The organism is Streptomyces californicus (assembly GCF_000717645.1).
In the GTDB taxonomy this organism is placed as follows: Bacteria; Actinomycetota; Actinomycetes; order Streptomycetales; family Streptomycetaceae; genus Streptomyces; species Streptomyces californicus.
The window spans coordinates 1-55636 of sequence record NZ_JNZZ01000031.1 but is presented as its reverse complement, the minus strand read 5'-3'; the positions used below and the strand labels follow the sequence as shown (position 1 = coordinate 55636).

The following is a 55636-nucleotide window of genomic DNA, read 5'->3' as shown; positions in this document are numbered from 1 at the left end:
GGAGCTGCGGCGGCGGCTGGAGGAGAGCTACGGCCCCGGCATCGAGACGGTGACGGTGCGGGAGCTGCTCCACGGCGAGGAGACGATCGCCGTGGAGCTGCTCCGGGACGGGGTGCCGGCGGCGGGAGTGGACCAGCACACGGGGCACGGCGAGATCGTGGCGCTGCTGGAGGCGGTGGCGTGACCGCCCGCGGGCGGTCGTGCCGCGCGGTCCGCCGCGCGCCCGCGGCCCTCCCCGACCGGCGGGGCGCTCACGGCTCCCGCGCCGCCGCGGCCTCCCATGCCTCCCGGGTGAGTTCGTACTCGACCTCGCCGTGTTCGGAGCCCTCGATGGCGTCCGGCCAGTCGTCGGTGTAGGAGCGCAGGAAGGTCAGGCCCGTCTTCTCCATCACGCGCCGGGACCCCGTGTTGACCGTCATGGTGTTGGCGGTGACCCGCTGGACCCCGAGGTCCGTGAACCCCTTGCCGACCAGGGCGCGTGCGCCTTCGGTGGCGTATCCACGGCCCCAGGCGGCCCGGTTCAGCCGGTAGCCGAGTTCGACCACGGCGGGGTCGCGGTCGTCCAGCGGCCGGAGTTCGAACCAGCCGAGGAACGCGCCCGTGTCCCTCTCCCGCGCGATCCAGTAGCCGCGGGTTCCGGTGCACGCGTGGTCGTGGAGGAGCCTCGGCAGGGTCCGGTCCCGGATGTCCTCGGCGCTCGTGGGCCGGCCGCCGTTGATGTACCGCATGACGGCGGGGTCGTTGTCGAGGGCGAGCAGGTCGGGGGCGTCGGCGGCCGTGGCGGGGCGCAGGACGAGCCGGTCGGTCTCCAGGAACGCCGGGTCCCGCGGCGTGGTGGTGAGGCGGAGGGTCAGCCCCTCCGGGCTCGACAGCCGTGCGGCGCCTCCGGTGGCGGTGGCCGACTCGCCGCCGAGCTCGCGGGCCCGGGCGGCGACCCGGTCCGGATCGCGCACGGCCACGGACAGCTCCCAGTGCGGGGCGGACCCGGCGGGGGCTTCCAGGAACGTGGCCCGGGAGAGCGGAGCACCGGTCATCCCGGTGTAGAAGTGCCGGGCCCGCTCGGGGTCCGCGCAGGCCAGGACCATGTGGTGCGGGATCGCCGCGCCCTCGTCGGGAGGCGATACCGGCCACCCCGCGAACCCCCGCGGCCGCCAGAGGGAGACGACCGCGCCGACGGGGTCGATCAGGGTGGAGATCCGGCCCTGGTCCCCCGCGTCGAAGGGCGGCAGGAGGACCTGTGCGCCGTTCTCCGCCGCCACGGCCGTACGGTGGTCCACGTCGTCGACCGCCAGGTAGTAGGAGACATGGGCGGGCAGGCCGGGCGAGTGGACGGGCTGCGCGAGGTCGCTCAGGCCGCCGATCCGGTGGTCGCCCGCCGAGAACACGACGGCCCGGCGCCAGTCCGTCTCGTCCACGGCGAAGTCCCAGCCCAGCACCGCGGAGAAGAAGGCGGCGGTGCCGGAGGGGTCGCGCGTCTTGAGGTCCATCCAGCAGAACTCGTTCAGGGGGCCGTGCCGTGTCATCGTGTGCTCCTCGGTGTCCTGTGCTGGATACCGGGCGCCCGGACGTCCGCGCAAACGGGTTTCCCCCGAAGCCCCGCAGCCCCTGAGCCCCTGAGCCACTGAGCCTGCGGCTGCGGCTGCGGCTGCGGCTGCGGCTGCGTGGAGAACCGCCTACGACGCCCCGTACACCTGTCCCGCCTCCTCCGCGTCCGCCAGCAGCCGGCGGACCGTGTCGCCCGCCTCGGCCGGGGACCTGCGCGCGCCCCGGTCCTCGGTGGGGCCGGGGCGCCAGCCCTCCATGACGGTGATGCGGCCCGCCTCGGCCTCGAAGACGCGGCCCGTCACCCCGTCGCTGGCCGCCGAGCCGAGCCAGACGACCAGCGGCGAGACGTTCGCCGGGGCCATGGCGTCGAAGCTCCCGTCCGCCGGGGCCGCCATCGTCGCGGCGAACGTCCGCTCGGTCATCCGGGTGCGGGCGGCCGGGGCGAGGGCGTTGACCTGGATCCCGTACCGGCCGAGTTCCGCCGCCGCGACCAGGGTCAGGGCGACGATCCCGGCCTTGGCCGCGGCGTAGTTGCTCTGGCCGACGCTGCCGAGGAGTCCGGCGCCGGAGCTGGTGTTGATGACACGGGCGGCGGGCGGGCGGCCCGCCTTCGCCTCGGCGCGCCAGTGGGCGGCGGCGTGCCTCAGGGGCAGGAAGTGGCCCTTGAGGTGGACCCGGACGACCGCGTCCCAGTCGTCCTCGTCGAGGTTGACCAGCATCCGGTCGCGCAGGAAGCCCGCGTTGTTGACCAGGGTGTCGAAGCGTCCGAAGGCGTCCAGGGCGGTGGTGACCAGGGAGGCGGCGCCCTCGGCGGTGGCGATGTCGCCGCCGTGGGCGACGGCCTCGCCGCCCGCCGCCGCGATCGCGTCCACGACCTCCCGGGCGGGTGAGCCGGGCCCCCCGGCCGCGGCCGGGTCTCCGTCCGCCCCCACGCCGAGGTCGTTGACGACGACCCGGGCCCCTTCGGCGGCGAAGGCCAGCGCGTGGGCCCGGCCGAGCCCCCGGCCGCCGCCCGTGACGACGACGACCCGGCCCGCGCAGAGTCCGGCTGTGCGTGCGGTCATCTCGATCCCCTCGTGTGGGCCCGGTTGGCGGACCGGGGTGCGACTGCTACCGTCACCTAACAAATGTTTGGTGGAAAGGTAGCCGATTCTCCGATGAGTGTCTCCACCACCTCGCCCGCCGGGGCGGACGGCGTGCGCGTCGTCACCGTCGACCATCCACCCGTCAACGCCCTTCCCGTAAGCGGCTGGTACGAACTCGCCGACGCCGTGCGGTCGGCGGGCCGCGAGCCCGGGACCCGCTGCGTCGTCCTGGCCGCCGCCGGCCGCGGCTTCAACGCGGGCGTCGACATCAAGGAGCTGCGACGCGATCCGGGCCACGACGCGCTGATCGGCGCCAACCGGGGCTGCGCCGAGGCGTTCTCGGCGGTGTACGCGTGCGAGGTGCCGGTCGTCGCGGCGGTGCACGGATTCTGCCTGGGCGGCGGCGTCGGACTCGTCGGGAACGCCGACGCGATCGTCGCGAGCGAGGACGCGGTGTTCGGGCTGCCGGAGCTGGACCGGGGCGCGCTCGGCGCCGCGACGCATCTGGCCCGGCTGGTCCCGCAGCACCTGATGCGCACCCTGTACTACACCTCCCGCACCGTCACCGCAGCCGAACTGCTCTCCCACGGGTCGGTCTGGCGCGTGGTGCCCGCCCCCGAACTCATGGGCGCGGCACTGGAACTGGCGAACGAGATCGCCGCGAAGGACGGCCATCTGCTGCGGCTGGCCAAGGCGGCGCTCAACGGCATCGACCCCGTGGACGTACGGCGCAGCTACCGCTTCGAGCAGGGGTTCACCTTCGAGGCGAACCTCGCCGGGACCGCCGCCCGGGTCCGCGACACCTTCGGCAAGGAGGCATGAACCGTGACCACCGCCGCCCCGTACGCGCGCGACAAGACGATGACGCCCGAGGAGGTCGTCGGCCGGCTGAGCAGCGGCATGACGGTCGGGATCGGGGGCTGGGGTTCACGCCGCAAGCCGATGGCCCTGGTCCGGGCCCTGCTGCGGTCACCGGTCACCGATCTCACGGTGATCTCCTACGGCGGCCCCGACGTCGGTCTGCTGGCAGCGGCGGGGCGCATCCGCCGCCTGGTCACCGCGTTCGTGACGCTCGACTCCATCCCGCTGGAGCCGCACTACCGGGCGGCCCGGCAGCGCGGGGCGTTCGCGCTGACGGAGATCGACGAGGCGATGTTCATGTGGGGGCTGCACGCGGCGGCGAACCGGCTGCCGTTCCTGCCGGTGCGGGCCGGGCTCGGCTCGGACGTCATGCGGGTCAACCCCGAGCTGAGGACGGTGACGTCGCCGTACGAGGACGGCGAGGAGTTCGTGGCGGCGCCCGCCCTGCGGATGGACGCGGCGCTGGTCCACCTCAACCGGGCGGACCGGCTCGGCAACGGCCAGTACCTGGGCCCCGACCCGTACTTCGACGACCTGTTCTGCGAGGCGGCGGACGCGGCGTACGTCTCCTGCGAACGCCTGGTGGAAACCGCCGAGTTGACGGAGAACGGGTCGCTGCAGACCCTCCTGGTGCAACGGCACTCCGTGACCGGGGTCGTGGAGGCCCCGGGCGGGGCCCACTTCACCTCGTGCGCCCCCGACCAGCCGCGCGACGAGGCGTTCCAGCGTGCGTACGCGGCAGCGGCGGCGGACCCCGTGGCCTGGGAGGCGTTCGCGGCCCGCTTCCTGCCCCCCGACGGCGACGAGAAGGGCTACCGGCAGGCGGTCCGGACCTGGCACGAGGAACAGGCGGCACCCGCCCGGCCCGAGGAACAGGGGACGCCCGCCCGGCACGAGAAGCAGGCGGATCCCGCCCGGCACGAGGAGCGGTCATGAACGCGTCGGAGAACGGGGCCGCCACCGGGACCGGAACCCCGGTCGGCACGGCCTCCGGGCCCGCGACCCGCGCCGAGTACTGCGTGATCGCGTGCGCGGAGGCGTGGCGGGGCGGCGGGGAGATCCTGGCCAGTCCGATGGGCGCGGTGCCGTCGGTGGGCGCCCGGCTGGCCCGGCTGACCTTCGCCCCCGAGCTGCTCCTCACCGACGGGGAGGCCACGCTCGTCGGCCCGGACGGCGAGCCGGAGGGCTGGCTCCCCTACCGCAGGCATCTGGCCCTGGTGACCGGAGGCCGGCGGCACGTGATGATGGGCGCGAGCCAGATCGACCGCTTCGGCAACCAGAACATCTCCTGCGTCGGCGACTGGGACCTGCCCTCGCGCCAGCTCCTGGGCGTACGCGGGGCGCCGGTCAACACCCTGAACAACCCCGTGAGTTACTGGATCCCCCGACACTCCCCCCGGGTCTTCGTCGAGCGGGTCGACATGGTCTGCGGGGTCGGTCACGACCGGGCGTCGGCCGCGGGCCCGTCCGCGACCCGCTTCCACCGCATCCCCCGGGTCGTCAGCGATCTCGGGGTCTTCGACTTCGCGACGCCGGACCGCTCGATGCGGCTGGCCTCCCTCCACCCCGGCGTCACGGCCGACGAGGTCCGCGCGGCGACGGGGTTCGCCCTCACGGTCCCCGCCGACGTGCCGTGCACCCGTGACCCCTCCCCCGCCGAACTGGCCCTGATCCGCGAGGTGATCGATCCGGGCCGCACCCGGGACCGGGAGGTCCGGGCCTGATGCGTACCGCCCTCACCGATCTCGTCGGCGTCCGGCACCCGATCGTGCAGACCGGGATGGGCTGGGTGGCGGGCCCCCGCCTGGTCACCGCGACCGCGCGGGCCGGAGCACTCGGCATCCTGGCGTCCGCGACCATGACGCCCGGTCAACTGCGGTGTGCCGTAAGGGAGGTGAAGACCCGGACGGACGCCCCGTTCGGGGTGAACCTGCGGGCGGACGCCGGTGACGCCCGGGAGCGGGTGCGCGTCATCGTGGAGGAGGGGGTGCGGGTGGCGTCGTTCGCGCTCGCCCCGTCCCGGGAGCTGATCGCGGAGCTGAAGGACGCGGGCGTGGTCGTCGTCCCCTCGGTGGGGGCCCGGCGGCACGCGGAGAAGGTCGCGGCGTGGGGCGCGGACGCGGTGATCGTGCAGGGCGGGGAGGGCGGGGGCCACACGGGGGAGGTCGCCACCACGGTGCTGCTGCCGCAGGTGGTGGACGCGGTGGACATCCCGGTGGTCGCGGCGGGCGGGTTCCACGACGGGCGGGGGCTGGTGGCGGCGCTGGCGTACGGGGCGGCGGGCGTGGCGATGGGCACCCGGTTCCTGCTGACCTCGGACTCGACGGTGCCGGACGCGGTGAAGGCCCGCTATCTGGCGGCGGCGGCCGGGGACATCACGCTGACGCGGGCGGTGGACGGGCTGCCGCACCGGATGCTCCGTACGGAGATGGTGGCGGAGCTGGAGGACGCGGGCCGGGTGCGCGCCCTGTACCGGGCGCTGCGCCGGGCGTCGGCCTTCCGCCGGATCTCGGGCCTGGGCCGGCTGGAGATGGTGCGGGACGGTCTGGCGATGCGGCACGGCAGGGAGCTGAGCTGGAGCCAGGTGCTGATGGCGGCGAACGCCCCGATGCTGCTGAGGGCGTCCATGGTGGAGGGCCGCACCGACCTCGGGATCATGGCGTCCGGCCAGGTGGCGGCCGCGATCGAGGACCTGCCGGGTGTGGGAGAGCTGGTGGACCGGATCATGGCGGAGGCCGGCGGGGCCGTGGCGGCGCTGGCCGGCCCCGGCGCGGTCCCGCCTGGCCCGGTCGCCGCGCCGGGCCCGTCCGACGCCTGAGGACACGGCCCCGGGCGTCGGACGGTGAGGCTTTCTAGGCGGCCCGGCGCCGCCGCGCGGGGGCGCCGGAGCGGGCGGGGGCGGCACCGCCGGTGCGGGCGGGGGCGGCCGAGCGCGCCGCGCCGCCCTGCGCGCCGCCACCCGTACCGTTGCCGCCGCCGGATCCGCGCCGTCCCCGGCCCCGGCTGCCGGAGCGCACCGTGCCGCCGGAGCCCGCCGCGCCGCCCGACCGCGTCCGCTGCTTCGGCGGCGTCGCCGGCTGCGGGACCTCGATCACGACCGCGACGCCCGAGGGCTCGCGGGCGCCGGTGAGCCGGCTCAGCTCCTCGTCGCCGGAGGTGATGCGCGTGGTGCGGGGCGCGATGCCCGCGTCCTGCATCAGCCGGGTCATCTCGCGCTTCTCCTCGGGCAGCACCAGCGTGACGACGCTGCCGGACTCCCCGGCGCGCGCCGTGCGCCCGCCGCGGTGGAGGTAGTCCTTGTGGTCGGTCGGCGGGTCCACGTTGACGACCAGGTCGAGGTCGTCCACGTGGATGCCGCGGGCCGCGACGTTCGTCGCGACGAGCGCGGTGACCTGCCCGGTCTTGAACTGGTCCAGCGTCCGGTTGCGCTGCGGCTGCGAGCGCCCGCCGTGCAGGGCGGCCGCCCGCACACCGCTGGCGAGCAGCCGCTTGGCGAAACGGTCGGCGGCGCGCTTGGTGTCCACGAACATGATCACCCGGCCCTCGCGGGCGGCGATCTTCGTGGCGACGGCCTTCTTGTCGGTCTCGTCCAGGACGTGGAGCACGTGGTGCTCCATCGTGGTGACGGCGCCGGCGGACGGGTCGACGGAGTGCACGACCGGGTCGGTGAGGAACATCTTCACGAGCCGGTCGATGTTCTTGTCCAGGGTCGCGGAGAACAGCATCCGCTGGCCGTCCGGCTCGACCTGCTTGAGCAGCGCGACGACCTGCGGCATGAAGCCCATGTCGGCCATCTGGTCGGCCTCGTCGAGGACCGTGATGGCGACCTCGTCCAGGCGGCAGTCGCCGCGCTCGATGAGGTCCTTGAGCCGGCCGGGGGTGGCGACGAGGATCTCTGCGCCGCGCCGCAGGGTGGCGGACTGCTTGGTGATCGACATGCCGCCGACGACGGTGGCGAGCCGAAGGTTCACGGCGGTCGCGTACGGGGTGAGCGCGTCGGTGACCTGCTGGGCCAGCTCACGGGTGGGGACGAGGACCATGGCGAGCGGGGCGCGCGGCTCGGCGCGGCGGCCCGCGGTACGGGCCAGCATGGCCAGCCCGAAGGCGAGGGTCTTGCCGGAGCCGGTGCGGCCCCGGCCGAGGATGTCGCGGCCGGCCAGCGAGTTCGGCAGGGTCGCGCCCTGGATCGGGAAGGGCTCGGTGACGCCCTGCGCGGCGAGGGTCTTCAGCAGCGCGGCGGGCATGTCGAGGTCGGCGAAGGCGTCGACGGAGGGCAGCGCGGGGGTCACCGTCTCCGGCAGGGCGAACTCGCCCTGCGGCGGGGTGGCGCGGCGGCGGCCCGCCGGCTTGGAGCCGCCCTGGCCGCGTGAGCCGCCCTGCGGACGGGAGCGGGGTGCGGTGCCGCGGCCGTTCGACGGGGCCTGCGCGCCCTGGCCGGCCTGGCCGCGGCCTCGGCCGCGGGCCGGTCGCGAGCGGGGGGTGCGGTCCTGGCGTTCGGAGCTGGTCATACGGAATTGCCCTCCTGGGGGATTCCTGGGCAACTGCCGAATGGGTTGACTGCGATGTGCCGGCCCGGCCGTCCGGGTGCGCCCCCAGGATGTGCGCACAGAACGGGTTGTTGCGACGGGTCGTCGCTCGGACAGCACAAACCGGGGCCCGCACCGTGAAGGTGCGGGCCCCGGTCAGCGAGGTACGCGTCCGGCAATCAGGCCGGGACGATGTTCTCGGCCTGCGGGCCCTTCTGGCCCTGCGTGACGTCGAAGGAGACCTTCTGGCCCTCCTGCAGCTCACGGAAGCCGGAGGCGTTGATGTTGGAGTAGTGGGCGAAGACGTCGGCGCCGCCGCCGTCCTGCTCGATGAAGCCGAAGCCCTTTTCCGAGTTGAACCACTTCACGGTACCGGTGGCCATGTCATTCTCCTAAAACAGGTGCAGTGCCGGAAATCCGCACTTTACGAATTCCAAGTCGCCGCATTGAGCCCCATTCCGGAGAAAGCCGGAAAACAATAATGCGCCTGAGGAAGCATTCCCGTCAGGCGCACATAAAGTTCATGGGTACCAAAACTGCAACGCGGTCCACACTAGCACGTCCTCTCCTCCGGTGGCGGGGCTCGCCGCGCCGCCGGAGGAGAAACTTCGCTGACCGGAGGGCGTACGGGAGGTGTCGGGCGGCCGTCTCCGGGCCCGGGGCGCCGCTCTCAGAGGCGCTCGACGATGGTGACGTTGGCCTGGCCGCCGCCCTCGCACATCGTCTGGAGCCCGTAGCGGCCGCCGGTGCGCTCCAGTTCGTGCAGGAGCGTCGTCATCAGCCGGGCGCCGGTCGCGCCGAGCGGGTGGCCCAGCGCGATGGCGCCGCCGTTGACGTTGACCCGCTCGGGGTCCGCACCGGTCTCTTTCAGCCAGGCGAGGACGACCGGGGCGAACGCCTCGTTGATCTCGACGAGGTCGATGGCGTCGATGGTCAGGCCGGTCTTCTTCAAGGCGTGCGCGGTGGCCGGGATCGGGGCCGAGAGCATCCGGATCGGGTCCTCGCCCCGTACGGACAGGTGGTGGATGCGGGCGCGCGGGGTGAGCCCGTGCTCGGCGACGGCCCGTTCCGAGGCGATGAGGAGGGCGGCGGCCCCGTCGGAGACCTGGGAGGAGCAGGCGGCGGTGATGGTGCCGCCCTCCTCGACGGGGCGAAGTCCGGCCATTTTCTCCAGGGTGGTGTCGCGGCGCGGCCCCTCGTCCGCGGTGACGTCCCCGTACGCCGCGGTCTCCCGCTCGAAGCGGCCCTCGTCGAGGGCGCGGACGGCCCGGCGGTGCGAGGTGAGCGCGAACTCCTCCATGTCGCGCCGGCTGATGCCCCACTTCTCGGCGATCAGTTCCGCCCCGTGGAACTGGTTGACGGGGGCGTCGCCGTAGCGGGCGCGCCAGCCCTCGCTGCCCGCGTACGGGCCCTGGGTGAGGCCGAGGGGTTCGGCGGCCCGGCGGGAGGCGAAGGCGATGGGGATCTGGGTCATGTTCTGGGTGCCGCCCGCGACGACGAGGTCCTGGGTTCCGGAGAGGACGCCCTGGGCGGCGAAATGGAGGGCCTGCTGGGAGGAGCCGCACTGGCGGTCGACGGTGACGCCGGGAACCTCCTCGGGCAGTCCGGCGGCGAGCCAGGACGTGCGGGCGATGTCCCCGGCCTGGGGCCCCACGGTGTCCAGGCAGCCGAAGACGACGTCCTCGACGGCCGCCGGGTCGACGCCCGCGCGCCCGACCAGCTCGCGCAGGACGTGGGCGCCGAGGTCGGCGGGGTGGGCGGCCCCGAGACCCCCTCCGCGCCGCCCGACGGGGGTGCGTACCGCTTCGACGATGTATGCCTCGGCCATGGCTGCTGCTCCTCGGTGCGCTCGGACGGACGGACGGGGATCACGGACTGCTGGGCGTGGAGCTGTGGACAAGAGCCCCGGGGCCGCCGGGCGTGCGGGTCGGGTTCACGGCCTGCCGGACACGGGGCTACGTACGCGGGGCGATGCCGTCGAGGACCATCGAGAGGTACTGGCGGGCGATCTCCTCGGGGCTGTGCTGTCCGCCGGGCCGGTACCAGGAGGCGGCGACCCAGACGGTGTCGCGGACGAAGCGGTAGGTGAGCCGGATGTCGAGGTCGTCGCGGAAGACGCCGTCGGCGACGCCGCGTTCCAGGGTGCCGAGCCACGCCTTCTCGAACCTGGTCTGCGAGTCGGCGAGGTAGGCGAAGCGCGGCTGGGTGGCGAGGTGCTGGGACTCCTTCTGGTAGATGGCGACGGCGGGGCGGTGGCGGTCGATCTCCCGGAAGGACTCGGTGACCAGGGCCTCGACGGTCTCGCGGGGGCCGAGTCCGGCGGCCAGGACCTCGTCGTAGCCCTGCCAGAGCTCGTCGAGGAAGGTGGAGAGGATCTCGTCGACCATCGATTCCTTGGAGTCGAAGTGGTAGTAGAGGCTGCCCGCGAGCATGCCGGCCTCGTCCGCGATGCGGCGGACGGTGGTGGCGTTGTATCCCTGGGCGGCGAAGACCTCGGCGGCGGTGGCGAGCAGTTCACGGCGTCGCTCCGGCGTGGGGGTCACCTGGGGCTTCTTCTTGGTAGGCACCCGGCCATTGTCCGCCCGCCGCCCGTGCGGCCACGCGCCCGCCCGCGCGGGGCCCCGGGCGGGCGCTCACGCATGCTGACTGCTGACGGGGACGACCTCGCCGGTCATGTACGAGGAGTAGCCGCTGGCGAGGAAGACGATGACGTTGGCGACCTCCCAGGGTTCGGCGTACCTGCCGAACGCCTCCTTCGCGGTGAGGTCGGCGAGCAGTTCGGCCGAGGTGACCTTGGCCAGGTGGGGGTGCATGGCGAGGCTGGGGGCGACGGCGTTGACGCGGACGCCGTAGTCGGCGGCCTCGACGGCGGCGCAGCGGGTGAGGGCCATGACGCCGGCCTTGGCGGCGGCGTAGTGGGCCTGGCCGCGCTGGGCGCGCCAGCCGACGACGGACGCGTTGTTGACGACCACTCCCCCGCGGCCGGCGGCCCGGAAGGAGCGCAGGGCGGCGCGGGTGCAGCGGAAGGTGCCGTTGAGCGTGGTGTCGAGGACGCGCGTCCACTGGTCGTCGGTCATCTCGGTGAGGTCGGCGGTGCCGCCGAGTCCGGCGTTGTTGACGACGACGTCGAGGCCGCCGTGCAGGCCCTCGGCGCGGGCGAAGAGGGCCCCGACCTGCTCCTCGTCGGTGACGTCGCAGGTCAGGGCGGCGACCCGGTGGGCGCCGAACTCCGCGGCGAGGGTGCGGGCGCTCTCCTCCAGCCGGCGCGCGTGGGTGTCGCTGATGAGGACCCGCGCGCCTTCCTCCAGGAGGCGGCGGGCGGTCGCGCCGCCGATGCCGGCTCCGGCGGCAGCGGTGACGACGGCGGTGCGGCCGGTCAGCAGCCCGTGTCCCGGCAGGTACGGCGGTGCGCTCATGGCTTCTCCCCGCTCACGGCCTCTCCCCCGGCTTCTCGACGGTGCCTGGACCGTACGTTAACCTACCAAACACTTGTTAGGGAACAGTCGGCGGTGAGGTACCCGGAAGGCGGGCGCGTCATGGATCTGGAGCGGACGGCGGAGACCGAGGCACTGCGGGTCCGGGCCCGGGCCTGGCTGCGGGACCACGTGCCGGACCGGCCGCTGCCCTCCCTGGAGACCAAGGAGGGGTTCGCCGCGCACCGGGCGTGGGAGGCCGAGCTGTACGGGGGCGGGTGGTCGGCGGTCTCCTGGCCCGAGGAGTACGGGGGCCGGGGCGCGGACCTCTTCGGCTGGCTGGCGTTCGAGGAGGAGTACTGGGCGGCGGGCGCGCCGGGCCGGGTCTCGCAGAACGGGATCAGCCTGCTCGCCCCGACCCTGCTGGCCCACGGCACGGCGGAGCAGCGGACGCGGGTGCTGGGCCCGATGGCGCGCGGCGAGGTGGTCTGGGCGCAGGCGTGGTCGGAGCCGGAGGCCGGGTCGGACCTGGCGGCGCTGCGGTCGCGGGCGGTGCGCACGGACGGCGGTTGGCTGCTGTCGGGCCAGAAGACGTGGTCGTCGCGGGCGGCGTTCGCGGACCGGGCGTTCGGGATCTTCCGTACGGAGGCGGGGGCCGCGAAGCCGCATCACGGGCTGACGTATCTGATGTTCGGGCTGCGCGACCCCGGGGTCACGGTCCGTCCCGTCGGGCGGCTGGACGGGAAGCCCGCGTTCGCCGAGATCTTCCTCGACGAGGTCTTCGTACCGGACGCGGACGTCATCGGGGAGCCGGGGCAGGGCTGGCGGATCGCCATGGCGGCCACCGGCGACGAGCGCGGGCTCACGCTCCGCTCCCCCGGGCGCTACCTGGCCGCCGCCGGCCGGCTGACGGCCCTGTGGCGGGAGGCGGGCGACCCGGCGGACACGGCGCTGCGGGACCGGGTGGCGGACGCGGTGATCGGGGCGCGGGCGTACCAGCTGTTCACGGCGGCCTCCGCCTCCCGGTTCGCGGCGGGGGCGTCGCTCGGGCCGGAGTCCAGCCTGAACAAGGTGTTCTGGTCCGGTTACGACATCGCGCTGCACGAGACGGCGCTGGACCTGCTGGGACCGGACGCGGAGCGGGCGGACACGGCGTGGGCGGAGGGGTACGTCTTCGCCCTGGCCGGGCCGGTCTACGCGGGGACGAACGAGATCCAGCGCGACATCATCGCCGAGCGGCTGCTCGGCCTGCCGAAGGGACGGCGCTGATGCGTTTCGTGCTCACCGACGAGCAGCGGGAGTTCGCCCGCTCCCTGGACGCGCTGCTGAGGGCGGCGGACACCCCGGGGGTGCTGCGGGCGTGGGCGGCCGGGGACCACGGCCCGGGGCGGGCGCTGTGGCGGCGGCTCGGGGACGCGGGGGTGTTCGCGCTCGCGGTGCCGGAGGCGTACGGGGGTGTGGGGCCGCTCCCGGTGGAGGCGGCCGTCGCCTGCGTCGAGCTGGGGCGGTACGCGGCGCCCGGGCCGGTGGCGGAGACCCTGGCGGCCGGGGTGCTGCTGGCCGGGGTGGGCGGGCCGGCGGCGAAGGAGTGGCTGCCGGGGATCGCGTCGGGCGCGGCGATGCTCTCGCTGCGGCTGCCGGGGCACGGGCCGTACGCCCTGGACGCGGACGCGGCGGACGCGGTGTTCACGGTGGACGGCGACGGGTTGCGGCGCGCGCCGGGGCCCGGGGAGCTGTCGGTGTCGGCGGACCCGGCGCGCCGGCTGTTCCGGCCCGGTCCGGGCGGCGAGCCGGTCGCCGGGGGCCGGGCGGTGGAGGCGGCTTCCCGGGCGGCGGGCGACTGGGCCTCCTTCGCCACGGCGGCGCTGGCGCTGGGCTGCGGGGAGGAACTGCTGCGGGCGACCGTGGCGTACGTGAAGCAGCGGAGGCAGTTCGGGGTGCCGGTGGGCTCCTTCCAGGTGGTCAAGCACCGCCTGGCGGACACCCTGCTCGGCCTGGAGTTCGCCCGCCCGCTGCTGTACGGGGCGGCGGTGGAGCTGACCGAGGAGCTTTCCGGAGGCCGCGCCGGAACGGGATCGCCCGAGCCCGGCGCCGGGGTTGGTTCCGGGACGGGACCCGCCGAGGGGCCGCCCGGCTCCGGTCTCGGTACTGGGCGGGGCGCGGGGTCGCTCGGGTCCGGTTCCGGGACGTGGCCGGGCATGGGGTCGCCCGAGTCCGGCTCCCGGACGGGGCCGGGCATGGGGTCGCTCGGGGCCGGGGCGGCGGTGGCCGCGGCGAAGGCGGCGGCGGGCGAGGCCGGCTACGCGGCGGCCCGCACCGCGCTGCAACTCCACGGGGCGATCGGCTACACCGAGGAGCTGGACCTCGCGTGGTGGCTGCGCCGGGCCCGGCCGCTGCGGGACGCGTGGGGAACGCCGTCCGCCTGCCGGGCCCGGGTACTGACGGGGTGAGCGCCCCTGTGGACACGCCCGCGGGGACGCCCGTGGCCGGGTCCGCCCCGGCCACGGCCCGCGGTCACTTCCGGCGCACGGTGCGCGGCGGCTGTCCCGGTCGCCAGGAGCGGATGACCAGCTCATCGCCGTCGAGCCCGATACGGACCACCTCGGTCAGCTCGGCCCGGAAGAGGTGGAAGGGCTCGGGCGGAGCGGCCTCCTCGATGAAACGGGCGATCACCGCCGGGTCGGTGATCTCCACGGCCCGGCCGCTGATCCGGACGTCGCCGTCGTTCATCTCGGCGTCGGGCCCGGGGTTGGCGTGGAGGGCGAAGCGCGGGTCGCGGCGCAGGTCCAGGGCCTTGAGGGAGCCCGGCATCATGCCGAGCAGCAGCTCACCGAAGCGGAAGTCGGCCTCCAGGCCGGTGACCCGGGGTGAGCCGTCCTTCCGCAGGGTGGCGAGGACGTGGTGCTTGTAGAGGCGGAAGCGCCGCCGCACGGTGTCGGCGAAGTCGGGTTCGGCGGCCGCGAAGCCGCCCCAGGTCAGGGGTGCGGAAGACGTCATGGACGCCATGGAACACCGGATACCCGACATCTTCTGTCCGCTTTCGGCCGCGACAGGCGAACGGATGCGCCGAGCCGGACGACGCCACGCCTCCTCGGCTGCCGGACGCCCGTCCTCCGGTCTTCAGGCAGGGTCCTCGGGGGCCTTCCGGACGAGCCTCAGCATGACCTCGTCGTACTCCTCGTCGACCCGGCGGCTCTCCTCCTCGAAGCCCGTCCGGGCGTAGAAGCTCCGCGCCCCGGTGTTCTTCTCGTACACGTCGAGGGACAAGCGGCCGTGGAGGGCCGCCGCATGGTCGACCAGGCGCCGGCCGACTCCGGTGCCCTGGGCCTCCGGAGCCACGAAGAGGCCGCCGATCTCGGCGCCCATGAGGCCCAGAAGAGCCACCACACGGCCGTCGGACTCGGCGACCCAGTTCTCGGCGTGGACGAGATGGATCTCGCGCATCTCGCGGGCACGCTCCCCCTCCCCCTCACCGGGGACGAAGGGATGGGCGGCACGGCCGGCCCGGGACCAGACGTCCATCACCGCGTTCTCGTCGGCGGGGGCGTAACGGCGGATCACCACGGGGCCGGGCGCGTGTACGGGCATGCGGGTGACGGTACCTTCGAGGCGGTCGAGCCGTCAGCCCGGTATCTCCCCCCGCGCAGGGGTGGGCGGTCACACCTCCGAGAGGGTCACCAGCACCGCCCGGCCCATCGTCCGGAGCACCCCGGGGCACTCCCCGGTCGCCAGCACCGCGTCGTAGCGGTCCAGCCGGACGTCGTGCCCGCCCTCCAGCTCCGCCCCGTCGTCCAGGGAGACGGCCAGCACCGCACCGCCCTCGGGGGGCAGCAGGCGGACCGTGCCGCAGATGACGGCGGTCTCCGCCCGCGTACGGGCCCTGCGGTACATGACGTTGAGGTTGACGACCGGGCCGCCGAGCAGGAAGCCCTCGGTGGGCAGGTCACCGGGGAAGCCGTGCGGCCACAGGGGCTCGTCGACGATGTGGTGCTCCCCGCCGACGACGAGGTCCATGCCCGCGCCCTCGACCACGGTCAGGACGCGGTCCACGCCCGGGAACGCGGAGAACGGCCCGTCGGCGGTGACGTCCGCGAGGCTGACCCGCCAGTCGAAGGCGTCGGTCCCCGCGCCCTCGGGTCCGGCAGCGATCTCCCGGACGGTCCCTCCGCCGTTCTTCCAGGGGTCGGCGGCGCGCAGGATGCGTACGGTCATGTGGTGGTCCCCCGTCCCGGCCCGGGGCCGTGTGCACGTCGTGGTCCTCGTCGGGCACGGTGTCGGCCGCTGCGCACCGCCCGCGTCCCGAGCGTAGGCCACCCGTGGGGCCACCCCGGCCCCCCGCACCGTCACGCCGGTTCGCTATCTTGATCGCCGCCGCCTCTGTTCGGCCCCGTTGCCCACCCCCAGTGAAGGAGCCGGCCATGGAGGCCGCCGCCGCCCCCACGTGTTACCGCCATCCGTCCGTCGAGACGTATGTCCGCTGCACCCGTTGCGACCGATACATCTGCCCGGACTGCATGCGCGAGGCATCGGTCGGCCACCACTGCGTGGAGTGCGTGAAGGAGGGGCAGCGCTCGGTGCGCCAGGCCCGCACCGTCTTCGGCGGCGCGGTGTCCGGGGCGAGGACACCGGTGGTGACGTACGCGCTGATGGCGCTGAACGTCCTGGCCTACGTGGCCGAGGTGGTGCGGCCGGAGATCGTGGACAGGTTCGCGGTGCTCGGGGCGGCGCTGACCGGGCCGGACGGGGAGCAGTACTACTACCGGGGCGACACGTTCCCCGGGTACGAGCTGACGGGCATCGCGGACGGCGAGTGGTACCGGCTGGTGACCGGGGCGTTCCTGCACATGCCGCCGGACGCCTCGTTCGGGGTGATGCACCTGCTGTTCAACATGCTCGCGCTGTGGAACATCGGCCGGGCCGTGGAGGGGCAGCTCGGCCGGGCCCGCTATCTGGCGCTGTACCTGCTCTCGGCGGTGGGCGGCTCGGTCCTGGTCTACCTGCTGGCTCCGGACACCTCGACGGTCGGCGCCTCCGGTGCGGTCTTCGGGCTGGCCGCCGCGTACTGGGTCATCCACCGGCGGCTCGGCCACGACATGGCGGCGGTCAACCGCTTCATGGCCGGATTCCTGATCTGGATGCTGATCTCGGCCGTGTTCACCTCGTGGCAGGGTCACCTGGGCGGGCTGCTGACCGGGGCCCTGGTGACGTACGGGCTCGCCTTCGCACCGCCCAGGCTGCGCACCTGGTCGGTCCAGCTCGCGGGCGGGCTGGTGCTGCTGGGGCTGTTCGCGGTGGCGGTGGCGCTGAAGACCGCGGCGCTGACAGGCGGCTGAGGCGGGCGCGGTCCCGGACGGGCGGCTGAGGCGAGCGGGGTCCCGGAGGGCCGGCTGAGGCGGGCGCGGTCGCGGAGGGACGACCGGGCCCGGTACCCCCCCGGGCGGCCGGGCGGGCTCTCAGGGGCGCCGCCCCGCTCGCCCGTCGCCCGTGCGCGCCGTGGCGGGAAACCGCCCCCGGACGCGCCACGGCGCCCGCTGAAGTCCGGTCGGGGACAGGCAGGCGCCGCGTTCAGTTCCGTACGCCGTTGTACGGGACGTGATGGGGGGCTCCCCCGGGCCGCGTGGCCCAGGGGGAACCCGGGGTGGTGCTCAGACCAGCAGGGACCGGTCCGTCGGGCGGATCGGGGCCGGCAGGGCGCTGGTCCCGGTCAGGAAGCGGTCGACTCCGCGGGCGGCGGAGCGGCCCTCGGCGATCGCCCAGACGATCAGCGACTGGCCGCGTCCCGCGTCTCCCGCGACGTAGACGCCGTCGACGTTGGTCGCGTAGTGCTCGTCGCGGGCGACGTTGCCGCGCTGGTCGAGCTCCAGGCCGAACTGCTGGACCAGACCGTTGGACTGGTCGGTTCCGGTGAAGCCCATGGCGAGCGTGACGAGCTGCGCGGGGATGCGCCGCTCCGTGCCGGGCTTCTGCTCCAGCTTACCGTCCTTGAACTCGACCTCCACCAGGTGGAGGGCCTGGACGTTGCCGTCCTCGTCGCCCTCGAAGTGGGTGGTGGAGACGGAGTAGACCCGCTCGCCGCCCTCCTCGTGCGCGGAGGTGACCTTGTAGAGCATCGGGAAGGTCGGCCAGGGCTGATTCGCGTTCCGGTCCTCGCCCGGCTTCGGCATGATCTCCAGCTGGGTGACGGAGGCCGCGCCCTGGCGGTGGGCGGTGCCCACGCAGTCGGCACCGGTGTCGCCGCCGCCGATGACGACGACGTGCTTGCCGCCCGCGTGGATCGGGGCGACGGTCAGGTCGCCCTCCTGCACCTTGTTGGCGAGCGGCAGGTACTCCATCGCGAAGTGGACGCCGTTCAGCTCGCGGCCGGGGACCGGCAGGTCGCGGGAGACGGTGGCGCCGGCGGCGATGACGACCGCGTCGTAGCGGCGGCGGAGCTTGGCGGCGTCGATGTCCTGGCCGATCTCCACCCCCGTACGGAACTTGGTCCCCTCCAGGCGCATCTGCTCGATGCGCCGGTTGATGTGGGACTTCTCCATCTTGAACTCGGGGATGCCGTACCGGAGGAGGCCCCCGATGCGGTCCGCGCGCTCGTAGACGACGACGGTGTGGCCGGCCCGGGTCAGCTGCTGGGCGGCGGCGAGTCCCGCCGGGCCCGAGCCGATGACGGCGACGGTCTTGCCGGAGAGGCGCTCGGGCGGCTGCGGGGTGACGTCGCCGCTGTCCCACGCCTTGTCGATGATGGAGACCTCGACGTTCTTGATGGTGACGGCCGGCTGGTTGATGCCGAGCACGCACGCCGACTCGCAGGGGGCCGGGCACAGCCGCCCGGTGAACTCCGGAAAGTTGTTCGTGGCGTGCAGCCGCTCGGACGCGGCGGTCCAGTCCTCGCGGTAGGCGTAGTCGTTCCACTCGGGGATGAGGTTTCCGAGCGGGCAGCCGTTGTGGCAGAACGGGATGCCGCAGTCCATGCAGCGGCCGGCCTGCTTGCTGATGATCGGGAGCAGCGAGCCCGGAACGTAGACCTCGTTCCAGTCCTTGACGCGCTCGGCCACGGGGCGGGTCTGGGCGACCTCGCGTCCGGTGGTCAGGAAGCCCTTGGGGTCAGCCATGGGTCGCCGCCTCCATCATCTTCTCGGTGGTCTCCTGCTCGGAGAGACCGGCGAGCTCAGCGGCGTCCTTGGCGGCGAGCACTGCCTTGTACGTGGACGGGATGATCTTGCTGAAGCGGGTCACGGCGGTGTCCCACTCGGCGAGGAGCTTCTCGGCGACGGTGGAGCCGGTCTCCTCGTGGTGGCGGCGCACGACGTCGTGCAGCCACTGCCGGTCGGTGTCGTCCAGCTCCTCGACGGCGCCGAGGTTGCCGACGTTGACGTTGTCGCGGTCCAGGTCGATGACGTACGCGATGCCGCCCGACATGCCGGCGGCGAAGTTGCGGCCGGTCTCGCCGAGGACGACGGCGTGGCCGCCGGTCATGTACTCGCAGCCGTGGTCGCCGACGCCCTCGGAGACGACGAGCGCCCCGGAGTTGCGGACGCAGAAGCGTTCGCCGGTGCGGCCGCGGAGGAAGATCTCGCCGCCGGTCGCGCCGTAGCCGATGGTGTTGCCGGCGATGGTGGAGTACTCGGCGAGGTGGTCGGCGCCCCGGTCGGGGCGGACGATGACCCGGCCGCCGGAGAGGCCCTTGCCGACGTAGTCGTTGGCGTCGCCCTCCAGGCGCAGGGTGACGCCGCGCGGCACGAACGCGCCGAAGGACTGGCCGGCCGAGCCGGTGAAGGTGATGTCGATGGTGTTCTCGGGCAGGCCCGGACCGCCGAACTTCTTGGTCACCTCGTGGCCGAGCATGGTGCCGACGGTCCGGTTGATGTTGCGGATCGCGACCTGGGCGCGGACCGGCTGGGCGGCCTCGGGGCTCGGTGCGCCGAGCGCGTCGGCGGCCAGCTTGATGAGCTGGTTGTCGAGCGCCTTCGGCAGTCCGTGGTCCTGCTCGACGACGCGGTGGCGGACCGCGCCCTCGGGCAGCTCGGGCACGTGGAAGAGCGGGGCGAGGTCGAGGCCCTGCGCCTTCCAGTGGGTGACGGCCCGGTCGGTGTCGAGGAGTTCGGCGTGGCCGACGGCCTCCTCGAGGGAGCGGAAGCCGAGCTCGGCGAGGAGTTCGCGGACCTCTTCGGCGATGAACTCGAAGAAGTTGACGACGTACTCGGCCTTGCCGGAGAACCGCTCGCGGAGCACCGGGTTCTGGGTGGCGATGCCGACCGGGCAGGTGTCCAGGTGGCAGACGCGCATCATGACGCAGCCGGAGACGACGAGCGGGGCGGTCGCGAAACCGAACTCCTCGGCGCCCAGCAGCGCGGCGATGACGACGTCGCGGCCGGTCTTGAGCTGGCCGTCGGTCTGCACGACGATGCGGTCGCGCAGGCCGTTGAGCAGCAGGGTCTGCTGGGTCTCGGCGAGACCCAGCTCCCAGGGACCGCCCGCGTGCTTGAGGGAGGTCAGCGGGGAGGCGCCCGTTCCGCCGTCGTGGCCGGAGATGAGGACGACGTCCGCGTGGGCCTTGGAGACACCGGCGGCGACCGTGCCGACGCCGACCTCGGAGACCAGCTTCACGTGGATGCGGGCCTGCGGGTTGGCGTTCTTCAGGTCGTGGATGAGCTGCGCGAGGTCTTCGATGGAGTAGATGTCGTGGTGCGGCGGCGGCGAGATGAGGCCGACGCCGGGCGTCGAGTGACGCGTCTTGGCGACCCACGGGTAGACCTTGTGGCCGGGCAGCTGGCCGCCCTCGCCGGGCTTGGCGCCCTGGGCCATCTTGATCTGGATGTCGTCGGCGTTGACCAGGTACTCGCTGGTGACGCCGAAGCGGCCGGAGGCGACCTGCTTGATCGAGGAGCGGCGCTCCGGGTCGTACAGGCGCTCCGGGTCCTCGCCGCCCTCGCCGGTGTTGGACTTGCCGCCGAGCCGGTTCATCGCGATGGCGAGCGTCTCGTGCGCCTCGCGGGAGATGGAGCCGTACGACATGGCGCCGGTGGAGAAGCGCTTGACGATCTCGGAGGCGGGCTCGACCTCGTCGACGGAAATCGGGGCCCGGTCGGAGGTGAAGCCGAAGAGGCCGCGGAGCGTCATCAGGCGCTCGGACTGCTCGTTCACCCGGTCCGTGTACTGCTTGAAGATGTCGTAGCGCCGGTTGCGGGTGGCGTGCTGGAGGCGGAAGACGGTCTCCGGGTCGAACAGGTGCGGTTCGCCCTCGCGCCGCCACTGGTACTCGCCGCCGATCTCCAGCGCGCGGTGGGACGCGGCGATGCCGGAGGCCGGGTACGCCTTGGTGTGCCGGGCGGCGACCTCCTTGGCGATGACGTCCAGGCCGGCGCCGCCGATCTTGGTGGCGGTGCCGTTGAAGTACGTGGCGACGAACGCCTCGTCGAGGCCGACGGCCTCGAAGACCTGGGCGCCGCGGTAGGAGGCGACGGTGGAGATGCCCATCTTGGACATGACCTTGAGGACGCCCTTGCCGAGCGCGTAGATCAGGTTCCGGATGGCCTGCTCGGCGTCGACGTCCTGGATGAAGGTGCCGGCGCGGACCAGGTCCTCGACGGACTCCATGGCGAGGTACGGGTTGACCGCGGCGGCGCCGTAGCCGATGAGCAGGGCGACGTGGTGGACCTCGCGGACGTCCCCGGCCTCGACCAGCAGACCCACCTGGGTGCGCTGCTTGGTGCGGATGAGGTGGTGGTGGACGGCGGAGGTGAGCAGCAGCGAGGGGATCGGCGCGTGCTCGGCGTCGGAGTGCCGGTCGGAGAGGACGATCAGGCGGGCGCCGTCCTCTATGGCCGCGTCGACCTCGCCGCAGATGGCCTCGATGCGGGCGGCGAGGGCGTCGCCGCCGCCGCTGACCCGGTAGAGGCCGGAGAGGGTGGCGGCCTTCATGCCCGGCATGTCGCCGTCGGCGTTGATGTGTATCAGCTTGGCGAGCTCGTCGTTGTCGATCACCGGGAACGGCAGTGTGACGCTGCGGCAGGCGGCCGCGGTCGGCTCCAGGATGTTGCCCTGGGGGCCGAGCGAGGAGCGCAGCGAGGTGACCAGCTCCTCGCGGATGGCGTCCAGCGGCGGGTTGGTGACCTGGGCGAAGAGCTGGGTGAAGTAGTCGAAGAGCAGCCGGGGGCGCTCGGAGAGCGCGGCGATCGGCGAGTCGGTGCCCATGGAGCCGAGGGGCTCGCCGGCGGTGCGGGCCATCGGGGCGAGGATGACGCGCAGCTCTTCCTCGGTGTAGCCGAAGGTCTGCTGGCGGCGGGTGACCGAGGCGTGGGTGTGCACGATGTGCTCGCGGTCGGGCAGGTCGCTCAGCTCGATCTCGCCGGTCTCCAGCCAATCCTGGTAGGGCTGCTCGGCGGCGAGGGACGCCTTGATCTCGTCGTCCTCGATGATGCGGTGCTCGGCGGTGTCCACGAGGAACATCCGGCCCGGCTGGAGGCGGCCCTTGCGGACGACCTTCGCGGGGTCGATGTCGAGGACGCCGACCTCGGAGGAGAGCACGACGAGGCCGTCGTCGGTGACCCAGTAGCGGCCGGGGCGCAGACCGTTGCGGTCGAGGACCGCGCCGACCTGGACGCCGTCGGTGAAGGTGACGCAGGCCGGGCCGTCCCAGGGCTCCATCATCGTGGAGTGGTACTGGTAGAACGCGCGCCGGGCCGGGTCCATGGAGTCGTGGTTCTCCCACGCCTCGGGGACCATCATCAGCACCGCGTGCGGCAGCGAGCGCCCGCCGAGGTGCAGCAGCTCCAGGACCTCGTCGAAGGAAGCGGAGTCGGAGGCGTCGGGGGTGCAGACGGGGAAGATGCGGTCGAGCTGCGCCGGGCCGAAGAGCTCGGAGGCGAGCTGGGACTCGCGGGCCTTCATCCAGTTGCGGTTGCCCTTGACCGTGTTGATCTCGCCGTTGTGCGCGACGAAGCGGTACGGGTGGGCGAGCGGCCAGCTCGGGAAGGTGTTGGTGGAGAACCGGGAGTGGACCAGGGCGACCGTGGAGGCGAAGCGGCGGTCGGAGAGGTCCGGGAAGAACGGCTCCAGCTGCCCGGTGGTGAGCATGCCCTTGTAGACGAGGGTGCGGGCGGAGAGCGAGGGGAAGTACACTCCGGCCTCGCGCTCGGCGCGCTTGCGCAGGACGAACGCCTTGCGGTCCAGGACGATGCCGGAGGACTCGCCGTCGGCGACGAAGACCTGGCGGAACTCGGGCATGGTGGCGCGGGCGCCGTTGCCGAGCAGGGCCGGGGTGACCGGGACGTCGCGCCAGCCGAGGACCGTCAGGCCCTCCTCGCGGGCGATGGTCTCGATCGTGCGGACGGCCTCGGTGGTGCCGTCGGCGGGCAGGAAGGCGATGCCGACGGCGTACGAACCCGCGTCGGGAAGCTCGAACGGGGTCTCGGCGCGCAGGAAGGCGTCGGGGACCTGGCAGAGGATGCCGGCGCCGTCGCCGGAGTCGGGCTCGGAACCGGTGGCGCCGCGGTGTTCGAGATTGCGGAGCACGGTCAGCGCCTGCTCGACCAGCTCGTGGCTGGCCACACCGGTCAGAGTGGCCACGAACCCGACGCCACAGGCGTCGTGCTCGTTACGGGGGTCGTACATCCCCTGCTGGGCGGGGCGACCGTCCATGGGCGACCAGGCGTGGTTACGCATCGGCTCTCCCGTCGTCGTCGTGGCATGTGCGGTGCCGAGGGACGACGTTGGCCCTCTGCGAAATTTCGTGCAGGTTACATGATGGGGCGCTTCTCAAGAAGCGGAAGGCTTGTTCCAACATGCGGACATCATGGGGACCGGGAACGACTGGGTGAGCAGAGGTGACCGGATGTACCAGGAGTGGGTCGCTGTCGGGACGATCGGCGCCCGGGGAGTCGCAGAGAGCAGGCGTCGTTGCCTGCGGTGCTTACGGCTCTTGCCCGGCGGCCGAGGAAACGAAACCACCGAGTAATGGCTACTTATGTGTAGCTCTGCATAGCATCTCATTCTACGGCGGCGCGGTCCGTCCCGCCCAGTGGCAGGAGCCAAGACGTACGTCACACGGGGTCGCGGGGCGGTTGCGCCGTCCGGGCGGTCCGGTCGGGCCGGCGGGCGGCATGAGCGGGGCGGGCCGCGTCGGACCCGCGCGCACGCGGCGAGGCCGCGTCAGGTCCGCACGCGCGCGGTGGGCCGGGCAGCGCCGGTCGCACGCGGCGGCCCGGCGGCCCGGTCGCGGCGGCCGGGTCGCGCCGGGGTCAGCCGACCGCCACGCCGAACAGGGTGCCCAGTCCGTACGTCATCGCCGCCGCCGCACCGCCGAGGGCGAGCTGGCGCAGTCCGCTGAACCACCAGCTGCGGGCGGTCACCCGGGCCACCACCGCACCGCAGGCGAAGAGCCCGACCAGGGCCAGGAGCACGGCGGGCCACAGGGCGCTCGCACCCAGGAGGTAGGGCAGGACGGGCAGCAGGGCGCCCAGGGCGAACGCGCCGAAGGAGGAGACCGCGGCCACCAGCGGGGACGGCAGGTCGCCCGGATCGATGCCCAGTTCCTCGCGGGCGTGGATCTCCAACGCCTGCTCGGGATCGCGCGAGAGCTGGCGGGCGACCTCGCGGGCCAGCGGGGCGTCCACGCCCCGGGACTCGTAGAGCGCGGCCAGCTCCGCCATCTCGTCCTTGGGGTGCTTGCGGAGTTCGCGGCGCTCGACGTCCAGCTCCGCCTCGACCAGCTCGCGCTGGGAGGCGACGGAGGTGTACTCGCCGGCCGCCATGGAGAAGGCCCCGGCCGCGAGCCCCGCGAGTCCGGTGATCACGATGGTCTGCTGCGAGACCGCGCCGCCCGCCACCCCGGTCATCAGGGCGAGGTTGGAGACCAGGCCGTCCATCGCGCCGAAGACGGCGGGACGCAGCCAGCCGCCGTTGACATCCCGGTGGGTGTGGTTGTCCCGGTGCGCCTCGTGCAGAACGGCGTCGGTCTCGATGATGGCCACGGTGCGGCTCTCCCCTCGTGACGGCGGGGTGGACTGCCACCCGCCGTACCCCCTTGCGTACAACTTTCGACAAAGTCCAAACTACGCCGTCCGAGTGGTCGCCGCCAGCAAGGCAAGGCTGCCCTACACCCGCTCTGACCTGCGAAGAAAGGTGAGCCTCAGCTACTTCGGCCGTCATCCGACCGGCCCCTTTCCGCATGTTTTCCGCCTCTCCCCGCCCACCGCGTGGCACAGATGCGGGCAGGGCCCGGAGACGGCCCCGGCCCCGGACGCGGACACCGCCCGGGGTCCGGGACCCCTCCCGCCGGACGAGCGGAAGGACGGCGTGGTGAACGGTGACGCGGTGAACGGGGAAGCGGGCGGCGACAGCGCGGCGCACGCGCGGGACGGCGGCGGGGGTACGGCGGCGCACCCCGGCACGACGGGGAGCACGGCGGCCCTCCGGGACCGGGCCAGGGGCGCGCTGCTGGGGCTGGCGGTCGGGGACGCGCTCGGCGCTCCGGCGGAGAATCTGCGGCCCTCCGAGATCCGCCGCCGCTGGGGGCGGATCGAGGGGTTCGTGAGCGAGGACCCGGCCGGCACCGACGACACGGAGTACGCGATCTTCTCCGGGTTGCTGCTGGCCCGGCACGGCTCCGCGCTCGACGTCTCCGATGTGGAGCGGGCGTGGCACCACTGGATCGCCGACCTGGACGAGGGCCCGTTCCGGGGCGCCGGGTTCAGCGAGCGCGGCACCCTGGAGAACCTGCGGCGGGGCCTGGCCGCGCCGATCTCCGCGCAGCACCGGCACGCCTGGAGCGACGGCCTCGCCATGCGGGCGGCCCCCTTCGGGGTGTTCGCGGCGGGCCGTCCCGCCGAGGCGGCCCGGCTGGTCGCGGTGGACGGCCGGGTCAGCCACGAGGGCGAGGGCATCTACGGCGGCCAGGCGGTGGCGGCCGGGGTGGCCGCGGCGATGGTCGGCTCGGGCCTCGCCTCCGTGGTCGCGGCCGCGCTCTCGGTGGTCCCGATGGACTCCTGGACGGCTCGGTCGCTGCGCCGGGCGGTGGCGGCGGCCCAGCGCCCCTACCCCGACCGGCTGACGATGGAGCGGGCGGTGCGTTCGGCGGTGGTGATCGCCGGCTACCCGTGGACGGACCTCGCGCCGGAGGCGGTGGGCCTGGCGTTCGGGGCGTTCACGGCGGCGCGCGGGGACTTTCCGGCGGCGGTGCTGACGGCCGTCAACATGGGCCGGGACGCGGACACGACGGCGGCGGTGGCGGGGGCGCTGGCCGGGGCGCTGAACGGCGAGAGCGCCGTCCCGCCGCACTGGGCGGGCGCGATCGGCCCGGTCCGGGGCAGTTGCCTGCCCTCGATGCGCGGCTACCACGTGCTGGACATCGCGGAGCTGCTGACCCCGGACGGCCCAGGAGCGGATTCCCCGGCGCGGGCGACGCGGGGACGGGGAGGCGGCCGCGAGCCCTCGGCCGTACGGGACATGGCGTCGGCGGCGGCCTCCTTCGAGGCTGCGGGGGAGGAGCGATGACCGCACCACGGACCGCGACCGGGGCCCCGGCCCCCTCCCGCCGCGCCCGGATCGAGGGGCTGCTGCTCGGGCTGGCCGCCGGGGACGCCGCCGGGTGGCCCGCCGCCCGGCACCGGGCGGCCCGGATGCCCGAGTGGACCCGGCGGCTCACCCGGGAACTGGACACCTTCGCCGAGCAGAACGCCACCACCACGCTGCCGGTGCCCATCGCGCTCAACCAGCCGCCCGAGCCGCTGCGGCTCGGCCCGTCCGACGACGCCGAGTGGGCCGCGTTCGCCGCCCGTACGGTGCTGGCGGCGGCCGACGACGCGGCGGGGCTCCCCTGCGGGCGCCGGATGCGGGACGCGGTGGACCGGGCCTGGAACGCGCTGGCCGCGACCGTCGCCGCCGCCAGCGCGCGGGCCCCCGAGGTCGAGGCGGCGGTGCTCCCGCTGCGCGCCCGGATCTCGGTGCGGGCCGGGCTCGGCAACCTGGCCGCCGGGCTGCGGCCGCCCGCCACCGGCCACGACAACCCGCACTACTTCGACGACGCCGCGTGCGTCCGGGCGGCCGTGCTCGCCGTGGTCCACCCGGGCGATCCGGACGGGGCCGCCGCGCTCGCCGAGTTCGACGCCCGCTACACGCAGGACGGCGACGGAGTGCACGGGGCGCGGGCGATGGCCGCCGCGATCGCCGTGGCGCTGGCCGGGGCGGACGTCGACACCGTGGTGGACGCGGCCCTCGACCGGCTCCCCGAGGGCACCGAGATCGCCCGCAACGCCGTGCACGCGGTCCGTCTGGCCCGGGAGTTCGCGGACGAACCGGCCGGGGCGTTCGCCTTGGTCCCGGTCCTGGAGCACCAGATCGTGGACCACGTCTACAGCTACGGGATCGCGGCGGCCGAGACCGTCCCCGTCGCCCTCGCCCTCACCACCGCCGCCCGGGGCGGGATCGCCCAGGCGCTCCCCGCCGCCGCCTGCCTCTCCCGGGTCGCGGACTCCGCCCCCGCCCTGGCCGGGGCGCTGACCGGGGCGATCGGCTCGGTCAGCGCCGTGCCGGCGGGCTGGCGCGAGGCGTGCCGGACGCTCGCGGGGTGCGCCCTGCCCCGGCTCGCCGGTACCGACCTGATCGAACTCGCCGGGCTGCTGGCAGCCACGGAACCGGCTACCTCGGGTGGACAATTCCGGCATGACGCCCACAACGGCCACGGCAGCCGCGCCCGCCCCCTCGCACCCGACGCACTCCCCCGCCACGCCCGGACTCGATGAACGCATCACCCGGGCCCTCGTCGGCGCCGCCGTCGGCGACGCGCTCGGCGGCCCGGTCGAGGGGTGGACCCCCGAGCAGATCGCCGAACGCCACGGCGGCCGGGTGACCGGGATCGTCGGCCCCTGGTACGGCGACGACTGGCGCACCGCGCGCCCCGTCGCCCCGTACCACAAGGGCGACGGGCACGTCACCGACGACACCTTGATGACCCACGCGCTGATCCGCGTCTACGAGAAGGTCCGCGACCACCTCGACGCGTACGCCGTCGCCGACCACCTCGTCCCCGATCTCCTCGCGCCGCGCTGGATCCCGGAGCTGGAGGCCGAGGCGCTGCCGCTCCAGCGGATCTTCCTGGCGGAGAAGTGGATCGTGGCCCGGCTGCACTACGGGCACGTGGACCCGCGCGAGGCGGGGGCGGGCAACATCGTCAACTGCGGGGCGGCGATGTACATGGCCCCGGTCGGCCTGGTCAACGCGGGCCACCCCGAGGCCGCCTACGCCGAGGCGCTGGAGGTCGCCGCCCCGCATCAGTCGTCGTACGGGAGGGAGGCCGCCGGGGTGTTCGCGGCGGCCGTCGCCGCCGCGTGCCGTCCGGGCGCGACACCGGAGACGGTGATCGACGCCGCCCTCGCACCGGCCAAGGACGGCACCCGGGCCGCGATCGAGGCGGTCTGCGAAGTCGCCGCGCGCCACGACGACTTCGAGGCGGCGCTGCTCCCGCTGCGCGCGGCCGTCACGCCCTTCGACACGGTCGGCCCCGACTACCGCTCCCCCGCCCTCGGCGCACGCCGCCCCTCCCGGCTGCACGCCATCGAGGAACTCCCCGTCGCCCTGGGGATGTTGCTGGTCGGGGGCGGCGACTACCGGCGTACGGTGCTGGGTTCGGTGAACTACGGGCGCGACTGCGACTCCATCGCCACGATGAGCGGCGCGCTCGCGGGCGCGCTGGGCGGCGAGGTGCCGCACGACTGGGCGACGACGGTCGCGGAGGCGAGCCGGCTGGACCTGGAGGCCCCGGCGCGGGCGCTGGCGCGGGTGGCCCGGGAGGTCTTCGCCCGGGACCTGGAGCGGCGCGCGGCCCACGAGGAGGCGTTCACCGCGCTGGCCGGTGAGCGGTGAACGCCCACGCGCCCGTCCGCCTCACCTGGGTGCAGCCCGAGGACCTGGTCGGGCACGAGCTGCGGCAGGCCGCGCAGGACGGCCGGGACGCCCGGGAGATCGCGGAACGGTGGTACGCCGCCGGGGGCGGTCCCGCCCCGGACCGCGCGGGCGCGTCCGAGCCGCCCGCACCGCCGCGCCTGCGGGCGCTGGCCGGTGAGCTGCTGGACGAACTCGCCGCACTGGAATCGCCGTTGGCCGCCGACGAGCCGACCGACCTGGACGCGATCGTGGCCGCCTGCCCGCACTGGCCGGGCCCGCCGGAGGCCGCGCCCACCGTCGGCCGGGACCGGCTGCACGCGGCCTGGCTCGGGCGGGCGGCGGGCTGCCTCCTCGGCAAGCCGGTGGAGAAGCTGCCGCTGGACGGGATCCGCGCACTGGCCAGGGCCGCCGGCGACTGGCCGCTCTCCACCTGGTTCACCGCCCGGGGCGTGCCCGCCGGCCTGCTCGCCGCCCACCCCTGGAACCGCCGCTCGGCCCCCACCTCGCTGGCCGAGAACATCGACGGCATGCCGGAGGACGACGACCTGAACCACCCGCTCCTCACCCTGCTGCTGCTCCAGCGGCACGGGCGCTCCTTCACCACCGCCGACCTGGCCCGGCTCTGGCTGGACGCGCTGCCGGCCGGGCGCGCGTTCACCGCCGAGCGCATCGCGTACGGCAACCTGCTGGCCGGTGTCGAACCGCCGCGGACCGCCCGCCTCCGCAACCCGTTCCGGGAGTGGATCGGGGCGCAGATCCGGGCCGACGTGCACGGCTGGACCCACCCCGGCGACCCGGCCGGGGCCGCCGCCCAGGCGCACCGCGACGCGGTCCTCACCCACACCGGCAACGGCGTCTACGGCGCGATGTTCACGGCGGCCGCGCTCGCCGTCGCCGCCGGGGGCGAGAGCGATGTGCACGGCTGCCTGGCCGCCGGGCTGCGGGTGGTGCCCCCGCGCTCCCGGTACGCCCGCGCGATCCGCCTCGGCGTCGGGACCGCGCGTACGGAGCGGGAGTTCGACACCGTCGTGGACCGGCTGCACGCCGTCTACGACGCCACCCACCACTGGGTGCACGTCCTGCCCAACGCCGCGCTGCTGGCCGCCGCCCTCACCCACGCCGACGGCGACTTCACCCGGTCCATCGGCGACGCGGTCTCCGGCGGCTGGGACACCGACTCCAACGGGGCCACCGCCGGATCGCTCGCCGGATTGCTGGCCGGCCGGCCGGACGCCCTGCCCGAACGGTGGACCGCCCCGCTGAAGAACCGGCTCGCCACCTCCGTACCCGGCTTCGACCGGGTCGGTTTCGACACCCTCGCCGCACTGACCCACCAGGAGGCTCTGCGCCCATGACCCGCATCGCGGTGCTCGGCAGCACCAACATGGACCTCGTCGCCTACACGGCCCGCGCCCCCGGGCGCGGCGAGACCGTCACCGGACGGGAGTTCCGGACGATCCCCGGCGGCAAGGGCGCCAACCAGGCCGTCGCCGCCGCCCGCGCGGGCGGGGAGGTGATGATGATCGGCGCGGTCGGGGACGACGCGTACGGGACGCTCCTGCGCGACGGCCTCGAACACGCGGGGGTGGACACCGATCTGCTGCACACCGCCGAGGGCCCGAGCGGCACCGCGCACATCGTGGTGGACGACACCGGGTCCAACGCGATCGTGGTGGTCCCCGGCGCCAACGGGGTTCTCACCGCGCTCGGCCCCGGGGAGATCGCGGCGATCGCCGCCTCCGAACTGCTGCTGATGCAGCTCGAACTGCCCCTGTCCGCCGTCGTCGAGGGGGCGCGCGCCGCCCACGCGCAGGGCGTGCGGACCATCCTGACGCCTTCCCCCGTACAGCCGCTGACCGACGAACTCTACGACCACATCGACCTGTTGGTGCCCAACGAGCACGAGGCCGCCGAGCTGTCCGGACAGGACGAGCCGCACGCCGCCGCCCAGATCCTGCTGCGCAAGGTCCCCGAGGTGATCATCACGCTCGGTGCGAAAGGCTGCCTGTACGCGGCCCGGGGCGGCGAGCCCGTGCTCTTCGAGGCCCCCTCGGTGACGGCCGTCGACACCACCGGGGCCGGGGACACCTTCGTCGGCGCGCTGGCCGTGGCGCTCGGCGAGGGGCGGCCGGTTGCCGGGGCCGTGGCGTTCGCGTCGTCGGCCGCCGCGCTCTGCGTCCAGAAGCCCGGCGCCTCCACGTCCATGCCCTACCGCAGCGAGATCGAGGCATCGTGAACGACACCGCCGCGGGACCGCTGACCGGACTGAAGGTCCTCGACCTCGCCACCCTCTTCGCCGGCCCCCTCGCCGCCACCATGCTCGGGGACTTCGGCGCCGACGTGATCAAGGTCGAGCACCCCCGCAGGCCGGACCCCTCGCGCGGGCACGGGCCCGCCAAGGACGGGGTCGGCCTGTGGTGGAAGCTGCTCGGCCGCAACAAGCGCACCCTGACCCTCGACCTCTCGGCTCCCGGCGGCCGGGACGTCCTTCTGCGGCTGGCCGCCGAGAGCGACGTCGTCGTCGAGAACTTCCGGCCCGGCACCCTGGAGCGCTGGGGCCTGGGCCCCGAGGAACTGCACGCGGTCAACCCGCGCCTGGTGCTGGCCCGGGTCACCGGCTTCGGCCAGTTCGGACCGTACGCGCACCGCCCCGGCTTCGGGACGCTGGCCGAGGCGATGAGCGGCTTCGCGGCGATCACCGGGGAGCCGGACGGGCCGCCGACGCTGCCGCCGTTCGGGCTCGCGGACTCCATCGCGGCGCTGGCGACGGCGTACGCGGTGATGGCGGCGCTCGCCGGGCGGGAGAAAACCGGCGCGGGGCAGGTGGTGGACCTGGCGATCATCGAGCCGATCCTCACCGTGCTGGGCCCGCAGCCCCTCTGGTACGACCAGCTCGGTTACGTCCAGCCGCGCACCGGCAACCGCTCGCGCAACAACGCCCCGCGCAACACCTACCGCACCGCCGACGGCCACTGGGTCGCGGTCTCCACCTCCGCCCAGTCCGTCGCGGAGCGGGTGATGCGCCTGGTGGGCCGCCCCGAGCTCATCGAGGAGCCCTGGTTCGGTTCGGGGACCACCCGGGCCGAGCACACCGAGGAGCTGGACGCGGCGGTCGGCCACTGGATCTCCCGGCACGGCCGCGACGAGGTGCTGGACGCCTTCGAGAAGGCAGAGGCGGCGGTCGCGCCGGTCCACGACGTACGGGACGTGGTGGAGGACCCGCAGTACCGGGCGCTGGGCACCCTCACGGAGGTCGACGACCCGGAGCTGGGGCCGCTGCGGATGCAGAACGTCCTCTTCCGGCTCTCCGGGACCCCCGGCGGCATCCGGTGGGCGGGCCGCCCGCACGGCGCGGACACCGAGGAGATCCTGACCGGGCTCGGCCTCTCGGCGTCCCGGATCGCCGCGCTGCGGGACCAGGGGGCGCTGTGACCGGCTGCGACACGCCCCTCCCGCCACGGCCGCAGGACCCGGCGGCGCCCCTGCCGCCGCTGCCGGAGGACCCGCGCCCCGACACCGTACGACCGCCGCTGACCTGGCTGTACGTGCCCGGGGACCGGCCGGAGGTGGTGGCCAAGGCGCTGGGCTCGGGGGCCGACGTGGTGATCGTCGACCTGGAGGACGCCGTCGCCCCCGGCCGTAAGGAGTACGCGCGGGCCGCCACCGCCGAGCTCCTCGGCGACCCGGTGACCGCCGCCCCCGACGCCGTTCCGGTCCATGTGCGGGTGCACGGCGAGGACGACGTCCTGGCGCTGGCGGAGCTGCCGGGGCTGGCCGCGTTCCGGCTGCCGAAGATCACGCACGCGGTCTCGGTGCACCATGTGGCGGCCGTGGCCCCGGGCGTACCGCTGTATCCGCTGCTGGAGTCGGCGCTCGCGATCGAGCACGCGTACTCGATCGCCTCGGCGCACCACGCCGTCCACGGCATCGCGCTCGGCGAGGCGGACCTGCGGGCGGATCTGGGCGTACGGGAGGACGCGGGGCTGGACTTCTCGCGCGGCCGGGTCGTGGTGGCGGCCCGGGCGGCGGCCCTTCCGCCGCCGGTCCAGTCGGTGTTCCCGGACGTGCGGGACCTGGACGGGCTGTGGACCTCGTGCGCGCGGGGGCGGGCGCTCGGGATGCTCGGCCGGGCGGCGATCCACCCGCGCCAGCTGGAGGTGATCGAGCGGGCGTACCTGCCGACGGCGCGGGAGGTGGAGGAGGCCGAGCGGATCGTCGCGGCCTCGGCGGTGGAGGAGGGCGCCCTGGCGCTGCCGGACGGGAGGTTCGTGGACGCGGCGGTGGTGGCCTCCGCCCGCCGGACGCTCGCACTCGCCGGGCGGGCCTGAGACGACGGGCCCGCCCGGCGAGCGGGAGGTGTGCGGAGGGGGGGCGGCCGACCGGCCGTGCGCGGCCGGGCGCCCGGTCAGCTCTTCTCGGCCGCCGCTTCGGTGCTGCCGGCGGTGCGGCCCTTGCCCGGCTTGCCCGGCTCGTCCTTCGCGAACGGGTCCTTCTTCGCGTCGGCGTCCCGCTCGTCGGCGTCCGTCTTCGCCGGTCCGTCCGGGTCGGAGCCCTCCTCGTCGGACGCCTTCGCCGGGGTGTCCCGGTCCGGCTCGACGATCTCCTCGCGACCCGGCCGGATCTTCGCGGAGACCACGATGTAGACGACGGCCAGCACGAAGACGATGATCGCGGTCCACACGTTCAGTCGCAGGCCCAGGATGTGGTGCGCCTCGTCGACCCGCATGTACTCGATCCAGGCCCGTCCGGCGCAGTAGGCCGCGACGTACAGCGCGAACGCCCGGCCGTGGCCGAGCCGGAAGCGGCGGTCGGCCCAGACGACCAGCAGCGCCACGCCGACGCACCAGAGCGATTCGTACAGGAAGGTCGGGTGGTAGGTCCCGGCGACCCGGTTCACGCCCTCGCTGATCTCGACGGCCCACGGCAGATCGGTGGGCTTGCCGTACAGCTCCTGGTTGAACCAGTTGCCCCAGCGGCCGATGGCCTGGGCGATGGCGATGCCCGGGGCCAGCGCGTCGGCCCAGGCGGGCAGCGGGATGCCCCGGCGGCGGCAGGCGATCCACGCGCCGACCGCGCCGAAGGCGATCGCGCCCCAGATTCCGAGGCCGCCCTGCCAGATCTTGAAGGCGTCGACCCAGTTCTCGCCCTCGTTGAAGTAGAGCTGGTAGTCGGTGATCACGTGGTAGAGCCGGCCGCCGACGAGGCCGAAGGGGACCGCCCAGACGGCGACGTCGGCCACGGTGCCGGCTTTGCCGCCCCGGGCGATCCAGCGCTTGTTGCCGAACCAGACGGCGACGAAGACACCGATGATGATGCAGAACGCGTAGCCGCGGAGCGGGATCGGGCCGAGCTCGATCACGCCGGTCGACGGACTGGGAATGGAGGCAAGGTTCATGGCGAGGTCGACGCTACCCTGCCGGGCGGTGGGTACGGCAAGCCACCCGGCAACGTCTGGGTAACGAGGACCGCGCCGGGAGGCGGGCCCGGGATCCGCCCGGAGCGGCCCCGGGCCCCGGCGGGAAGGAGGCCCCGGGCCCGCCGCGAGCCACGTCCGGGCCCCGGTGCGGACCGCCTCCGGAGCCCCGTCGGGAACGAGGCCGGAGCCCGGTCAGGAACCGGCGGCCGACGACGGTGCGGCCGGGTCCGCCGGTCCGTCGCCCTGCGGGGACGGGGTGGCGGACCCGTCGGCGGTGGCCGATCCCTCCGGCGACGCGGACGAGGAGGCGGCGGACGACGGGGCCGGGGCGTCCGGGTCGGACGGGGCGGCGGTGCCCGGCTTCTTGCCCTTGTTGGCCGCGAGGATCCACTTCTTCAGGGCCGCCGGGGAGATCTGCTCGCCGTCCTTGCTCGGGAAGACCGACTCCCCGTTGAGCAGGACGGTCGGCGTGCCCTGGAAGCCGCCCTTACGGAACGCGGTGTCGGACTTCTTCACCCAGCTGTCGTGGTCGCCGTCCTCCACACAGCTGCGGAACTCCGGCGTGTCGAGCCCCTGGACCTTCCCGGCCAGCTCGATGAGCCGGCTGTTCTTGCCGTAGGCGTCGTCCGGCTCGGGCGGCTGGTTGCTGAAGAGGACGTCGTGGTACGGCGCGAACTTGCCGGCGTCCTGGGCGCAGGCGGCGGCGTTGGCGGCGCGCAGCGATCCGGAGCCGCCGAGATTGCCGTCGATGATCGTGGCCAGGTGGTACTCCACCCTGACCTGCCCGTCGTTCACCAGCTCCGAGACGGTGTCCCGCAGCGCGTTCTCGAACTGGGCGCAGACGGGGCAGCGGAAGTCCTCCCAGATGGTGAGGGTGGACGGGGCGTCGGCCGCGCCGACCGGCAGGGTCAGGGCGTCCTCGCCGGAGGCCCCGGACGGGGCGATGGCGGGTCCGGACGCGGTGTCCTCGCCGCCGTCCTTGCTCACGTTGGCCGCGATCAGGCCGACCACGGCGGCCAGGGCGAGCACCCCGACCACGGCCGAGGCGACGATCAGCGTCCGGCGGCGCTTCTCGCGCCCCTTCTCCTGCTCGCGCTGCCGAGCCAGGCGCTCACGCGCGCTTCTGTTTCCCTCAGGGATCTTGTCGCTCACACCCGGGGGAACGAACCGGGGAGGCGTCGGCACGCCTCCCCGGTCCACAATCCATCCGTTCGGGTGATGCGAGGGGTCAGCGCTTTCGAACGCCTTCGGCCAGTTCGCCCGCGAGGGAGCGGACGGCGGCGAGACCGGCCGCCTCGTCGGGCGCGTCCAGCATGGCCTTGACGAACGCGGATCCGACGATCACCCCGTCCGCGAACCCGGCGACCTCGGCGGCCTGCGCCGCGTCGGAGACGCCGAGGCCGACGCAGACCGGGGTGTCGGTGGTGGCGCGGGTGCGCTCCACCAGGTTCTGGGCCTGGGCGCCGACGGAGGCGCGGGTGCCGGTGACGCCCATCAGGGACGCGGCGTAGACGAAACCGCTGCCGGCCGCCGTGATGGTGGCGAGGCGGGCGTCCTGGCTGCTGGGCGCGACCACGAAGACGGTGGCGAGCCCGTGCTTCTCGGCGTGCTCGCGCCACAGCGCGGACTCCTGGACCGGCAGGTCGGGCAGGATGCACCCGGCGCCGCCCGCCTCGGCCAGCTCGGCGGTGAACCGCTCGACGCCGTAGCGGTCGATGGGGTTCCAGTAGGTCATGACGAGGATCGGGACGCCGGTGGCCTCGTACGCCTCGCGGACCGTGCGCATCACGTCGGCGATGCGGACGCCGCCGCGCAGGGCGATGTCGTCGGCGGTCTGGATGACGGGGCCGTCGAGGACGGGGTCGCTGTGCGGGAGCCCGACCTCGACGATGTCCGCGCCGCCCGCGACGACGGCCTTGACCGCCTCGATCCCGCCGTCCACGGTCGGGAAGCCGGCCGGGAGGTAGGCGATGAGAGCCGCCCGGTCCGCCGCCTTCGCGGCGGCGAGGGTGGTGTTCAACAGCTCGATGTTGCCGCTCACTTGGCGTCCCCCTCGATCTCGGCGCGGTCGCTTCCGGCGTCCGCCTCGACGGCGGCGTCGGTGTCGTACAGCCCGAAGTAGCGGGCCGCGGTGTCCATGTCCTTGTCGCCCCGGCCGGACAGGTTGACCAGGATCAGCCCGTCCGGGCCCAGCTCCTCGCCGAGGTCCAGGGCGCCGGCGAGGGCGTGGGCGCTCTCGATGGCCGGGATGATGCCCTCGGTGCGGGAGAGCAGCCGCAGGGCCCCCATGGCCGCCTCGTCGGTGACCGCGCGGTACTCGCCGCGTCCCACGTCCTTGAGGTAGGAGTGCTCCGGGCCGATGCCCGGGTAGTCCAGACCGGCCGAGATGGAGTACGGCTCGGTGATCTGGCCCTCGTCGTCCTGGAGGACGTAGGAGCGCGAGCCGTGCAGGATGCCCGGTTCCCCGGCGGTGAGGGTCGCCGCGTGCTCGCCGGTCTCCACGCCGTGCCCGGCCGGTTCGCAGCCGACCAGGCGGACGTCGGAGTCGGGGATGAAGGCGTGGAAGAGGCCGATGGCGTTGGAGCCGCCGCCGACGCAGGCGACCGCCGCGTCGGGGAGGCGGCCGGTGCGCTCCAGGAGCTGGCGGCGGGCCTCGACGCCGATGACCCGGTGGAAGTCGCGGACCATCGCGGGGAAGGGGTGCGGGCCCGCGACCGTGCCGAAGAGGTAGTGCGTGCGGTCCACGTTGGCGACCCAGTCGCGGAACGCCTCGTTGATGGCGTCCTTCAGGGTCCGCGATCCGGACTTCACCGCGACGACCTCGGCGCCGAGCATCCGCATCCGGGCCACGTTGAGCGCCTGGCGCCGGGTGTCGATCTCACCCATGTAGATGGTGCAGTCGAGGCCGAAGAGGGCGCAGGCGGTCGCGGTGGCGACGCCGTGCTGGCCGGCCCCGGTCTCGGCGATGACGCGGGTCTTGCCCATGCGCTTGGTGAGGAGCGCCTGGCCCAGCACGTTGTTGATCTTGTGCGAGCCGGTGTGGTTCAGGTCCTCGCGCTTGAGGAAGATCCGGGCGCCGCCGGCGTGCTCGGCGAAGCGCGGGACCTCGGTCAGGGCGCTGGGGCGGCCCGTGTAGTTCACCATCAGCTCGTTGAGCTCGGCGGCGAAGGCGGGGTCCGCCTTGGCCTTGTCGTACTCGACGGCGACCTCGTCCACGGCGGCGACGAGCGCCTCCGGGATGAACTTTCCGCCGTAGGCGCCGAAATAGCCCTCGGCGCTGGGGATCAGACCCTCGGGATCCGGAACGAAGAAGTCGGACGACATGCTGCGTACTCCTGGGCAGGGCGACGGATGGGTTCACCGTATGCGCGGAGCAGCGAGCGCCGCCGCGACCGGCGTCCGGTCACGGTGGTGCGGTCGTACGTACGGGAAGGGGGTGGTGCGGTACGTCGGCCGGGGCTCGCTACGGCGCGGAGCCCGTGCGCCATCGCATCCCGTTGACCTGGCCGGGCTCGTCGCCGATGACGTACCGCACCCGCCGGCCGTGCACGCGCCGGGCGGGGGCGCGGCAGCCGCGCGGCCGGCACCCGCGCGCCAGCGGGGCGTGCGGGTCGCGGACCGGCACCGCGGCGCGGCGGAGGCCGGGCCGGGTGCGGTGCGGGGGGCGGTCGGTCATGGTCGTGGGGCTCCGGTCAGCCGCGGCCGTGGCGGAGCGCCGGGTGGGCGCCCGCGGCGACCAGGTCGGCGACGGCGGCGCGCGGGTCGCGGCCGGTGACCAGGGACTCGCCGACCAGGACGGCGTCGGCGCCGGCGTTGGCGTACGCGATCAGGTCGTGCGGGCCGCGGACGCCGGACTCGGCCACCTTGACGATGTGGTCGGGGATCTCGGGGGCGACGCGCTCGAAGGTGGAGCGGTCGACCTTGAGGTCCTTGAGGTTGCGCGCGTTGACGCCGATGATCTTGGCTCCGGCGTCCAGGGCGCGCTCCGCCTCCTCCTCGTCGTGCGCCTCGACGAGCGGGGTGAGCCCGATCGACTCGGCCCGCTCGATCAGCGAGACCAGGGCCTCCTGGTCGAGGGCGGCGACGATCAGCAGGGCGAGGTCGGCGCCGTAGGCGCGGGCCTCCCACAGCTGGTAGGAGGTGACGATGAAGTCCTTGCGCAGGACCGGGATGTCGACCTTGGCGCGGACGGCCTCCAGGTCGGCGAGGGAGCCGCCGAAGCGGCGCTCCTCGGTGAGGACCGAGATGACGGACGCGCCGCCCGCCTCGTAGTCCGCGGCGAGCGCGGCGGGGTCCGCGATGGCGGCCAGGGCCCCCTTGGACGGGGACGAGCGCTTGACCTCGCAGATGACGGTGACGCCCTCGCCGCGCAGGGCGGCGACTCCGTCCTTCGCCTGGGGGGCGCGGGCGGCGCGCTCCTTCAGCTCGTCGAGGCTGACGCGCGCCTGCCGCTCCGCGAGGTCGGCGCGGACGCCGTCGATGATCTCGTCGAGCACACTCACGCGAGCGGCCCCCTTCCGGAACGGTGATGAGGGAACAGGATCAGCCGTACCGATGGTATCCGCAGCGGGGCCCGCAGCCCGCATCCGGCCACGCCCCGTCCCACTACCTGGGCATCGGGGACGGGCGACGCGGCCGTTTCAGGGGGCCAGCGCCGAGCCGAACGGCAGATTCCGGACGACGGTGAAGACGGCCAGGACGGCGCCCACCGCCCACCAGTGGGCGGGCGCGAGAGCGAGCCGCAGCGGCCGGCCGCGCCACGACCTCACCAGCCAGAGGACCCAGACGGCGGCGAAGACGACGTAGCCGACGGTGGCGATCGCGTTGGCGGAGAGCGCCGCGCCGAGGTCGCCGGTGATGAAGGCGTGGGCGCTGCGCAGTCCGCCGCAGCCGGGGCAGAGGACGCCGGTCAGCCGCAGGAGCGGGCAGACGGGGTAGTGCCCGCCCTCGTTGGGGTCCACGGCGCCGACGTACGCGAAGGCCCCGGCGACCGCTGCGAAGACCCCCGCCGGGACGGCGATACGGCGGAGGCGGCCCGGGGCGTCCGGGGCCGGGGGCGGGCTCGGGTACGCGTCCGGGACCCGGGCCGGCGTCCCGTCCGGGGTCGGGCAGACCGTCGGCGGCATGTTCCAGGGGCCCACGCCCCGCCGCGCGCTCTCCGGGCGGGCCGGGTCGGGGCCGGTTCGGGGCCGGGAAGAGGCGGTGGGGTCCGGCTGGGCGGCGGAGGGGTTCGGCGAGGCGTCCACCCGCCGATTGTCCCCCGAGGACGCGGAAAGGCGCGGCCCGGTGCCGGGCCGCGCCTTGCGCGTGTCGGCGCCGGGACGGGCCGGCGGCCGGGTCAGTGGGAGGTCTGCGCCCGTCCGGCGCGCGCCCGGGCCTCGACCAGCTCGGCCGACTCCTTCGGCATGCCGAGTCCCGCGGCCTTCATGGCGAGACCCACGAGGCCACCGGCGAAGATCACGGCGATGCCGGCCCAGAAGCCGAGCGGGTTGGCCGCGACCATGAAGACGCCTGCGACGCAGAAGCCGATGAACGAGATGATGACACCGGTCCAGGCGGCCGGGGTGTGTCCGTGGCTCGTGCCCGCCATGAGTTGCTCCTCGTTGGTGTTGCGCCGTGGGTGACGCTGATGCGTGTGGCCGCCGCCCGGGGGCGGCTCGCTGCCATTGTCCCGTACGGGGCGTACGGGGGGTGACCTGGGGTCACCCGCGCGTCGGGTCCTCGCCCCGGTCCAGGGCCTTCCACAGGTCCTCGGGGCGGTCCGGGTCGGGGGCGGTGCGGGGCGCCCGGCCGGGGCGGGGGGTGCCGTCGCGCTCGTACTTCCCGGACATGGCGGGCCAGCGGGAGCCGTAGCGCAGGGCGAGGAGTCCGGCCAGCAGGATCAGCAGGCCGCCGGCGGCCGCGACGATCGGCCAGCCGGTGTGGCTGAGCGCGTCGACGGTGGCCGCGGTGTCGCCGGTGGAGCGGGCGGCCTCGTCGTCGAGGGCCGAGCTGTCGGACGCTCCGGCCCACGCGCTGACGGTGGCTCCCAGACCGCTGAGGGCGAGCAGGGCGGCGACCGTCAGGCGCCCCACGCCGCGAACGGCGAAGACGGCGACCAGGGCGGCGAGGCCGACCACGGCCAGGGCGGCCGGGACGCCGGTGACGTCCCGGCCGTCGACGGAGAGCGGGAAGGCGCCGCCGGCGGTGGCCGCGTCGCCCTCGACCCAGATCTGCCCGGAGGCGAGGAGGACGACGGCCGCGCCGACCGCGCCGAGGAACAGGGCGGCCGCGAGACTGCGGCGGCTCCCGGCCCGGTCGGACGCGGCGCCGGAGGCGGGGTCGGGGTCGGCGGTTCGGGGCTGGGGTACGGGGGCAGCACTCACGCCTTCCACTATCCCCTACCGGTTCGGCGGTCGTGGAGGCGGCCGGGCGCCCCCGCCGGCCCGTTCTGTGACGTGGGCCGGCCGGGGGCCCCGCCGGCCCCGGAGTCATGGAACGGGCCGGGGCCCTCGTCGGCTCGGCGGTCGTGGAGGCGGCCAGGGCCCCCGCATGCCCCGGAGCCACGGATCGGGCCGGTTTCCCGTCGGCTCAGCGGTCGTGGAGGCGGTTGGCCGTGTGGACGGCGCGGAGCACGGCCGCCGCCTTGTTGCGGCACTCGGTGTCCTCGGCGACCGGATCGGAGTCGGCGACGACCCCGGCCCCGGCCTGCACGTACGCCGTCCCGTCGCGGAGCAGGGCGGTCCGGATGGCGATGGCGGTGTCGGAGTCCCCGGCGAAGTCGAGGTAGCCGACGCAGCCCCCGTACAGACCCCGGCGGCTCGGCTCCAGCTCCTCGATGATCTGCATGGCGCGCGGCTTGGGGGCGCCGGAGAGGGTGCCGGCGGGGAAGCAGGCGGTGAGCACGTCGAAGGCGGTGCGGTCCTCGGTGACGCGGCCGGTGACGGTGGAGACGATGTGCATCACGTGGGAGTAGCGCTCGATGGACATGAAGTCGACGACCTCGACGCTGCCCGGTTCGCAGACCCGCCCCAGGTCGTTGCGGCCGAGGTCGACGAGCATCAGGTGCTCGGCGCGCTCCTTGGGGTCGGCGAGCAGCTCCTCGGCGAGCGCCTGGTCCTCCTGCGGGGTGGCGCCGCGGTGCCGGGTGCCGGCGATGGGGTGGACCATGGCCCGGCCGTCCTCGACCTTGACCAGCGCCTCGGGGCTGGAGCCGACGACGTCGAACCCGTCGAAGCGGAAGAGGTACATGTACGGGGACGGGTTGGTGGCCCGCAGCACCCGGTAGACGTCGAGGGCGCTCGCGGTGCAGGGGGTCTCGAACCGCTGGGAGGGGACGACCTGGAACGCCTCGCCCGCCCGGATGCGCTCCTTGATGTCGTCCACGGCGGCCCGGTAGGCGTCGCCGCCCCAGCGCGCGGTGTACGGGGGCAGCTCGGAGGGGGGCAGGGCGGCGGGGGCGTTCTCGACCGGGCGGCGCAGGTCGCGCTCCATCGCGTCGAGGCGGGCGACGGCGTCCGCGTACGCCTCGTCGACCCCGGTGTCGAGGTCGTTGTGGTTGATCGCGTTGGCGATCAGCAGGACGGTGCCGTTCTGGTGGTCGAGGACGGCGAGGTCCGAGGTGAGGAGCATGGTCAGCTCGGGCAGCGCCAGGTCGTCGCCGCCGTGCTCGCCGATCTTCTCCAGCCGGCGGACGACGTCGTAGCCGAGGTAGCCGACCATGCCGCCGGTGAACGGCGGCAGGCCCAGGTCGCTCACCAGGTCGCGCGGGGTGTGCAGGGTCTCGACGGTGGCGCGCAGCGCCTCCAGCGGGTCGCCGGCCACCGGGACGCCGACGGGCGGGGTGCCCAGCCAGTGGGCCTCGCCGTCGCGGACGGTGAGGGTGGCGGCGCTGCGGACGCCGATGAAGGAGTAGCGCGACCAGGTGCGGCCGTTCTCGGCGGATTCCAGGAGGAAGGTGCCGGGGCGTTCGGCGGCGAGCTTGCGGTACAGGCCGACCGGGGTGTCGCCGTCGGCGAGCAGGCGGCGTCCGACGGGGACGACGCGCCGGTCGACGGCCAGCTTGCGGAAGGTGTCGAGATCCATGGCCGGACCTTAGCTGTCGTGGAGGGGCAGGACGTCGGCGTCGAAGCAGGTGCGGTCGCCGGTGTGGCAGGCGGCGCCGGTCTGGTCGACCTTGACCAGCACGGTGTCGGCGTCGCAGTCGAGGGCGACGGACTTCACGTGCTGGACGTGGCCGGAGGTGTCGCCCTTGACCCAGTACTCCTGGCGGCTGCGCGACCAGTAGGTGCAGCGGCCGGTGGTGAGGGTGCGGTGCAGCGCCTCGTCGTCCATCCAGCCGAGCATCAGCACCTCGCCGGTGTCGTACTGCTGGGCGATGGCGGGGACCAGACCGTCGGCGCCGCGCTTGAGGCGGGCGGCGATGGCGGGGTCCAGGCCGCCGGCGGGCGTCGTGGCGTCGGGCGTGCTCGTCATGGGCCCATTGTGCCGTGACCGCGCGCCCCCTCCGGGCGGGCGTCCACTGGGCGGACCCCGGGTGACGGTCGTACGCTGACGGACATGTCGACCCATGCGAAGCGTGAACGTCTTCTGCTCGCCGATCTGTTGGAGGCCGCCGGTCCCGGGGCTCCGACCCTGTGCGACGGCTGGAAGACCCGCGACCTGGCCGCCCACGTGGTGGTCCGCGAACGCCGCGCGGACGCGGCGGGCGGCCTGCTGGTCGGGGCGTTGAAGCCCCGGCTGGAGCGGGTGCAGGCGGAGTTCGCGGCGAAACCGTACGAGGAGCTGATCCAGCTGATCCGGACCGGGCCGCCCCGGTTCTCGCCCCTGTCCCTCAAGCAGGTCGACGAGGTGGCGAACACCGTCGAGTTCTTCGTCCACACCGAGGACGTGCGGCGGGCCCAGCCGGACTGGTCGCGGCGTGAGCTGGACCCGGTCTTCTCCGACGTGCTCTGGTCGCGGACCGAGCGGACGGCCCGGCTGCTGGGCCGCCGGTCCCCGGTGGGCCTTGTGCTGCGGCGCCCGGACGGGCAGACGGCGGTGGCGCACAAGGGGGCGCCGGTGGTGACGGTGACCGGGGAGCCCGGCGAGCTGCTGCTGTACGCCTTCGGGCGGCAGGACGCGGCGGACGTCCGGGTGGAGGGCGAGGAGTCGGCGGTGGAGCGGCTGCGGATGGCGGAGCTGGGGATGTAGGCCGCCCCCGGCGGGGCTGCGGTCCGCCCGGGGCCACCGGGCGGGGTGCCCCGGGCCCGTCCTCGCCGGTCGCCGGGTCAGCGGGGCAGTTCGGCGCGGCGGAGGACGGTGAGCACGAGCCCCAGGACGCCGCCTGCCGCGCACACGGCGGCGCTGACCGTGTACACCGGCCCGGTGCCCCAGAGGGCGACGGCGGCCCCGGTGACGGGGTAGCTCAGCGGGATGACGGCGTAGGTGAAGAGCGTCGACACGGACGTGACCCGGCCCAGGTACGCGGGGTCGGCGGCGGTCTGGACGAGGGCGCCGCACAGCGCGCCGGCCAGGCCGGCCGTGAGGCCGACCCCCGCGGCGATCGCCGCGGCGGCGGCGACCGAGGGGACCTGGGCCAGGGCCGCGATGCCCGCGCCGCCGACGAGGGCCAGCACCCCCATCACCAGTCCGGCGCGCGGCACCCGGCCCCGGACAGCGAGGAGCAGGGCGGAGCCGGCCGCTCCGCCGGCGAATCCGGCGACGATCCAGCCCATGCCGGAGGCGCCCCAGCCGCGCTGTTCGGAGAGCAGGATCAGGCCGAGGTTGAGCGGTCCGACGAAGCCGAGCTCGCTGAGGGCGATGACGAGCATGAGCGGGCCGAGCAGCGGGTGGCGGCGGATGTACCGGAGCCCGTCGACGAGGTCGTGCCAGGCGTGGGGGGCCTTCGTTACGGCCTCCTCGTCGGAGACCGCCGGGGCGGGCAGCGGCCGGAGCCGCAGTCCCAGGAGCAGCGGCAGGGACAGGGCGAAGAGCACTCCGGCGGCGGCGAGGGCGAGCGAGGGGCCACCGGCCGCCACGGCGACCCCGCCCATCGGCGCGCCGATGATCGTGGAGCCGCGCGCGGCCAGTGCGCGCAGGCCCTGGACGCGGGCGAGCTGACCGGGGGCGGTGAGCCGGGGCGGGAGCGCTCCGACGGCGGGCAGGAACAGGGCGTCGACCGCGCCGAAGAGCACGGCGACGACCACCAGGACGGCCACGGTGGGCCCGGTGAGGAACAGCACGGCGGCGAGGCCGAGCACGAGGAGCGCCCGGGCGGCGTCGCTGCCGATGACGATGCGGCGGGGGCCGAACCGGTCGGCGAGCACTCCCCCGCCGAGCATCAGCAGAGCGCGCGGCAGGGATCCCGCGGCGAGGACCAGGCCGGCGCCGGAAGCGCTGCCGGTACGGGCGGCGGCCCAGGCCAGGGCCATGAAGTAGACGCTGTCGCCGATCATCGACGCGGTGTACGCGCCGAGCCAGCGCAGGACGTTGGGGTCGCGGTGGGCGGGGCGTTCTGGGGCTGCCGCGGCGGCGACGGTCATGGGTGCGTCCTCGGGAGTTGGGTGGCGGCCCGGGAGGGGCCGGAAGCTCATGGCGGAGGCTCACGGGCGGGGATTCGCGGACGAAGGCTCACGGGCGCGGGCTCACAGGCGGAGAGTCACGGGCGCGGGCTCACGGGCCGGGAGCCACGGGCACGGGCTCACGGGCGCGGACTCACGGGCGGAAGGGGAAGCCGTAGGTGTGCAGGGCGACGCTCTCCCGGCCCTCCGTGTCGCCGGCCGCGTCGCGGGCGTTGCCGGCTTCCTGGTAGCGGTCGATCAGCGCCCCCATCTCCCGGGACAGGTCGGCCAGTTCGCCCGCGGTGAGCCTCAGGAGGTTCTCCGAGCTCCAGGAGGCGCCGCGCCACTCCGCGTCCCAGGTGTGCCGCGAGTCCTGGTGGGCGCGGTAGAGCTCGACGTGCTGGTCGAAGGACATCCGGCCCGCGGCGGCGTATACGGCCGCCGTCTCCGGCGCGTCACCGAAGTCCGCCTCGCTGTAGGTCAGCCCGCGGGCGGACGGCTGCCACCAGCGCTCCCGGCCGTCGGTGCCCTGCCCCTCGGCGGGTTCGATCAGGCCGTGGTCGGCGAGCTTGCGCAGGTGGTAGCTGACGAGCGAGACGGCCTCGTCGACCTGGTCGGCGAGCTGGGAGGCGGTGGCGGTGCGCTTGATGTGCAGGGCGCGGTAGAGCTTCAGGCGCAGGGGGTGGCTGATCGCCTTGAGGGTGTCGAGGTCGGAGATGCGGTGGCGTTCGTTGCTGGGCATGACAGGGACAGTAGATGCGAAAGAAAAGTTGCACAATAAGATTTGCACAACTTTTCTTGTGCGTTTGCCGGGCCTCGGACAGCCTCCGGAGAAACGTGCGGCCCGGCTCCCCCGAGAGGGAGCCGGGCCGATACGGGCGCGGGAGCCGGGCCGTCAGTGGTTCAGCGGACCGGGTGGCCCGCCTCCCGCAGGGCGTCCTTGACCTCGGAGATCCGCAGGTCGCCGAAGTGGAACACGGAGGCCGCGAGCACCGCGTCGGCTCCCGCCCCGATCGCCGGGGCGAAGTCGGCGAGCCGGCCCGCGCCGCCGGAGGCGATGAGGGGGACGGAGACGTGCCGACGCACGGCCTCGATCATCTCGGTGTCGTAGCCGTCCTTCGTGCCGTCGGCGTCCATCGAGTTGAGCAGGATCTCCCCCGCGCCCAGTTCGGCGGCCCGGTGGGCCCACTCGACGGCGTCGATGCCGGTGCCCTGGCGGCCGCCGTGCGTGGTGACCTCGAACGTGCCCTCGGGGGTGCGGCGGGCGTCGACGGAGAGCACGAGGACCTGGCGTCCGAACCGTTCGCCGATCTCGCGGATGAGGTCGGGGCGGGCGATCGCCGCGGTGTTGACGCCGACCTTGTCCGCTCCGGCCCGCAGCAGCTTGTCGACGTCGTCCGCCGTGCGGACGCCGCCTCCCACGGTGAGCGGGATGAAGACCTGCTCGGCGGTGCGGCGGACCACGTCGTACGTCGTCTCGCGGTCGCCGCTGGAGGCGGTGATGTCCAGGAACGTCAGCTCGTCGGCGCCCTCGGCGTCGTACAGCTTGGCCATCTCGACGGGGTCGCCGGCGTCGCGCAGGTTCTGGAAGTTGACGCCCTTGACGACCCGGCCGTTGTCGACGTCCAGGCAGGGGATGACCCGTACGGCGAGACTCATCGCGCGCCTCCCCGGTACGCCTCGACCTCGACCTCGACGACCAGGCTCGGGTCCACGAACCCGGAGACGATGATCATCGAGGCGGCGGGGCGCACGGCGTCGAACAGCTCCTTGTGGGCGCGGCCGACCTCCTCCACGTCCCGGGCGTGCGTGATGTACATCCGGGTGCGGACGACGTCCTCGCGGCCGAGGCCCACCTGTTCCAGGGCGGCGAACGCCACGTCGAAGGAGGTGACGGCCTGCTCGTACGGGGAGCCCGCGGCGATCTCGCCGTTGACCACGGAGGTGCAGCCGGCCACCAGGACGAGCCCGTTGGGGAGTTCGACGGCGCGCGAGTAGCCGAACTTCTCCTCCCAGGGCGCGCCGGTGGAGATCCGGCGTACGGAGGGGGCGGCGTCCGTCATGCGGCGACCGCCTTGAGCGCCTCTTCCAGGGTGAACGCCTTCGCGTACAGCGCCTTGCCGACGATCGCGCCCTCGACGCCCTCGGGGACGAGGAGGGAGATCGCGCGCAGGTCGTCGAGCGAGGAGACCCCGCCGGAGGCGACGACCGGCCGGTCGGTGGCGGCGCAGACGTCGCGCAGCAGGCCGAGGTTGGGGCCCTGGAGCGTGCCGTCCTTGGCGATGTCGGTGACGACGTAGCGGGCGCAGCCCTCGGAGTCGAGGCGGGCCAGCGTCTCGTACAGGTCGCCGCCGTCGCGCGTCCAGCCGCGGCCGCGCAGGGTGGTGCCCCGGACGTCGAGGCCGACGGCGATCTTGTCGCCGTGCTCGGCGATGACCTTGGCGACCCACTCGGGCGTCTCCAGGGCGGCGGTGCCGAGGTTGACGCGGCGGCAGCCGGTGGCGAGGGCGGCCTCCAGCGAGGCGTCGTCGCGGATGCCGCCGGACAGCTCGACCTTGATCTCCATGGCCCCGGCGACCTCGGCGATCAGGGTGCGGTTGTCACCGGTCCCGAAGGCGGCGTCCAGGTCCACCAGGTGCAGCCACTCGGCGCCGGCGCTCTGCCAGGCGAGGGCGGCCTCCAGCGGGGAGCCGTAGGAGGTCTCGGAGCCGGACTCGCCGTGGACGAGGCGGACGGCCTGGCCGTCGCGGACGTCGACGGCGGGGAGCAGTTCAAGCTTCGGCATTACAGCGTCTCGATCCAGTTGGTCAGCAGCTGGGCGCCGGCATCGCCGGACTTCTCGGGGTGGAACTGGGTGGCCCACAGCGCGCCGTTCTCCACGGCGGCCACGAACCGTTCGCCGTACGTGGACCACGTGACCCTGGGGGCACGGATCTTGGCGTTGGTGACTTCGAGGGACCAGTCGTGCGCCGCGTAGGAGTGCACGAAGTAGTAGCGCGCGTCGGCGTCCAGGCCGGCGAAGAGCCGGGAGCCCTCGGGGGCGTCGACGGTGTTCCAGCCCATGTGAGGGACGACGTCGGCCTTCAGGGGGCCGACCGTGCCGGGCCACTCGTCCAGGCCCTCGGTCTCCACGCCGTGCTCGATGCCGCGCTCGAACAGGATCTGCATCCCGACGCAGATGCCCATGACCGGGCGTCCGCCGGCCAGCCTGCGGCCGACGATCCAGTCGCCCCGGGCCCGCTTGAGCCCCTCCATGCACGCGGCGAACGCGCCGACGCCGGGGACGAGCAGCCCGTCGGCGGCCATCGCGCGGTCGTAGTCGCGGGTGATCTCGACGTCGGCGCCGACGCGGGCGAGAGCCCGCTCGGCGGAACGCACGTTGCCGAAGCCGTAGTCGAAGACGACGACCTTCTTCTTGTTCTCGCTCATGGTCCGTCCGCCCTCAGTCCCACAGTCCCTGGATCCGCAGGATGCCCGCCACCAGGCACATCACGGAGCCGATCGACAGCAGCACGATGACCCCCTTGGGCATCCCCTGCTTGGAGAAGGAGTAGACGCCGCCGGCCAGGAAGAGGCCGACGACGATCAGGATCGTGCTGAGGCCGGTCACAGGGCGCCCTTCGTGGAGGGCAGGATGCCGGCCGCGCGAGGGTCGTGCTCGGATGCGTAGCGCAGGGCGCGGGCGAGCGCCTTGAACTGGCACTCCACGATGTGGTGGGCGTTGCGCCCGTACGGCACGTGGACGTGCAGGGCGATCTGCGCCTGGGCGACGAAGGACTCCAGGATGTGCCGGGTCATCGTCGTGTCGTACGCGCCGATCATCGGGGCCATGTTCTCGGGCTCGGTGTGCACGAGGTACGGGCGGCCGGAGAGGTCGACGGTGACCTGGGCGAGCGACTCGTCCAGCGGGACGGTGCAGTTGCCGAAGCGGTAGATGCCGACCTTGTCACCGAGGGCCTGCTTGAAGGCGGCGCCGAGGGCGAGGGCGGTGTCCTCGATGGTGTGGTGGCTGTCGATGTGCAGGTCGCCCTCGGTCTTGACCGTGAGGTCGAAGAGCCCGTGGCGGCCGAGCTGGTCGAGCATGTGGTCGTAGAAGCCGACCCCGGTGGCGACGTCGACCTTGCCGGTGCCGTCGAGGTTGATCTCGACCAGCACGGACGTTTCCTTGGTCGTGCGTTCCACGCGGCCTGTGCGGGGGCTCATGCGTCGTGCTCCTTCTTCAGTTCGCGTACCGCGTCGAGGAACGCGTCGTTCTCTTCCGGGGTGCCGGCGGTGACCCGCAGCCAGCCCGGTACGCCGTTGTCCCGGACCAGGACGCCCTTGTCGAGGATCCGCCGCCAGACGGCGTGGCTGTCGTCGAAGCGGCCGAACTGGACGAAGTTGGCGTCCGACGCGGTGACCTCGTAGCCGGTGGCGCGCAGTTCGGCCACCAGCCGGTCGCGCTCGCTCTTGAGCTGCGCGACGTACCCGAGCAGCGTATCGGTGTGCTCCAAGGCGGCGAGCGCGGTGGCCTGGGTGATGGAGGAGAGGTGGTAGGGCAGCCGGACGAGCTGGACGGCGTCGACCACGGCCGGGTCGGCGGCGAGGTAGCCCAGGCGCAGTCCCGCCGCGCCGAACGCCTTGGACATGGTCCGGGAGAGGACCAGGTTGCGGCGGCCCTCGATCAGCGGGAGCAGCGAGGGCTGGTGGCTGAACTCGCCGTACGCCTCGTCGACGACGACGATCGAGGGGCCGGCGGCCTGGGCGGCGTCGTACAGGGCGAGGACGGTGTCGGCCTCGACGGCGGTGCCGGTGGGGTTGTTGGGCGAGGTGATGAAGACGACCTCGGGCCGGTGCTCGGCGATGGCGGTGCGGGCGGCGTCGACGTCGATGGTGAAGTCGTCGTTGCGCGGCCCGGAGATCCAGCCGGTGCCGGTGCCCCGGGAGATCAGGGCGTGCATGGAGTACGAGGGTTCGAAGCCGATCGCGGTGCGCCCGGGTCCGCCGAATGTCTGGAGCAGTTGCTGGAGGACCTCGTTGGAGCCGTTGGCGGCCCAGACGTGGGCGGCCGTGACCTCGTGTCCGGCGGTCCGCGTCAGATAGCGGGCCAGTTCGGTGCGGAGTTCGACGGCGTCCCGGTCGGGGTAGCGGTTGAGGTCGCGGGCGGCCTCGCGGACGCGCTCGGCGATCCGCTCGACCAGGGCCTCGGGCAGCGGGTAGGGGTTCTCGTTGGTGTTGAGGCGTACGGGGACGTCGAGCTGGGGCGCTCCGTACGGGGACTGGCCGCGCAGTTCGTCGCGGATGGGCAGCTCGTCCCAGGCGTTGCGGGAGGTGGTGCTGTCGTTCGTCACTGCTGCGGGACCTTCCAGCCACGGTGTTCGTCGAGTTCGCCTTCGGCGAAACGTGCCTTGAGGGCGGCGCCGTGGGCGGGGAGGTCCTCCGCCTCGGCGAGGGTCACGACGTGGTGGGTGACCTCGGCGAGCGCGTCGCGGGTGTAGTCGACGATGTGGATGCCGCGCAGGAAGGACTGCACGGACAGGCCGGAGGAGTGGCAGGCGCAGCCGCCGGTGGGCAGGACGTGGTTGGAGCCGGCGCAGTAGTCGCCCAGGGAGACCGGGGACCAGGGGCCGACGAAGATCGCCCCGGCGTTGCGGACGCGGTCGGCGACGGCGGCGGCGTCGGCGGTCTGGATCTCCAGGTGCTCGGCCCCGTAGGCGTCGACGACCTTGAGGCCGTCCTCGACCGAGGAGACCAGGACGATCGCGGACTGGCGGCCGGCGAGCGCGGGCTCGATACGGTCGGTGATGTGCTTGGTGGCGGCGACCTGCGGGACCAGCTCGGCCTCGGTGGCGGCGGCCAGCTCCTCGGAGTCGGTGACCAGGACGGCGGCGGCCATCGGGTCGTGCTCGGCCTGGCTGATGAGGTCGGCGGCGACGTGCACCGGGTCGGCGGTGGCGTCGGCGAGGATCGCGATCTCGGTGGGCCCGGCCTCGGCGTCGATGCCGATGCGGCCCTTGAGGAGGCGCTTGGCGGCGGCGACGTAGATGTTGCCGGGGCCGGTGACCAGGTTGACCGGGGAGCAGTCCTCGCTGCCGTACGCGAACATCGCGACGGCCTGGGCGCCTCCGGCCGCGTAGACCTCGTCCACGCCGAGCAGGGCGCAGGCGGCGAGGATCGTGGGGTGCGGGAGGCCGTCGAAGTCCTTCTGCGGCGGGGAGGCCACCGCGACGCCCTCGACGCCCGCCTCCTGGGCCGGGACGACGTTCATCACGACGGAGGAGGGGTAGACCGAGCGGCCGCCGGGGACGTAGAGCCCGACGCGCTCGACGGGGACCCACTTCTCGGTGACCGTGCCGCCGGGGACGACCTGGGTGGTGTGCGTGGTGCGGCGCTGCTCGCGGTGGACGAGGCGGGCGCGGCGGATCGACTCCTCCAGCGCGGCGCGGACGGCCGGATCCAGCTCCGCAAGGGCGCGGGTCAGGGCCTCGGCGGGCACCCGTACCGACGCGATCCGGACACCGTCGAATTTCTCCCCCCACTCGATCACTGCCGCGGAGCCGCGATGGCGTACGTCCTCGCAGATGGGCCGCACCGTCTCCAGGGCGGCTTCCACGTCGAACTCGGCACGGGGCAGCAGGTCGCGCAGGGCTCCGCCCTCGGGGAGGGCATCGCCGCGCAGATCGATTCGAGAGATCACACGGCAATTCTCTCAGACCCGCCGAAGCCGCCGGACGGCCGTATCACTGGCTGATACCGGCCGTCCGCACCAGTGGCTGATACGTGTCTCGGCCATGTCCGGCTGTCACTGCTGACCACTGGCTTCACGGCGTCGCACACGGGAATAACGGCTCTACAGCGTGTGTGCACCACGAGGGCACGACGGCACGACGGCATGTGCGCACGGAGGGAGCGGCCGTGACCGAGCCGCACGAAGGCGATATCCCGGACGGCCTCAGCGCAGCGGAGCTGGGCATGTGGCAGTCGTTCCGCAACGGGACGACCTACGACTTACGGACCTACGACCCGACGCGCAACGACCCGTTCGCCCCGCACGCCTGGGGGCCGGAGCGGAGCGTCGGCGCGCGCACGGTGGCGCGGCTGCTGCTGAGCGGTCCGCCCGCCCGGCCCGGCCGGGTGGCGGCGCTGAAGCTCCGGGGCGTGCGGATCACCGGAAAGCTGGATCTGGCGGGCGGCCGGGTCTCTCCGTACGTGGAGCTGACCGGCTGCCGATTCGAGCAGGAGGTGGTGCTCCCGGAGTGTCACTTCACGACGTTGCGGCTGGTGGGCTGCGCGCTGCCCCGGCTGGAGGCGGCGCGGTTGCAGACGGAGGGCGATCTGCATCTGCCGCGCTGCCGGATCGACCGGGGCATCCGGCTGACCGACGCCCAGATCGGCACGGACCTGCTGATCAACCAGCTCAGCGTCGGCCCGGACCGGCACGGGCGGGCCGTCGTCGGGGACGGCATGACGGTCGCGCAGGACCTCCAGGCCGAGATGATCGAGACGCTGGGCGAGCTGAGCCTGCGCGGGGCGAAGGTGGGCGGTTCGCTGTCCCTGCGCGGCAGCCGGCTGCGGGCGGCACAGGACCGCCGGGCGCTGAACGCCCCGCAGTTGACGGTGGAGCGGACGCTCTACATGACCGAGGCGTGGGTGAGCGTCGACACGGGGAACCAGGGCACCACTCCCCCGTACGGCGTGGTCTACGCCCCGACCCCGGCGCGCGGCACCCGCTCGCAGATATTCGAGTGCCGGGGCGGGGTGCGGCTGGACGACGGGCGGTTCGGGGACGCGGTGGACCTGCACAAGGCCCGGTTCACGATGACGCGGCAGGAGGAGCTGTCGCTGCGCAGGATCGTCACTCCGGAGCTGCGGTTCAACGCGGAGCGCCCGGAGGAGGGCCGGGTCGTGCTGAACGGCGCGAAGGTGGTCACGCTGATCGACCTGTCGACGAGCTGGCCGGGCCCCGGCGGTCTGGCGATGGGCGGTTTCGTCTACGAGAACCTGGTCCCGTACGGCCACTTCCCGCTCTCCCGGCGGCTGGAGTGGGTGCAGGCGGCGACGCCGGAGTACGTCCCCGAGCCGTACGAGCGGCTGGCCACGGTGATGCGGAGCTGCGGGGAGGACGCGGACGCGCGCGAGGTGCTGCTCGCCAAGCAGCGCCGCCGCCGGGAGACGCTGCCGCCCGCCGCGAAGGCGTGGGGGTACCTCCAGGACTGGATGGTGGCGTACGGCTACCGGCCGGGGCGGGCGGCGGTGTGGATGGCGGTGCTGTGGGCGGCGGGCACAGTGGCCTTCGCGCAGCACACCCCGCCGTCGATCAAGGGCGAGGAGCATCCGCAGTGGAATCCCGCCCTGTACGCGCTGGATCTGCTGATCCCGGTGATCAACCTCGGGCAGGACGGCTACTGGCGGATGGAGGACGCCTGGCAGTGGGGTGCGGCGGGCCTGGTGCTGGTGGGGTGGGTTCTGGCCACCACGGTGGCGGCGGGCGCCTCGCGGATGCTCCGCAGGGGTTGACGGGCCGAGGCCGTTCGGGACGGCGCGCGCCGGGCGGCCGCTGCGGCTCCGGCCTGCGGACAGGGGCGTTCGGGGCGTCGAAGCCCCGGGCCGCCCCGCGCCGACCCGGCGGCGAACGAACCGCACGACCGCGCCATAACGACGTGATCAAGCCATTGCCGCACCATTCCTTTGCCCGTTCTTGACCAGCCCTGATACAACCCCGCCACTCGGCACAGAAGCTTCACAGCATGCCCCTGGCGCGGCCCTCACCAGCGCTTTTCAATGGTCTGCACCATGGCATTCCTTCGCGCTCTGCTCCGTACCGCGCGCATGGTCCGGCACAGCTCTCCGCTGTCCGCCGGGCCGGCCGCGGATGACGCGGTGCTGCTCGACGCCCCGGACGAGCGGCTCTCTCCCGCGCTGGTCGCCGCTGCCCTGGGCGACCACGAACCGGCAGCCAAGCTGCTCGCCACCACCCGGGACGCGGCCGACTGGGAGAACCGGGACCGCTACCTCGACCGGCTCGTCGCCTTCGCCCGCAACCGGGACGGCTGGCTCGTCGACTGGCTGGCCGCCGCCCCGCGCGACCCGGACGCCCTGCTGGTCAAGGCGGAGCTGTCGGTCCGCCGGGCCTGGGAGTCGCCCGCCCGCGCGGAGCGGCTCCGGGAGGTCGCCCCGCTGATCACCGCCGCAGCCGACGCGGACCCGCGCGACCCCGTGCCGTGGCGGCTCGCCCTGGACCACGCGCGCGGCACGCACGCCACGCACACGGCCTTCGAGTCGCTGTGGGAGCAGGCGGTACGGCGCTCCGCGCACCACTACGGCTGCCATGTGGCGGCGCTGCGCTACCTCTCCGCCGCCTGGTACGGCTCGCACCGCGAATGCTTCGACTTCGCCGAGCAGGCCGCGGAGGACGCGCGGCCCGACTCGCTGGTGCAGGCCCTGCCGGTGCGGGCGGCCTTCGCGCTGCTCCTGGACTCCCAGGCGGCGGGCCGGAGCACCTCCGTCCTGGAGGAGCGGATCGACGCGGCGGCCGACCTGGCGATCAGGCTCTCCGCCGCCTACCGGCCCGGCGACCCGTGGCCGGCGGAGGTGCGCAACCTCCTCGCGTACGTGCTGCTCGCCCGGGGCCGCTGGGCGGAGGCGCTGCACCAGTTCCACCTGATAGGCCAACACGCGACGTCCTTCCCGTGGTCGTCGGTGTCCGACGACGCGCTCGGCCGCTTCCTCGACGCGCGGGACGGCGCACGGCTCCAGGCGGCCTCCCTGACACCGTTGCGCAACCGGGCCGACCACGGCCGCCCCCGGGGCCATTACGCTTGACCGCTGTGACCACCGCCCGCCTTCCCCTCTTCCCGCTCAACGCGGTGCTGTTCCCCGGCCTGGTGCTGCCGCTCAACGTCTTCGAGGAGCGGTACCGCGCCATGATGCGGGAACTGCTGAAAAGCGACGAGGACGAGCCCCGCCGCTTCGTCGTGGTCGCGATCCGCGACGGCCGCGAGACCGCACCGACGGGCACCGGCATGCCCGACACCACAGCCCGGCCCGCGATCACCGAACGCGCCCCGGCCGACGGCTTCGGCCCCGACCCCGTCCAGACCTTCCACCGGGTCGGCTGCGTGGCCGACGCGGCGACGATCCGCGAACGCGCCGACGGCAGCTTCGAGGTCCTGGCCACCGGCACCACCCGGGTCAGGCTGCTGTCCGTCGAGTCGAGCGGCCCGTATCTGACCGCCGAGGTCGAGGACCTGGCCGAGGAGCCGCCCGGCGAGGACGAGGGCGACGAGGCGGGGGCGCTCGCCGAGGGCGTCCTGCGGGCCTTCCGCGCCTACCAGAAGCGGCTGGCCGGGGCGAACGAGCGCTCGCTGGCGACCGGCGCCGAGCTGCCCGACGACCCCTCGGTGGTCTCCTACCTGGTCGCCGCGGCCACGGTCCTGGACGTGCCGACGAAACAGCGGCTGCTCCAGGCCCCGGACACCGCGACGCGGCTGCGCGAGGAGCTGACGCTGCTGCGCCGGGAGACCGCGATGATCCGCCATCTGCCCTCCCTGCCCGCGACCGACCTGACCCGGGCCCCCACCCACCCCAACTGATCGAGGACTCCCCCGGTGGCGAAGAAGCCCAGGAAACAGACGGGCGGCACCCCCGCGACGGTCGCCCTGACCGCGGCGGGCACGGCGTACACGGTCCACGCGTACGAACACGACCCGGCCTCCCCCTCGTACGGCGAGGAGGCCGCCGAGGCCCTGGGCGTCTCCCCCGACCGGGTCTTCAAGACCCTGGTCGCGGACGTGGACGGCGAGCTGACGGTGGCAGTGGTCCCGGTGGCCGGCTCCCTGGACCTGAAGGCCCTGGCGTCGGCGGTCGGCGGCAAACGCGCCACGATGGCGGACCCGGCGGCGGCGGAACGCACCACGGGCTACGTACGCGGCGGCATCTCCCCCCTGGGCCAGCGCAAACGCCTGCGCACGGTCCTGGACGCCTCGGCCCGCGCCCACGCGACGGTCTGCGTGTCGGCGGGCCGCCGCGGCCTGGAGGTCGAACTGTCGGCGACGGACCTGGCGGAGCTGACGGGGGCGGTGTTCGCGGAGATCGCGAGGGACTGACCTCCCGCCCCTCCGCCAGTCCTCGTGTTCCCAGCCCCTCCGGCAAGCTGCTTCCCAGCCCCTCCGGCGCTTGAGGAGCGGGGTCCGGGGCAGCGCCCCGGTTTCGGGAAGGGGCGGGGTGGGGAACAGCCCGCCGCAGGCGGCCCTAGCCCGCCCCGCCCCCACCCGCGGACGACGACGGCCCCCCGGACGGCCCCGCAGGCCCGGACGGTTCCGCAGGCCCGGCGGACCCGGACGCCTCGGCCGGCCCGGCCGACGGCTCGACAGGCCCGCCCGAAGCCCCCGCCCCCGGAGCTCCGGCCGGGACCGGC

54 protein-coding genes and 1 pseudogene (1 of these 55 cut by a window edge) are annotated in these 55636 nt (G+C 74.1%); 20 read left to right on the top strand and 35 right to left on the bottom strand.

The features are described 5' to 3' along the window. Nucleotides 1-184, top strand: partial view of an ankyrin repeat domain-containing protein gene (locus IF19_RS0130220; RefSeq protein WP_030114380.1) — the final stretch only. 572 nt of this gene lie to the left of the window's left edge; the window shows 184 of its 756 coding nt (coding positions 573-756); its start codon lies beyond the left edge, outside the window; the stop codon is at nucleotides 182-184. 67 nt (nucleotides 185-251) lie between these two features. Here IF19_RS0130220 and IF19_RS1000000138500 read toward each other — a convergent pair whose 3' ends face one another. From IF19_RS1000000138500 to IF19_RS0130205, 3 genes and pseudogenes are all read right to left on the bottom strand, one after another. Next, a complete protein-coding gene (locus IF19_RS1000000138500) occupies nucleotides 252-872 on the bottom strand; it encodes a GNAT family N-acetyltransferase (protein ID WP_050490917.1) in 621 nt (206 codons plus the stop codon). A gap of 348 nt (nucleotides 873-1220) precedes the next feature. Further along, a pseudogene (locus tag IF19_RS1000000138850) lies at nucleotides 1221-1487 on the bottom strand (VOC family protein); the annotation flags it as partial. A gap of 186 nt (nucleotides 1488-1673) precedes the next feature. Continuing rightward, nucleotides 1674-2609 (bottom strand): SDR family oxidoreductase, encoded by a 936-nt coding sequence (locus tag IF19_RS0130205; protein ID WP_030114377.1) that lies wholly within the window; start codon nucleotides 2607-2609, stop codon nucleotides 1674-1676. A gap of 93 nt (nucleotides 2610-2702) precedes the next feature. Here IF19_RS0130205 and IF19_RS0130200 point away from each other — a divergent pair, with 93 nt between their 5' ends. From IF19_RS0130200 to IF19_RS0130185, 4 genes are read left to right on the top strand one after another with little or no spacing between them, the layout of a single operon-like run. Next, nucleotides 2703-3452, top strand: coding sequence for an enoyl-CoA hydratase family protein (locus IF19_RS0130200; protein WP_030114376.1), 750 nt, complete (start codon nucleotides 2703-2705; stop codon nucleotides 3450-3452). A 39-nt stretch (nucleotides 3453-3491) separates the two neighbouring features. Then, entirely contained in the window at nucleotides 3492-4427 is a 936-nt protein-coding gene (locus tag IF19_RS0130195; RefSeq protein ID WP_234313188.1) for a CoA transferase subunit A, read from the top strand. Next, nucleotides 4424-5215, top strand: a complete 792-nt coding sequence (locus IF19_RS0130190; protein WP_030114373.1) for a CoA-transferase subunit beta — start codon at nucleotides 4424-4426, stop codon at nucleotides 5213-5215. Before IF19_RS0130195 ends, IF19_RS0130190 begins: the two co-directional genes overlap by 4 nt. Beyond that, nucleotides 5215-6309, top strand: a complete 1095-nt coding sequence (locus IF19_RS0130185) for an NAD(P)H-dependent flavin oxidoreductase (protein ID WP_030114372.1) — start codon at nucleotides 5215-5217, stop codon at nucleotides 6307-6309. Before IF19_RS0130190 ends, IF19_RS0130185 begins: the two co-directional genes overlap by 1 nt. Nucleotides 6310-6343: 34 nt before the next feature. Here the strand turns inward: IF19_RS0130185 and IF19_RS0130180 are convergent, their stop codons facing one another. The 5 genes from IF19_RS0130180 to IF19_RS0130160 form a co-directional block, all read right to left on the bottom strand. Beyond that, a complete protein-coding gene (locus IF19_RS0130180) occupies nucleotides 6344-7999 on the bottom strand; it encodes a DEAD/DEAH box helicase (RefSeq protein WP_030277277.1) in 1656 nt (551 codons plus the stop codon). 197 nt (nucleotides 8000-8196) lie between these two features. After that, nucleotides 8197-8400 carry a cold-shock protein gene (locus tag IF19_RS0130175; protein ID WP_006123767.1) on the bottom strand — a complete coding sequence of 68 codons (204 nt, stop codon included), beginning with the start codon at nucleotides 8398-8400 and terminating at the stop codon, nucleotides 8197-8199. 287 nt (nucleotides 8401-8687) lie between these two features. Continuing rightward, nucleotides 8688-9845, bottom strand: a complete 1158-nt coding sequence (locus tag IF19_RS0130170) for an acetyl-CoA C-acetyltransferase (RefSeq protein WP_030114368.1) — start codon at nucleotides 9843-9845, stop codon at nucleotides 8688-8690. A gap of 127 nt (nucleotides 9846-9972) precedes the next feature. Continuing rightward, on the bottom strand, nucleotides 9973-10584 hold the full coding sequence (locus IF19_RS0130165; protein WP_030114367.1) for a TetR/AcrR family transcriptional regulator: 612 nt from the start codon (nucleotides 10582-10584) through the stop codon (nucleotides 9973-9975). 66 nt (nucleotides 10585-10650) lie between these two features. Beyond that, nucleotides 10651-11433: an SDR family oxidoreductase gene (locus IF19_RS0130160; RefSeq protein ID WP_030114366.1), complete on the bottom strand. Its 783-nt coding sequence runs from the start codon at nucleotides 11431-11433 to the stop codon at nucleotides 10651-10653. Nucleotides 11434-11553: 120 nt separating this feature from the next. Here IF19_RS0130160 and IF19_RS0130155 point away from each other — a divergent pair, with 120 nt between their 5' ends. After that, the gene (locus IF19_RS0130155) at nucleotides 11554-12699 is read left to right on the top strand and encodes an acyl-CoA dehydrogenase family protein (RefSeq protein ID WP_030114365.1); all 1146 of its coding nucleotides are present in this window, start codon (nucleotides 11554-11556) and stop codon (nucleotides 12697-12699) included. Further along, a complete protein-coding gene (locus IF19_RS0130150; protein ID WP_030277278.1) occupies nucleotides 12699-13880 on the top strand; it encodes an acyl-CoA dehydrogenase family protein in 1182 nt (393 codons plus the stop codon). Before IF19_RS0130155 ends, IF19_RS0130150 begins: the two co-directional genes overlap by 1 nt. A gap of 64 nt (nucleotides 13881-13944) precedes the next feature. Here the strand turns inward: IF19_RS0130150 and IF19_RS0130145 are convergent, their stop codons facing one another. From IF19_RS0130145 to IF19_RS0130135, 3 genes are all read right to left on the bottom strand, one after another. Next, on the bottom strand, nucleotides 13945-14436 hold the full coding sequence (locus IF19_RS0130145) for a pyridoxamine 5'-phosphate oxidase family protein (protein ID WP_030114362.1): 492 nt from the start codon (nucleotides 14434-14436) through the stop codon (nucleotides 13945-13947). Nucleotides 14437-14550: 114 nt separating this feature from the next. Further along, complete coding sequence (locus IF19_RS0130140; RefSeq protein ID WP_030114361.1) at nucleotides 14551-15018, bottom strand: GNAT family N-acetyltransferase; 468 nt, start codon at nucleotides 15016-15018, stop codon at nucleotides 14551-14553. A gap of 69 nt (nucleotides 15019-15087) precedes the next feature. Next, nucleotides 15088-15642 carry a HutD/Ves family protein gene (locus IF19_RS0130135; protein WP_030114360.1) on the bottom strand — a complete coding sequence of 185 codons (555 nt, stop codon included), beginning with the start codon at nucleotides 15640-15642 and terminating at the stop codon, nucleotides 15088-15090. 206 nt (nucleotides 15643-15848) lie between these two features. Here IF19_RS0130135 and IF19_RS0130130 point away from each other — a divergent pair, with 206 nt between their 5' ends. Beyond that, nucleotides 15849-16763 (top strand): rhomboid family intramembrane serine protease, encoded by a 915-nt coding sequence (locus tag IF19_RS0130130; protein WP_030114359.1) that lies wholly within the window; start codon nucleotides 15849-15851, stop codon nucleotides 16761-16763. 312 nt (nucleotides 16764-17075) lie between these two features. Here the strand turns inward: IF19_RS0130130 and IF19_RS0130125 are convergent, their stop codons facing one another. From IF19_RS0130125 to IF19_RS0130115, 3 genes are all read right to left on the bottom strand, one after another. Next, complete coding sequence (locus tag IF19_RS0130125; protein ID WP_030114358.1) at nucleotides 17076-18536, bottom strand: glutamate synthase subunit beta; 1461 nt, start codon at nucleotides 18534-18536, stop codon at nucleotides 17076-17078. Beyond that, a complete protein-coding gene (gene gltB / locus IF19_RS0130120; RefSeq protein ID WP_030114357.1) occupies nucleotides 18529-23088 on the bottom strand; it encodes a glutamate synthase large subunit in 4560 nt (1519 codons plus the stop codon). The genes IF19_RS0130125 and gltB overlap by 8 nt, the downstream gene beginning before the upstream one ends. 575 nt (nucleotides 23089-23663) lie before the next feature. Further along, a complete protein-coding gene (locus IF19_RS0130115) occupies nucleotides 23664-24395 on the bottom strand; it encodes a VIT1/CCC1 transporter family protein (protein WP_030114356.1) in 732 nt (243 codons plus the stop codon). 463 nt (nucleotides 24396-24858) lie between these two features. Here IF19_RS0130115 and IF19_RS0130110 point away from each other — a divergent pair, with 463 nt between their 5' ends. The 7 genes from IF19_RS0130110 to IF19_RS0130080 are packed head-to-tail and all read left to right on the top strand — an operon-like array spanning nucleotide 24859 to nucleotide 32633. Beyond that, on the top strand, nucleotides 24859-25917 hold the full coding sequence (locus IF19_RS0130110) for an ADP-ribosylglycohydrolase family protein (protein ID WP_050493780.1): 1059 nt from the start codon (nucleotides 24859-24861) through the stop codon (nucleotides 25915-25917). Continuing rightward, entirely contained in the window at nucleotides 25914-27164 is a 1251-nt protein-coding gene (locus IF19_RS0130105; protein WP_030277280.1) for an ADP-ribosylglycohydrolase family protein, read from the top strand. The genes IF19_RS0130110 and IF19_RS0130105 overlap by 4 nt, the downstream gene beginning before the upstream one ends. After that, nucleotides 27085-28284, top strand: coding sequence for an ADP-ribosylglycohydrolase family protein (locus IF19_RS0130100; RefSeq protein WP_030114351.1), 1200 nt, complete (start codon nucleotides 27085-27087; stop codon nucleotides 28282-28284). The genes IF19_RS0130105 and IF19_RS0130100 overlap by 80 nt, the downstream gene beginning before the upstream one ends. Further along, complete coding sequence (locus tag IF19_RS0130095; protein ID WP_030277282.1) at nucleotides 28281-29660, top strand: ADP-ribosylglycohydrolase family protein; 1380 nt, start codon at nucleotides 28281-28283, stop codon at nucleotides 29658-29660. Before IF19_RS0130100 ends, IF19_RS0130095 begins: the two co-directional genes overlap by 4 nt. After that, a complete protein-coding gene (gene rbsK, locus IF19_RS0130090; RefSeq protein WP_030114348.1) occupies nucleotides 29657-30541 on the top strand; it encodes a ribokinase in 885 nt (294 codons plus the stop codon). The genes IF19_RS0130095 and rbsK overlap by 4 nt, the downstream gene beginning before the upstream one ends. Then, nucleotides 30538-31737, top strand: coding sequence for a CaiB/BaiF CoA transferase family protein (locus IF19_RS0130085; RefSeq protein WP_030191758.1), 1200 nt, complete (start codon nucleotides 30538-30540; stop codon nucleotides 31735-31737). The genes rbsK and IF19_RS0130085 overlap by 4 nt, the downstream gene beginning before the upstream one ends. Beyond that, a complete protein-coding gene (locus IF19_RS0130080) occupies nucleotides 31734-32633 on the top strand; it encodes an HpcH/HpaI aldolase/citrate lyase family protein (protein ID WP_374411466.1) in 900 nt (299 codons plus the stop codon). The genes IF19_RS0130085 and IF19_RS0130080 overlap by 4 nt, the downstream gene beginning before the upstream one ends. A gap of 77 nt (nucleotides 32634-32710) precedes the next feature. On the opposite strand, the gene lgt is transcribed toward IF19_RS0130080, so the two are convergent. From lgt to hisI, 11 genes are all read right to left on the bottom strand, one after another. Then, entirely contained in the window at nucleotides 32711-33700 is a 990-nt protein-coding gene (lgt, locus tag IF19_RS0130075; protein WP_030114344.1) for a prolipoprotein diacylglyceryl transferase, read from the bottom strand. Nucleotides 33701-33913: 213 nt separating this feature from the next. Beyond that, nucleotides 33914-34873, bottom strand: coding sequence for a thioredoxin domain-containing protein (locus IF19_RS0130070; protein WP_030114343.1), 960 nt, complete (start codon nucleotides 34871-34873; stop codon nucleotides 33914-33916). Nucleotides 34874-34949: 76 nt separating this feature from the next. Further along, entirely contained in the window at nucleotides 34950-35762 is an 813-nt protein-coding gene (gene trpA / locus IF19_RS0130065; RefSeq protein ID WP_030114342.1) for a tryptophan synthase subunit alpha, read from the bottom strand. Beyond that, nucleotides 35759-37045, bottom strand: coding sequence for a tryptophan synthase subunit beta (gene trpB, locus IF19_RS0130060; protein WP_030114341.1), 1287 nt, complete (start codon nucleotides 37043-37045; stop codon nucleotides 35759-35761). Before trpB ends, trpA begins: the two co-directional genes overlap by 4 nt. Before the next feature lie 139 nt (nucleotides 37046-37184). Continuing rightward, a complete protein-coding gene (gene trpM, locus IF19_RS0130055) occupies nucleotides 37185-37397 on the bottom strand; it encodes a tryptophan biosynthesis modulator TrpM (RefSeq protein ID WP_030114340.1) in 213 nt (70 codons plus the stop codon). A 16-nt stretch (nucleotides 37398-37413) separates the two neighbouring features. Further along, nucleotides 37414-38223, bottom strand: a complete 810-nt coding sequence (gene trpC, locus IF19_RS0130050) for an indole-3-glycerol phosphate synthase TrpC (protein ID WP_030114339.1) — start codon at nucleotides 38221-38223, stop codon at nucleotides 37414-37416. A gap of 138 nt (nucleotides 38224-38361) precedes the next feature. Beyond that, complete coding sequence (locus IF19_RS0130045) at nucleotides 38362-38967, bottom strand: DUF2752 domain-containing protein (RefSeq protein WP_030114338.1); 606 nt, start codon at nucleotides 38965-38967, stop codon at nucleotides 38362-38364. 92 nt (nucleotides 38968-39059) lie between these two features. Continuing rightward, nucleotides 39060-39311: an HGxxPAAW family protein gene (locus IF19_RS0130040; protein ID WP_030114337.1), complete on the bottom strand. Its 252-nt coding sequence runs from the start codon at nucleotides 39309-39311 to the stop codon at nucleotides 39060-39062. A gap of 112 nt (nucleotides 39312-39423) precedes the next feature. Then, nucleotides 39424-40095: a TIGR02234 family membrane protein gene (locus tag IF19_RS0130035; protein ID WP_030277285.1), complete on the bottom strand. Its 672-nt coding sequence runs from the start codon at nucleotides 40093-40095 to the stop codon at nucleotides 39424-39426. Nucleotides 40096-40291: 196 nt separating this feature from the next. Further along, complete coding sequence (locus tag IF19_RS0130030) at nucleotides 40292-41785, bottom strand: anthranilate synthase component I (protein ID WP_030114334.1); 1494 nt, start codon at nucleotides 41783-41785, stop codon at nucleotides 40292-40294. A gap of 9 nt (nucleotides 41786-41794) precedes the next feature. Then, nucleotides 41795-42175, bottom strand: coding sequence for a phosphoribosyl-AMP cyclohydrolase (gene hisI / locus IF19_RS0130025; RefSeq protein WP_030114333.1), 381 nt, complete (start codon nucleotides 42173-42175; stop codon nucleotides 41795-41797). 84 nt (nucleotides 42176-42259) lie between these two features. On the opposite strand from hisI, the gene IF19_RS0130020 reads away from it, so the two are divergent. Beyond that, a complete protein-coding gene (locus IF19_RS0130020) occupies nucleotides 42260-42892 on the top strand; it encodes a TIGR03085 family metal-binding protein (protein ID WP_030114332.1) in 633 nt (210 codons plus the stop codon). Between the two features lie 77 nt (nucleotides 42893-42969). On the opposite strand, the gene IF19_RS0130015 is transcribed toward IF19_RS0130020, so the two are convergent. The 10 genes from IF19_RS0130015 to hisD form a co-directional block, all read right to left on the bottom strand. Continuing rightward, nucleotides 42970-44223, bottom strand: a complete 1254-nt coding sequence (locus tag IF19_RS0130015) for an MFS transporter (protein ID WP_030277287.1) — start codon at nucleotides 44221-44223, stop codon at nucleotides 42970-42972. 172 nt (nucleotides 44224-44395) lie between these two features. Further along, a complete protein-coding gene (locus IF19_RS0130010; protein ID WP_030114329.1) occupies nucleotides 44396-44983 on the bottom strand; it encodes an ArsR/SmtB family transcription factor in 588 nt (195 codons plus the stop codon). 161 nt (nucleotides 44984-45144) lie between these two features. Beyond that, on the bottom strand, nucleotides 45145-45900 hold the full coding sequence (gene hisF, locus IF19_RS0130005; protein ID WP_030114328.1) for an imidazole glycerol phosphate synthase subunit HisF: 756 nt from the start codon (nucleotides 45898-45900) through the stop codon (nucleotides 45145-45147). Beyond that, a complete protein-coding gene (locus IF19_RS0130000; RefSeq protein ID WP_030114327.1) occupies nucleotides 45897-46304 on the bottom strand; it encodes a RidA family protein in 408 nt (135 codons plus the stop codon). The genes hisF and IF19_RS0130000 overlap by 4 nt, the downstream gene beginning before the upstream one ends. Continuing rightward, nucleotides 46301-47026 carry a bifunctional 1-(5-phosphoribosyl)-5-((5-phosphoribosylamino)methylideneamino)imidazole-4-carboxamide isomerase/phosphoribosylanthranilate isomerase PriA gene (priA, locus tag IF19_RS0129995; RefSeq protein WP_030277289.1) on the bottom strand — a complete coding sequence of 242 codons (726 nt, stop codon included), beginning with the start codon at nucleotides 47024-47026 and terminating at the stop codon, nucleotides 46301-46303. The genes IF19_RS0130000 and priA overlap by 4 nt, the downstream gene beginning before the upstream one ends. Then, nucleotides 47026-47670, bottom strand: a complete 645-nt coding sequence (hisH, locus tag IF19_RS0129990; protein WP_030114324.1) for an imidazole glycerol phosphate synthase subunit HisH — start codon at nucleotides 47668-47670, stop codon at nucleotides 47026-47028. The genes priA and hisH overlap by 1 nt, the downstream gene beginning before the upstream one ends. Nucleotides 47671-47683: 13 nt before the next feature. Next, nucleotides 47684-47851, bottom strand: coding sequence for a hypothetical protein (locus IF19_RS1000000137835; protein WP_030114323.1), 168 nt, complete (start codon nucleotides 47849-47851; stop codon nucleotides 47684-47686). Further along, entirely contained in the window at nucleotides 47848-48444 is a 597-nt protein-coding gene (gene hisB / locus IF19_RS0129980; protein ID WP_030114322.1) for an imidazoleglycerol-phosphate dehydratase HisB, read from the bottom strand. Before hisB ends, IF19_RS1000000137835 begins: the two co-directional genes overlap by 4 nt. After that, nucleotides 48441-49571 (bottom strand): histidinol-phosphate transaminase, encoded by a 1131-nt coding sequence (locus IF19_RS0129975; protein ID WP_030114321.1) that lies wholly within the window; start codon nucleotides 49569-49571, stop codon nucleotides 48441-48443. Before IF19_RS0129975 ends, hisB begins: the two co-directional genes overlap by 4 nt. Next, nucleotides 49568-50917, bottom strand: coding sequence for a histidinol dehydrogenase (gene hisD, locus IF19_RS0129970; RefSeq protein ID WP_030114320.1), 1350 nt, complete (start codon nucleotides 50915-50917; stop codon nucleotides 49568-49570). Before hisD ends, IF19_RS0129975 begins: the two co-directional genes overlap by 4 nt. A 218-nt stretch (nucleotides 50918-51135) precedes the next feature. On the opposite strand from hisD, the gene IF19_RS0129965 reads away from it, so the two are divergent. From IF19_RS0129965 to ybaK, 4 genes are all read left to right on the top strand, one after another. Then, entirely contained in the window at nucleotides 51136-52737 is a 1602-nt protein-coding gene (locus IF19_RS0129965; RefSeq protein ID WP_030191735.1) for a hypothetical protein, read from the top strand. Nucleotides 52738-53001: 264 nt separating this feature from the next. After that, on the top strand, nucleotides 53002-54042 hold the full coding sequence (locus IF19_RS0129960; RefSeq protein WP_030191734.1) for a hypothetical protein: 1041 nt from the start codon (nucleotides 53002-53004) through the stop codon (nucleotides 54040-54042). 5 nt (nucleotides 54043-54047) lie between these two features. Beyond that, the gene (locus IF19_RS0129955) at nucleotides 54048-54812 is read left to right on the top strand and encodes an LON peptidase substrate-binding domain-containing protein (RefSeq protein ID WP_030114315.1); all 765 of its coding nucleotides are present in this window, start codon (nucleotides 54048-54050) and stop codon (nucleotides 54810-54812) included. Between the two features lie 15 nt (nucleotides 54813-54827). Continuing rightward, nucleotides 54828-55325, top strand: coding sequence for a Cys-tRNA(Pro) deacylase (gene ybaK, locus IF19_RS0129950; RefSeq protein WP_030121767.1), 498 nt, complete (start codon nucleotides 54828-54830; stop codon nucleotides 55323-55325). Nucleotides 55326-55636: the final 311 nt, after the last annotated feature.

Bases quoted from the DNA above. Each gene is read 5' to 3' on its own strand.
- IF19_RS0130205 (WP_030114377.1), bottom strand. From the start codon at position 2,609: ATGACCGCACGCACAGCCGGACTCTGCGCGGGCCGGGTCGTCGTCGTC.
- IF19_RS0130200 (WP_030114376.1), top strand. From the start codon at position 2,703: ATGAGTGTCTCCACCACCTCGCCCGCCGGGGCGGACGGCGTGCGCGTC.
- IF19_RS0130195 (WP_234313188.1), top strand. From the start codon at position 3,492: ATGACGCCCGAGGAGGTCGTCGGCCGGCTGAGCAGCGGCATGACGGTC.
- IF19_RS0130190 (WP_030114373.1), top strand. From the start codon at position 4,424: ATGAACGCGTCGGAGAACGGGGCCGCCACCGGGACCGGAACCCCGGTC.
- IF19_RS0130185 (WP_030114372.1), top strand. From the start codon at position 5,215: ATGCGTACCGCCCTCACCGATCTCGTCGGCGTCCGGCACCCGATCGTG.
- IF19_RS0130180 (WP_030277277.1), bottom strand. From the start codon at position 7,999: ATGACCAGCTCCGAACGCCAGGACCGCACCCCCCGCTCGCGACCGGCC.
- IF19_RS0130175 (WP_006123767.1), bottom strand. From the start codon at position 8,400: ATGGCCACCGGTACCGTGAAGTGGTTCAACTCGGAAAAGGGCTTCGGC.
- IF19_RS0130170 (WP_030114368.1), bottom strand. From the start codon at position 9,845: ATGGCCGAGGCATACATCGTCGAAGCGGTACGCACCCCCGTCGGGCGG.
- IF19_RS0130160 (WP_030114366.1), bottom strand. From the start codon at position 11,433: ATGAGCGCACCGCCGTACCTGCCGGGACACGGGCTGCTGACCGGCCGC.
- IF19_RS0130155 (WP_030114365.1), top strand. From the start codon at position 11,554: ATGGATCTGGAGCGGACGGCGGAGACCGAGGCACTGCGGGTCCGGGCC.
- IF19_RS0130150 (WP_030277278.1), top strand. From the start codon at position 12,699: ATGCGTTTCGTGCTCACCGACGAGCAGCGGGAGTTCGCCCGCTCCCTG.
- IF19_RS0130145 (WP_030114362.1), bottom strand. From the start codon at position 14,436: ATGGCGTCCATGACGTCTTCCGCACCCCTGACCTGGGGCGGCTTCGCG.
- IF19_RS0130140 (WP_030114361.1), bottom strand. From the start codon at position 15,018: ATGCCCGTACACGCGCCCGGCCCCGTGGTGATCCGCCGTTACGCCCCC.
- IF19_RS0130135 (WP_030114360.1), bottom strand. From the start codon at position 15,642: ATGACCGTACGCATCCTGCGCGCCGCCGACCCCTGGAAGAACGGCGGA.
- IF19_RS0130130 (WP_030114359.1), top strand. From the start codon at position 15,849: ATGGAGGCCGCCGCCGCCCCCACGTGTTACCGCCATCCGTCCGTCGAG.
- IF19_RS0130125 (WP_030114358.1), bottom strand. From the start codon at position 18,536: ATGGCTGACCCCAAGGGCTTCCTGACCACCGGACGCGAGGTCGCCCAG.
- gltB (WP_030114357.1), bottom strand. From the start codon at position 23,088: ATGCGTAACCACGCCTGGTCGCCCATGGACGGTCGCCCCGCCCAGCAG.
- IF19_RS0130105 (WP_030277280.1), top strand. From the start codon at position 25,914: ATGACCGCACCACGGACCGCGACCGGGGCCCCGGCCCCCTCCCGCCGC.
- IF19_RS0130100 (WP_030114351.1), top strand. From the start codon at position 27,085: ATGACGCCCACAACGGCCACGGCAGCCGCGCCCGCCCCCTCGCACCCG.
- rbsK (WP_030114348.1), top strand. From the start codon at position 29,657: ATGACCCGCATCGCGGTGCTCGGCAGCACCAACATGGACCTCGTCGCC.
- lgt (WP_030114344.1), bottom strand. From the start codon at position 33,700: ATGAACCTTGCCTCCATTCCCAGTCCGTCGACCGGCGTGATCGAGCTC.
- trpB (WP_030114341.1), bottom strand. From the start codon at position 37,045: ATGTCGTCCGACTTCTTCGTTCCGGATCCCGAGGGTCTGATCCCCAGC.
- trpM (WP_030114340.1), bottom strand. From the start codon at position 37,397: ATGACCGACCGCCCCCCGCACCGCACCCGGCCCGGCCTCCGCCGCGCC.
- IF19_RS0130040 (WP_030114337.1), bottom strand. From the start codon at position 39,311: ATGGCGGGCACGAGCCACGGACACACCCCGGCCGCCTGGACCGGTGTC.
- IF19_RS0130030 (WP_030114334.1), bottom strand. From the start codon at position 41,785: ATGGATCTCGACACCTTCCGCAAGCTGGCCGTCGACCGGCGCGTCGTC.
- hisI (WP_030114333.1), bottom strand. From the start codon at position 42,175: ATGACGAGCACGCCCGACGCCACGACGCCCGCCGGCGGCCTGGACCCC.
- IF19_RS0130020 (WP_030114332.1), top strand. From the start codon at position 42,260: ATGTCGACCCATGCGAAGCGTGAACGTCTTCTGCTCGCCGATCTGTTG.
- IF19_RS0130015 (WP_030277287.1), bottom strand. From the start codon at position 44,223: ATGACCGTCGCCGCCGCGGCAGCCCCAGAACGCCCCGCCCACCGCGAC.
- IF19_RS0130010 (WP_030114329.1), bottom strand. From the start codon at position 44,983: ATGCCCAGCAACGAACGCCACCGCATCTCCGACCTCGACACCCTCAAG.
- hisF (WP_030114328.1), bottom strand. From the start codon at position 45,900: ATGAGTCTCGCCGTACGGGTCATCCCCTGCCTGGACGTCGACAACGGC.
- IF19_RS0130000 (WP_030114327.1), bottom strand. From the start codon at position 46,304: ATGACGGACGCCGCCCCCTCCGTACGCCGGATCTCCACCGGCGCGCCC.
- priA (WP_030277289.1), bottom strand. From the start codon at position 47,026: ATGCCGAAGCTTGAACTGCTCCCCGCCGTCGACGTCCGCGACGGCCAG.
- hisH (WP_030114324.1), bottom strand. From the start codon at position 47,670: ATGAGCGAGAACAAGAAGAAGGTCGTCGTCTTCGACTACGGCTTCGGC.
- hisB (WP_030114322.1), bottom strand. From the start codon at position 48,444: ATGAGCCCCCGCACAGGCCGCGTGGAACGCACGACCAAGGAAACGTCC.
- IF19_RS0129960 (WP_030191734.1), top strand. From the start codon at position 53,002: ATGGTCTGCACCATGGCATTCCTTCGCGCTCTGCTCCGTACCGCGCGC.